This is a genomic window from Pseudomonas sp. 7P_10.2_Bac1, assembly GCF_025465935.1.
Lineage (GTDB): Bacteria > Pseudomonadota > Gammaproteobacteria > Pseudomonadales > Pseudomonadaceae > Aquipseudomonas.
In genome coordinates, this window is record NZ_JANLNV010000020.1 from 1 (window position 1) to 57,671 (window position 57,671).

The 57,671-nt window shown below is 56.5% G+C and carries 53 protein-coding genes (1 of these 53 running past the window's edge); 38 read left to right on the forward strand and 15 right to left on the reverse strand.

The window, feature by feature from the left end:
• Positions 1-103 precede the first annotated feature (103 nt).
• Complete coding sequence (gene apbC, locus NTD86_RS03980) at positions 104-1,198, reverse strand: iron-sulfur cluster carrier protein ApbC (RefSeq protein WP_262200866.1); 1,095 nt, start codon at positions 1,196-1,198, stop codon at positions 104-106.
• 182 nt (positions 1,199-1,380) lie between these two features.
• Here apbC and metG point away from each other — a divergent pair, with 182 nt between their 5' ends.
• The 4 genes from metG to NTD86_RS04000 all read left to right on the forward strand — a co-directional run bounded on the left by metG (position 1,381) and on the right by NTD86_RS04000 (position 5,604).
• Positions 1,381-3,432 carry a methionine--tRNA ligase gene (gene metG / locus NTD86_RS03985; RefSeq protein WP_262200867.1) on the forward strand — a complete coding sequence of 684 codons (2,052 nt, stop codon included), beginning with the start codon at positions 1,381-1,383 and terminating at the stop codon, positions 3,430-3,432.
• A 79-nt stretch (positions 3,433-3,511) separates the two neighbouring features.
• Positions 3,512-4,603: an electron transport complex subunit RsxB gene (gene rsxB / locus NTD86_RS03990; protein ID WP_262200962.1), complete on the forward strand. Its 1,092-nt coding sequence runs from the start codon at positions 3,512-3,514 to the stop codon at positions 4,601-4,603.
• Positions 4,604-4,667: 64 nt separating this feature from the next.
• Entirely contained in the window at positions 4,668-5,306 is a 639-nt protein-coding gene (gene nth, locus NTD86_RS03995) for an endonuclease III (RefSeq protein ID WP_262200868.1), read from the forward strand.
• A gap of 106 nt (positions 5,307-5,412) precedes the next feature.
• The gene (locus NTD86_RS04000; protein WP_262200869.1) at positions 5,413-5,604 is read left to right on the forward strand and encodes a PA3496 family putative envelope integrity protein; all 192 of its coding nucleotides are present in this window, start codon (positions 5,413-5,415) and stop codon (positions 5,602-5,604) included.
• Between the two features lie 88 nt (positions 5,605-5,692).
• Here NTD86_RS04000 and NTD86_RS04005 read toward each other — a convergent pair whose 3' ends face one another.
• Positions 5,693-6,319 carry a response regulator transcription factor gene (locus NTD86_RS04005; protein WP_262200870.1) on the reverse strand — a complete coding sequence of 209 codons (627 nt, stop codon included), beginning with the start codon at positions 6,317-6,319 and terminating at the stop codon, positions 5,693-5,695.
• Between the two features lie 1,147 nt (positions 6,320-7,466).
• On the opposite strand from NTD86_RS04005, the gene NTD86_RS04010 reads away from it, so the two are divergent.
• Entirely contained in the window at positions 7,467-8,237 is a 771-nt protein-coding gene (locus NTD86_RS04010; protein ID WP_262200871.1) for a hypothetical protein, read from the forward strand.
• An 81-nt stretch (positions 8,238-8,318) separates the two neighbouring features.
• Here NTD86_RS04010 and NTD86_RS04015 read toward each other — a convergent pair whose 3' ends face one another.
• Positions 8,319-9,536, reverse strand: a complete 1,218-nt coding sequence (locus tag NTD86_RS04015) for an argininosuccinate synthase (protein WP_262200872.1) — start codon at positions 9,534-9,536, stop codon at positions 8,319-8,321.
• A gap of 126 nt (positions 9,537-9,662) precedes the next feature.
• The gene (locus NTD86_RS04020) at positions 9,663-10,568 is read right to left on the reverse strand and encodes a flagellar protein MotY (protein WP_262200873.1); all 906 of its coding nucleotides are present in this window, start codon (positions 10,566-10,568) and stop codon (positions 9,663-9,665) included.
• A gap of 157 nt (positions 10,569-10,725) precedes the next feature.
• Between NTD86_RS04020 and pyrC the strand changes: the two genes are divergently transcribed.
• Positions 10,726-11,772 carry a dihydroorotase gene (gene pyrC / locus NTD86_RS04025; protein ID WP_262200874.1) on the forward strand — a complete coding sequence of 349 codons (1,047 nt, stop codon included), beginning with the start codon at positions 10,726-10,728 and terminating at the stop codon, positions 11,770-11,772.
• Complete coding sequence (rnt, locus tag NTD86_RS04030) at positions 11,769-12,443, forward strand: ribonuclease T (RefSeq protein ID WP_262200875.1); 675 nt, start codon at positions 11,769-11,771, stop codon at positions 12,441-12,443. Before pyrC ends, rnt begins: the two co-directional genes overlap by 4 nt.
• 75 nt (positions 12,444-12,518) lie before the next feature.
• On the opposite strand, the gene NTD86_RS04035 is transcribed toward rnt, so the two are convergent.
• Entirely contained in the window at positions 12,519-13,121 is a 603-nt protein-coding gene (locus NTD86_RS04035) for a peroxiredoxin (RefSeq protein WP_055101019.1), read from the reverse strand.
• Positions 13,122-13,400: 279 nt separating this feature from the next.
• Between NTD86_RS04035 and NTD86_RS04040 the strand changes: the two genes are divergently transcribed.
• Both NTD86_RS04040 and bfr read left to right on the forward strand, forming a co-directional pair.
• Complete coding sequence (locus tag NTD86_RS04040; RefSeq protein WP_262200963.1) at positions 13,401-13,619, forward strand: bacterioferritin-associated ferredoxin; 219 nt, start codon at positions 13,401-13,403, stop codon at positions 13,617-13,619.
• 199 nt (positions 13,620-13,818) lie between these two features.
• The gene (gene bfr, locus NTD86_RS04045) at positions 13,819-14,289 is read left to right on the forward strand and encodes a bacterioferritin (protein WP_048369419.1); all 471 of its coding nucleotides are present in this window, start codon (positions 13,819-13,821) and stop codon (positions 14,287-14,289) included.
• 95 nt (positions 14,290-14,384) lie between these two features.
• Here bfr and grxD read toward each other — a convergent pair whose 3' ends face one another.
• A complete protein-coding gene (gene grxD, locus NTD86_RS04050; protein WP_262200878.1) occupies positions 14,385-14,726 on the reverse strand; it encodes a Grx4 family monothiol glutaredoxin in 342 nt (113 codons plus the stop codon).
• A gap of 430 nt (positions 14,727-15,156) precedes the next feature.
• Between grxD and argF the strand changes: the two genes are divergently transcribed.
• Positions 15,157-16,077 (forward strand): ornithine carbamoyltransferase, encoded by a 921-nt coding sequence (gene argF, locus NTD86_RS04055; protein WP_262200879.1) that lies wholly within the window; start codon positions 15,157-15,159, stop codon positions 16,075-16,077.
• Positions 16,074-17,183: an ABC transporter ATP-binding protein gene (locus tag NTD86_RS04060; protein WP_262200880.1), complete on the forward strand. Its 1,110-nt coding sequence runs from the start codon at positions 16,074-16,076 to the stop codon at positions 17,181-17,183. The genes argF and NTD86_RS04060 overlap by 4 nt, the downstream gene beginning before the upstream one ends.
• Before the next feature lie 44 nt (positions 17,184-17,227).
• Here NTD86_RS04060 and ybaK read toward each other — a convergent pair whose 3' ends face one another.
• Positions 17,228-17,698: a Cys-tRNA(Pro) deacylase gene (gene ybaK, locus NTD86_RS04065; RefSeq protein ID WP_262200881.1), complete on the reverse strand. Its 471-nt coding sequence runs from the start codon at positions 17,696-17,698 to the stop codon at positions 17,228-17,230.
• A gap of 378 nt (positions 17,699-18,076) precedes the next feature.
• Between ybaK and NTD86_RS04070 the strand changes: the two genes are divergently transcribed.
• From NTD86_RS04070 to NTD86_RS04135, 14 genes are all read left to right on the forward strand, one after another.
• Complete coding sequence (locus NTD86_RS04070) at positions 18,077-18,928, forward strand: MIP/aquaporin family protein (protein ID WP_262200882.1); 852 nt, start codon at positions 18,077-18,079, stop codon at positions 18,926-18,928.
• An 88-nt stretch (positions 18,929-19,016) separates the two neighbouring features.
• Positions 19,017-20,522: a glycerol kinase GlpK gene (gene glpK, locus NTD86_RS04075; protein ID WP_262200883.1), complete on the forward strand. Its 1,506-nt coding sequence runs from the start codon at positions 19,017-19,019 to the stop codon at positions 20,520-20,522.
• A 149-nt stretch (positions 20,523-20,671) separates the two neighbouring features.
• Positions 20,672-21,427 (forward strand): DeoR family transcriptional regulator, encoded by a 756-nt coding sequence (locus NTD86_RS04080; RefSeq protein ID WP_262200884.1) that lies wholly within the window; start codon positions 20,672-20,674, stop codon positions 21,425-21,427.
• A 316-nt stretch (positions 21,428-21,743) separates the two neighbouring features.
• Positions 21,744-23,282 carry a glycerol-3-phosphate dehydrogenase gene (glpD, locus tag NTD86_RS04085; RefSeq protein ID WP_262200885.1) on the forward strand — a complete coding sequence of 513 codons (1,539 nt, stop codon included), beginning with the start codon at positions 21,744-21,746 and terminating at the stop codon, positions 23,280-23,282.
• A 351-nt stretch (positions 23,283-23,633) separates the two neighbouring features.
• A complete protein-coding gene (locus NTD86_RS04090; protein WP_262200886.1) occupies positions 23,634-24,554 on the forward strand; it encodes a glutamate/aspartate ABC transporter substrate-binding protein in 921 nt (306 codons plus the stop codon).
• A 199-nt stretch (positions 24,555-24,753) separates the two neighbouring features.
• Positions 24,754-25,500: an amino acid ABC transporter permease gene (locus tag NTD86_RS04095; protein WP_262200887.1), complete on the forward strand. Its 747-nt coding sequence runs from the start codon at positions 24,754-24,756 to the stop codon at positions 25,498-25,500.
• Positions 25,500-26,174 (forward strand): amino acid ABC transporter permease, encoded by a 675-nt coding sequence (locus NTD86_RS04100; RefSeq protein ID WP_262200889.1) that lies wholly within the window; start codon positions 25,500-25,502, stop codon positions 26,172-26,174. Before NTD86_RS04095 ends, NTD86_RS04100 begins: the two co-directional genes overlap by 1 nt.
• The gene (locus NTD86_RS04105) at positions 26,171-26,905 is read left to right on the forward strand and encodes an amino acid ABC transporter ATP-binding protein (RefSeq protein ID WP_055101030.1); all 735 of its coding nucleotides are present in this window, start codon (positions 26,171-26,173) and stop codon (positions 26,903-26,905) included. Before NTD86_RS04100 ends, NTD86_RS04105 begins: the two co-directional genes overlap by 4 nt.
• A gap of 137 nt (positions 26,906-27,042) precedes the next feature.
• Complete coding sequence (locus NTD86_RS04110; RefSeq protein WP_262200890.1) at positions 27,043-28,947, forward strand: ATP-binding protein; 1,905 nt, start codon at positions 27,043-27,045, stop codon at positions 28,945-28,947.
• Positions 28,944-30,269, forward strand: coding sequence for a sigma-54-dependent transcriptional regulator (locus tag NTD86_RS04115; protein ID WP_262200891.1), 1,326 nt, complete (start codon positions 28,944-28,946; stop codon positions 30,267-30,269). The genes NTD86_RS04110 and NTD86_RS04115 overlap by 4 nt, the downstream gene beginning before the upstream one ends.
• A complete protein-coding gene (locus NTD86_RS04120; protein ID WP_262200892.1) occupies positions 30,269-30,604 on the forward strand; it encodes a GlpM family protein in 336 nt (111 codons plus the stop codon). The genes NTD86_RS04115 and NTD86_RS04120 overlap by 1 nt, the downstream gene beginning before the upstream one ends.
• A 148-nt stretch (positions 30,605-30,752) precedes the next feature.
• On the forward strand, positions 30,753-31,673 hold the full coding sequence (locus NTD86_RS04125; RefSeq protein ID WP_262200893.1) for an arginase: 921 nt from the start codon (positions 30,753-30,755) through the stop codon (positions 31,671-31,673).
• Positions 31,670-32,044: an EamA family transporter gene (locus NTD86_RS04130; RefSeq protein ID WP_262200894.1), complete on the forward strand. Its 375-nt coding sequence runs from the start codon at positions 31,670-31,672 to the stop codon at positions 32,042-32,044. The genes NTD86_RS04125 and NTD86_RS04130 overlap by 4 nt, the downstream gene beginning before the upstream one ends.
• An 11-nt stretch (positions 32,045-32,055) precedes the next feature.
• Positions 32,056-32,475 (forward strand): EamA family transporter, encoded by a 420-nt coding sequence (locus tag NTD86_RS04135; RefSeq protein WP_262200895.1) that lies wholly within the window; start codon positions 32,056-32,058, stop codon positions 32,473-32,475.
• 113 nt (positions 32,476-32,588) lie between these two features.
• On the opposite strand, the gene NTD86_RS04140 is transcribed toward NTD86_RS04135, so the two are convergent.
• On the reverse strand, positions 32,589-33,347 hold the full coding sequence (locus NTD86_RS04140) for a MipA/OmpV family protein (protein ID WP_262200896.1): 759 nt from the start codon (positions 33,345-33,347) through the stop codon (positions 32,589-32,591).
• A gap of 226 nt (positions 33,348-33,573) precedes the next feature.
• On the opposite strand from NTD86_RS04140, the gene NTD86_RS04145 reads away from it, so the two are divergent.
• From NTD86_RS04145 to metR, 7 genes are all read left to right on the forward strand, one after another.
• Positions 33,574-34,269 (forward strand): MtnX-like HAD-IB family phosphatase, encoded by a 696-nt coding sequence (locus NTD86_RS04145; RefSeq protein ID WP_262200897.1) that lies wholly within the window; start codon positions 33,574-33,576, stop codon positions 34,267-34,269.
• Entirely contained in the window at positions 34,262-35,656 is a 1,395-nt protein-coding gene (locus tag NTD86_RS04150) for an aspartate aminotransferase family protein (protein ID WP_262200898.1), read from the forward strand. The genes NTD86_RS04145 and NTD86_RS04150 overlap by 8 nt, the downstream gene beginning before the upstream one ends.
• Complete coding sequence (locus NTD86_RS04155) at positions 35,653-36,519, forward strand: alpha/beta hydrolase (protein WP_262200899.1); 867 nt, start codon at positions 35,653-35,655, stop codon at positions 36,517-36,519. The genes NTD86_RS04150 and NTD86_RS04155 overlap by 4 nt, the downstream gene beginning before the upstream one ends.
• 15 nt (positions 36,520-36,534) lie before the next feature.
• Positions 36,535-37,659 carry a GNAT family N-acetyltransferase gene (locus NTD86_RS04160; protein WP_262200900.1) on the forward strand — a complete coding sequence of 375 codons (1,125 nt, stop codon included), beginning with the start codon at positions 36,535-36,537 and terminating at the stop codon, positions 37,657-37,659.
• Entirely contained in the window at positions 37,659-39,422 is a 1,764-nt protein-coding gene (locus tag NTD86_RS04165; protein ID WP_262200901.1) for a sensor histidine kinase, read from the forward strand. Before NTD86_RS04160 ends, NTD86_RS04165 begins: the two co-directional genes overlap by 1 nt.
• Positions 39,419-40,810, forward strand: coding sequence for a sigma-54-dependent transcriptional regulator (locus tag NTD86_RS04170; protein ID WP_262200902.1), 1,392 nt, complete (start codon positions 39,419-39,421; stop codon positions 40,808-40,810). The genes NTD86_RS04165 and NTD86_RS04170 overlap by 4 nt, the downstream gene beginning before the upstream one ends.
• 132 nt (positions 40,811-40,942) lie before the next feature.
• The gene (gene metR / locus NTD86_RS04175; RefSeq protein WP_262200903.1) at positions 40,943-41,860 is read left to right on the forward strand and encodes a transcriptional regulator MetR; all 918 of its coding nucleotides are present in this window, start codon (positions 40,943-40,945) and stop codon (positions 41,858-41,860) included.
• 98 nt (positions 41,861-41,958) lie between these two features.
• Here metR and NTD86_RS04180 read toward each other — a convergent pair whose 3' ends face one another.
• The 5 genes from NTD86_RS04180 to NTD86_RS04200 form a co-directional block, all read right to left on the reverse strand.
• On the reverse strand, positions 41,959-42,480 hold the full coding sequence (locus NTD86_RS04180) for a GNAT family N-acetyltransferase (protein ID WP_262200904.1): 522 nt from the start codon (positions 42,478-42,480) through the stop codon (positions 41,959-41,961).
• A 15-nt stretch (positions 42,481-42,495) separates the two neighbouring features.
• On the reverse strand, positions 42,496-43,134 hold the full coding sequence (locus NTD86_RS04185; RefSeq protein WP_262200905.1) for a LysE family translocator: 639 nt from the start codon (positions 43,132-43,134) through the stop codon (positions 42,496-42,498).
• A 22-nt stretch (positions 43,135-43,156) separates the two neighbouring features.
• The gene (locus tag NTD86_RS04190; protein ID WP_262200906.1) at positions 43,157-43,561 is read right to left on the reverse strand and encodes an NUDIX hydrolase; all 405 of its coding nucleotides are present in this window, start codon (positions 43,559-43,561) and stop codon (positions 43,157-43,159) included.
• A 125-nt stretch (positions 43,562-43,686) separates the two neighbouring features.
• The gene (locus tag NTD86_RS04195) at positions 43,687-43,956 is read right to left on the reverse strand and encodes a type B 50S ribosomal protein L31 (RefSeq protein ID WP_262200907.1); all 270 of its coding nucleotides are present in this window, start codon (positions 43,954-43,956) and stop codon (positions 43,687-43,689) included.
• Positions 43,957-44,057: 101 nt separating this feature from the next.
• Complete coding sequence (locus NTD86_RS04200; RefSeq protein ID WP_262200908.1) at positions 44,058-45,380, reverse strand: APC family permease; 1,323 nt, start codon at positions 45,378-45,380, stop codon at positions 44,058-44,060.
• Between the two features lie 2 nt (positions 45,381-45,382).
• Here NTD86_RS04200 and NTD86_RS04205 point away from each other — a divergent pair, with 2 nt between their 5' ends.
• Complete coding sequence (locus NTD86_RS04205) at positions 45,383-45,517, forward strand: hypothetical protein (RefSeq protein WP_262200909.1); 135 nt, start codon at positions 45,383-45,385, stop codon at positions 45,515-45,517.
• Between the two features lie 67 nt (positions 45,518-45,584).
• Here the strand turns inward: NTD86_RS04205 and NTD86_RS04210 are convergent, their stop codons facing one another.
• Positions 45,585-46,403, reverse strand: coding sequence for a carbon-nitrogen hydrolase family protein (locus NTD86_RS04210; protein ID WP_262200910.1), 819 nt, complete (start codon positions 46,401-46,403; stop codon positions 45,585-45,587).
• Between the two features lie 102 nt (positions 46,404-46,505).
• Between NTD86_RS04210 and NTD86_RS04215 the strand changes: the two genes are divergently transcribed.
• The 4 genes from NTD86_RS04215 (at position 46,506) to NTD86_RS04230 (ending at position 55,524) form a co-directional block, all read left to right on the forward strand.
• Positions 46,506-47,279 (forward strand): helix-turn-helix transcriptional regulator, encoded by a 774-nt coding sequence (locus NTD86_RS04215; protein ID WP_262200911.1) that lies wholly within the window; start codon positions 46,506-46,508, stop codon positions 47,277-47,279.
• A gap of 132 nt (positions 47,280-47,411) precedes the next feature.
• Entirely contained in the window at positions 47,412-49,031 is a 1,620-nt protein-coding gene (locus NTD86_RS04220) for an FMN-binding glutamate synthase family protein (RefSeq protein ID WP_262200912.1), read from the forward strand.
• 204 nt (positions 49,032-49,235) lie between these two features.
• Positions 49,236-54,272: a dermonecrotic toxin domain-containing protein gene (locus tag NTD86_RS04225; RefSeq protein WP_262200913.1), complete on the forward strand. Its 5,037-nt coding sequence runs from the start codon at positions 49,236-49,238 to the stop codon at positions 54,270-54,272.
• 142 nt (positions 54,273-54,414) lie between these two features.
• Entirely contained in the window at positions 54,415-55,524 is a 1,110-nt protein-coding gene (locus NTD86_RS04230) for an OpgC family protein (RefSeq protein WP_262200914.1), read from the forward strand.
• A gap of 88 nt (positions 55,525-55,612) precedes the next feature.
• Here NTD86_RS04230 and NTD86_RS04235 read toward each other — a convergent pair whose 3' ends face one another.
• Complete coding sequence (locus tag NTD86_RS04235) at positions 55,613-57,031, reverse strand: amino acid permease (RefSeq protein ID WP_262200915.1); 1,419 nt, start codon at positions 57,029-57,031, stop codon at positions 55,613-55,615.
• 414 nt (positions 57,032-57,445) lie between these two features.
• Here NTD86_RS04235 and NTD86_RS04240 point away from each other — a divergent pair, with 414 nt between their 5' ends.
• A protein-coding gene (locus NTD86_RS04240; RefSeq protein WP_262200916.1) for a PadR family transcriptional regulator crosses the window boundary here: on the forward strand, positions 57,446-57,671 show its 5' end (the start). It continues 350 nt past the right edge of the window; 226 of the gene's 576 nt are visible here — the first part of the coding sequence; the start codon lies at positions 57,446-57,448; the stop codon falls past the right edge of the window.

Below are 57,671 nucleotides of genomic sequence, written 5' to 3' on the forward strand. Positions count from 1 at the left end.
TTAGCACCCAAAAACCATGTGTTGGGCGGTGTGCTATTGTTTTTTTTTAAAAAAAAAAAAACCCCCCCCCCCCCCCCTCGCTCCTACCGTGGTTTTCGGTGTATCAGTCGTCGCTGGTGGTAATAGTCGGCATGGCTTGGGTAGCAGCTTCGCTCAGCACAATCCGCGCGCCAACGTGGCGAGCCAACTCTTGATACATCAAGGCAATCGGGCTGTCCGGATCTGCAATGGCCGATGGCTTACCGCTATCGGCCTGCTCGCGAATTTCCATCGACAGCGGCAAGGAGGCCAGGACTTCCACACCGTACTGAGTCGCCAGTTTCTCGCCACCGCCTTCGCCGAACAAATGCTCCGCATGCCCACAGTTGGAGCAAATGTGCACAGCCATGTTCTCTACAACGCCGAGCACCGGAATATTGACTTTGCGGAACATCTCGACGCCCTTGCGTGCGTCGAGCAAAGCCAAGTCCTGGGGCGTCGTCACAATCACCGAACCCGCTACCGGGACTTTCTGCGCCAGCGTCAACTGGATATCGCCCGTGCCAGGCGGCATGTCGATGACCAGATAATCCAAGTCATTCCAGGCCGTTTGTGTAACCAACTGCAATAGTGCGCCGGAAACCATCGGCCCACGCCAGACCATCGGTGTGTTGTCGTCAGTCAAAAAGGCCATCGACATGACTTCAACGCCATGCGCCTCAATCGGCACAAACCATTTCTGATCACGGATCTTCGGACGGGTACCTTCGGCAATACCGAACATCACGCCCTGGCTCGGACCATAAATGTCGGCATCCAGAATGCCCACTCGCGCACCCTCACGGGCCAGCGCCAACGCCAGGTTGGCCGCCGTCGTGGACTTACCGACACCGCCTTTGCCCGAGGCCACGGCGACAATGTTCTTTACGTTGGCCAGCCCAGGGATTTGCGCCTGGGCCTTGTGCGCGGCAATCACGCAATTGATCTCAACCTTGACCGAAGACACGCCATCCAGATGGCTGATGGCCATTTGCAGCATTTGCGCCCAGCCATTCTTGAACAGACCGGCGGCATACCCCAATTCGAGCTGAACACTGACATGCTCGCCCTGGACTTCAATGTGACGTACACACCCGGCGCTGACCGGATCCTGGTTCAAATATGGATCGGTGTATTGGCGAAGGACGGCCTCCACCGCTGCGCGATTGACTGCGCTCATGGGCAACTCCCGAAAAAGGCTGAGTGAAACAGGCCGCTATCGTACCTGTAATAAATCATCGGGCGCAGGCTTTTGAACCAATCAGCGCCACGAGAAACCATCAGATAGCCGCCCACGGGGTGAAATATATTGCCCGGCGCTTTATAGTGGCCGACCACCGTCTTATCAAGTAGCCGAGCCCCATGTCCGAGCCACGCAAGATCCTCGTCACCAGCGCCCTGCCCTATGCCAATGGTTCAATCCACCTTGGCCATATGCTTGAGTACATCCAGACCGATATGTGGGTGCGCTTCCAGAAGCAACGCGGCAACCAATGCACTTATGTCTGCGCAGACGACGCCCACGGCTCGGCCATCATGTTGCGTGCCGAAAAAGAAGGCATCACCCCTGAGCAACTGATTGCCAACGTGCAAGCTGAACACTGCGCCGATTTCTCCGACTTCCTGGTGGAGTTCGATAACTACCATTCGACCCACGCCGAAGAAAACCGTGAGCTGTCGAGTGCGATTTACATCAAGTTGCGCGAAGCCGGTCATATCGCCACGCGCTCGATCACCCAGTATTTCGACCCGGAAAAGAAGATGTTCCTGGCCGATCGCTTCATCAAGGGCACGTGCCCGAAATGCGGAACTGAAGATCAGTACGGCGACAACTGTGAGAAATGCGGCGCAACCTACGCCCCGACGGATTTGAAAAATCCGAAGTCGGCAATTTCCGGCGCCACGCCGGTTCTCAAGGATTCCCAGCACTTCTTCTTCAAGCTGCCCGACTTCGAAGCCATGCTCAAAAGCTGGACACGAAGCGGCTCGCTGCAAGATGCCGTCGCCAACAAGATTGCCGAATGGCTGGACTCCGGCCTGCAAGAGTGGGACATCTCCCGCGATGCGCCGTATTTCGGTTTCGAAATTCCGGGCGAGCCAGGCAAGTATTTCTATGTGTGGCTGGATGCACCGATCGGCTACATGGCCAGCTTCAAGAACCTCTGCGCACGCAACCCGGAACTGGACTTTGACGCGTACTGGAACAAAGACTCCAGCGCCGAGCTGTACCACTTCATCGGCAAGGACATCGTCAATTTCCACGCCTTGTTCTGGCCAGCCATGCTGGAAGGCGCCGGCTATCGCAAGCCGACCGCGATTAACGTTCACGGCTACCTGACCGTCAACGGCCAGAAAATGTCCAAGTCCCGTGGCACATTCATCAAGGCCCGCACCTACCTGGATCACCTGTCGCCAGAATACCTGCGCTATTACTACGCATCCAAACTGGGCCGTGGCGTCGACGATCTGGACCTGAACCTCGAAGATTTCGTGCAAAAGGTCAACTCCGACCTCGTTGGCAAAGTGGTCAACATCGCCAGCCGTTGCTCAGGCTTCATTCACAAGGGCAATGCCGGCGTGATGGTTGAAGGCAACGCGGCCCCTGAGTTGACCGAGGCCTTCCTTGCAGCGGCACCAAGCATTGCCGAAGCCTATGAAGCCCGAGACTTTGCGCGCGCCATGCGTGAAATCATGGCGCTGGCCGACCGTGCCAACGCCTGGATCGCGGAAAAAGCACCGTGGGCCATGGCCAAGCAGGAAGGCAAGCAAGATGAAGTGCAGGCGGTATGTGCCTTGGGCGTCAACCTGTTCCGCCAGTTGATCATCTTCCTCAAGCCGGTACTGCCGCAGCTCGCAGCTGATGCCGAGGCGTTCCTCAATGTCGCGCCTTTGACCTGGAACGATCACGCTACCTTGCTCGCCAACCATCAGCTGAATGCCTTCAAGCCACTGATGACGCGTATCGATCCGGCACACGTCGAGGCGATGGTCTCGGCCTCCAAGGAAGATCTGGCCGCCAGCCAGACCGATACCGGTGCAACAGCGCCCAAAGGTAACGGTGAATTGACCAAGGAACCCCTGGCAGCCGAAATCGAGTTCGACGCGTTCGCCGTCGTCGACCTACGCGTGGCCTTGATCCTCAAAGCCGAGGCCGTGGAAGGTGCCGACAAGCTACTGCGTCTGACCCTGGACATCGGTGACGAACAGCGCAATGTGTTCTCGGGCATCAAAAGCGCCTACCCGAACCCGGCCGAGTTGGAGGGTCGTCTGACCATGATGATTGCCAACCTCAAGCCACGCAAAATGCGTTTTGGGGTCTCCGAAGGCATGGTCATGGCGGCGGGCCCTGGCGGTGAAGAAATTTACCTGCTGAGCCCGGACAGCGGTGCCAAGCCGGGTCAACGCATCAAGTAACACGCCCTCCTCATCCGCCAGCGACCAGCACGTCGCTGGCGGATGTTCGTTGTAGCCTCCCTTCCTGCCTTGTCGGATAATCAGCGCCGTTCGTTTAACCGCCTCGCACTCACTACTCACTGCGCAGGATGACTGTCGCCCGGGTGCGGCCCGCTGTCGCTGGACTGATCACACCATGAGCCTGATTCAACGTATTGACGCCCTGTTGCCACAAACCCAATGCGGGAAATGCGGGCATCCTGGCTGCAAACCCTATGCACAAGGTATTAGCCAGGGCGAAGCCATCAATAAATGCCCGCCCGGCGGAACCGAAACAATCGCCGCATTGGCCAACCTGCTGAGCATTCCGGTACTGGCGCTGGACACCGAGCGTGGAGCAGCGCCGGCACAGGTAGCGTACATTCGCGAAGCCGAGTGCATCGGTTGCACCAAATGCATCCAGGCTTGCCCGGTGGATGCAATCCTGGGTGCCGCCAAGCTTATGCACACCGTAATAGTCGATGAGTGCACTGGCTGCGACCTATGCATCGCCCCTTGCCCGGTCGACTGCATAGAGATGCGGCCGTTGCCCGACAATGTGGTGCCCATTGTCAGCGGATTTGCGCAAACAGAAACACAGTTGGTTGAACGCCTAGACAAACGTAACCACGCTCGTAGCCGCTACGAACGCCGTAGCGCACGCCTGCAGCGCGATGAGCAACAACGCCAGGCAGAACGTCTGGCACGAGCTCACAACCTGCCTGCAACGCCAGTTCATGCTGCACGGCAAGAAGATTCACAGACCGACCCAGCCAAACTCAGCGATGTCGCGCTCAAAAAAGCCAAGGTCAACCTTGCAATGGCCCGCGCGCAGTTGCACAAATCGCTAAAAGCATTTGGCCATCCGCCGACAGCCCCACAGCAGGCTCAACTGGTTGTCCTGCAAACGCAATTCGAGGCGGCCGAACAGGCCTTGGCACGGCTCGAGACAGGCCCGGTGCTGCCAGTATCGGCCCCCGGCAGTAACAACACTGCTGAGCTCAAGCGCGCGAAAATCCAGTTGGCCATGCGCCGTGCAGAGCTGAAAAAAGCGCAGACGCAAGAACTCACCGGCGCTCAACTCACGCTTTTGAATGACGCAGTCGCACAGGCCGAACAAGCGCTCGATGCCTTGGCCCTCAGCAATAGCTGATAATTTACGTTGAGCCGCGCCCTCTTTTTCTTTTACGGATTGCTCTCAGGAAAAGTGTTTACCTATGAACGCCGCAAAGCGCCTTGAAATTTTTCGTCGTTTTCACGAAGACAATCCAGAGCCAAAAACTGAACTGGCCTACACATCACCATTTGAATTACTGATAGCTGTCATTTTGTCAGCGCAAGCCACCGACGTAAGCGTGAATAAAGCAATGGCCAAGCTGTTCCCGGTCGCCAATACCCCGCAAGCCATCTACGCTTTGGGGGTGGACGGGCTGTCGGAGTACATCAAGACCATTGGCCTGTACAACAGCAAGGCCAAGAATGTGATTGAGACCTGCCGGTTGCTCATCGAGCGGCATGCCAGTGAGGTGCCACAAACGCGGGAGGCACTTGAAGCGCTGCCCGGCGTCGGTCGTAAAACAGCAAACGTGGTACTCAACACCGCTTTCAGGCAGCTGGCCATGGCCGTAGACACCCATATCTTCAGGGTCAGCAACAGAACTGGAATTGCACCGGGGAAAAATGTTGTCGAGGTCGAGAAGCAGTTGATCAAATTCGTGCCTAAGCCCTACCTGCTCGATGCTCACCATTGGCTCATCCTGCACGGTCGCTATGTATGCCAGGCACGCAGACCACGCTGCGGGAGTTGCCGAATTGAAGACCTGTGCGATTACAAGGAAAAAACCTCCGACGATTGAGCAATAGAGGTTTTATTAGCGGATCGATTGAGAAAAACTTTTTTACCCGTCATGCGTTTATCGCTATAAGGGGCGCCATCGAATGTCTTAGCCTGGAGTGAACTGAATGAGCACTGGCAAAGAACAACTGGAAGATGATGTAGACGTGGATGTCGCGGCCGAGCAGGACAGCCCTGATATTACAGAGCCTCCTGTAGAAGTCGCTAAAACCAATTTGGCCAAAAGACGCACAATAGACGCCTTGCTGGCTGAAAAAAGACTCCTGAAAGACTTGGAAGATTATCCATACGACCTGTAGGTTTTAGCGCTTAACACCAAAAACCTCCTTGGCTGGAGGCTTTTGGTGTTAAGGGGTGCCTGGAGTAAACGCTCCTCACCCCTGCAACTCACACCAGCCCGTTGCGCTGTGCTAACTCTATGAGATCTACCAGTGAACGAGCATTGAGCTTGAGCAAAAGGCGGGTTTTGTAGGTACTGACGGTTTTATTGCTCAGGAACATGCCATCGGCTATTTCCTTGTTACTTTTACCTCGCGCCAACTGTTGCAACACCATCATTTCTCGCCCGGACAGGCGATTGACCATATCTGCCTCGCTGGTGTTGCCCAAGCTTGAGCGCACTGAGTGCAATGCCTGATTTGGGAAATAACTGTAGCCGGAAAGCACAGCCTTGATTGCACTCAGCAGCTCGGTCAGATCCTGTTGTTTACAGACATAGCCAGCTGCACCTGCCTGCATGCAGCGCATGGAAAAATGCCCAGGAGCCTGCGAAGTCAATACCAGCACTTTAATAGGAACCGCCGGTGTAGAAAGTCTCGCAATGACTTCAAGGCCATCAAGTTTTGGAATTCCAATATCCAGGATCACAATATCCGGCGCGTACTCACGTGCCAGTTGCAAAGCATCCACTCCATTATCCGTCTCTGCGATAACTTCGTAGCCATGTCGTTCCATGAGCATACGCACAGCAAGACGAATGACAGGATGATCATCCACGATCAGCACTTTATTCATGGGTAATTCCAATTTTTTCGCTGTTCGAATTTTTAGAGTCAGCACAATAGCCTAGTCACAACACCCTGGGCATAGTGCCCCCCCCCAAGCACCAACAACCAAAGACATTTCCTACGCACAATAAAGATTAGACCTACAAAAAAATCACTCACAAAGATCACTTCGTCACCCTTCGCCTCACTTCAGTCACGCTAGGTGTAAACGCATCGATAGACCTTTATATGAAAAATACAATTCCCATGATTATCGGCAATATCCTTATACGGGCGTTAGAAAATGCGCTGGCTTACCGCTTTAATTTCAAGCATTAGCCTGAATCAAGCTCTACCCTACATTTCATACAGTCCTTATTTCATTATTCAGATGGCTCAAGTCGTACCAAATTCGCATACAGTGAAAATGACTTGAGCAAAAATAAAAGCCAACAATAGATTGTAAACAGCCAACAGGCTCAGCATCACCCTTTACTTCGTGATGATATGGATGCGTCCTCCACTATTTAACCGTCCCCTGTGCAAAGTGCGTTTTGACCGCCTTCCTACAGCACACGCTCTACATCGTGGTTAGACAGCCAAAGCCTACTTATATAAAAAAACAGAACCTCTTAAATTACGCCCTCCTCTTTCAGAAAACTAGTCCAGCCAAAATCTACTCTTTTTTTAGAAAAAAATATTACCATTTTAAACTTAGAGAAGAAGACTACAAGGCATTCGGAAACTCCTGAAAATATGCCTTATATAGATAGCTCACCACCCTGCATTCCAGCACAAAACCTCAACCACTCATACACCTCAACTAAAATGTTACTTAATCACTCCAATGTGCACCCCACATAAAACCGGAAACTAGCCCCAGCCATCACCAGAGCAAAACCCATATTAATCCGGAGTTATCCTACAGAAAAATATTTAATTTTCAGCATTCAGATTCTTCAACAGGAATGGTGAATTCAAGGCACTTTTGGTTTGCGATTTCACCCGCACGATACTAAATTTAAGATAAACCGCTTTCACAGGGGTCTTCAAAGATTCACCGAACTCAAGCACGCCTTTATAGCAATGTATTAATCTGCAGCTCAAAGGTTGCATCCAACTCCCCCACTTACAGTTCTGTTGTCGTCAGCCAGAATCTGCACGCAGGCTACATCATGATAAAAAATAAAATCCGGGTGAATAACCCACTCACAGTAATTGCTATTTTTTCAATGCTAACCGAGGCTTCTGCTGCGGTTTCATTACCGTATATCGATAGAGAAAATCAAAAACTGTATGTCTGGTTTCTGATTGTCTTTCCCTCGATCTTAATCACGCTGTTCTTTCTCACCCTTAATTTCAATAACAAAAGCCTCTACAGCCCGGCGGATCACGCCAAGGAAAAACCTCGTGAAATTTCCCACGCTTCTTTGTCTGCGAGCGAACTTGCACACGCAAATCCGGCCACAGATCCCTACATACGCCCCCCTCAATCGGAGTCCTTACTCTCAAAATCAGGGATAAAATTTATTTCCTATAGTCCTAAAAACTTTATCTTTCTGCCCCAAGGGTATAAAGACTACGACTCATACGTAAAAAAGACTTTCCATAAAGGTAATGATTTAACACTGGAAGAACATCGACTGTCGCAGGACGATGAGGCCATGAGCAGTCTGTATTTGGTCGACTTCAGCCACCCCTGCTTGAAGCTGGGCCAGGACCACACCCTGAAAGATGTCTTGCAGACTTACTATGAAATGGCATTTCCCAAGAAAGACTGCCTTCATCAAAAAGATATCTTGCTCCTCCTGACACGCAGTCCACTGTCAGCCGACTGGAACGGCCGACAGCGCCTGGAACTTGACCCAGACATTGCTTCACACTTAGGTGATGCCACGGTTATTGCCTATAACACTAAAACTCGCCAGCTCAACACTCTGAGCTGACACCTACAGTTTCCCTTTCTTATTTGAGATGTTCGCGCAAAAAAAAACCCGGCCATTGGCCGGGTTTTTTACAGGGTGCAATCAGAACAGCTTGCGTCCCCGGTTAGCAGCAATACGCATACGCAGGGCGTTCAATTTGATGAAGCCAGCAGCGTCGGCCTGGTTGTAAGCGCCGCCATCCTCTTCGAAGGTTGCGATGTTGGCATCGAACAACGATTCGTCAGACTTACGGCCGGTAACAATCACATTGCCTTTGTACAGCTTCAGACGCACGACGCCGTTCACGTTAACCTGAGAAGCGTCGATCATTTGTTGCAACATCAAACGCTCAGGGCTCCACCAGTAGCCGGTGTAGATCAGGCTGGCATACTTGGGCATCAGCTCGTCTTTCAGGTGAGCGACTTCACGATCCAGAGTGATCGACTCAATGGCGCGGTGGGCACGCAGCATAATGGTGCCGCCCGGCGTTTCATAGCAACCGCGGGACTTCATGCCCACATAGCGGTTCTCTACGATGTCGAGACGACCAATACCATTTTCGCCACCGATGCGGTTGAGCGTTGCCAGTACGGTAGCCGGGGTCATTTCAACGCCGTCCAGTGCAACGATATCGCCGTTGCGATAGGTCAGTTCCAGATAGGTCGGCGTGTTAGGCGCGTCTTCTGGCGACTTGGTCCAACGCCACATGTCTTCTTCGTGCTCGGTCCACGTGTCTTCCAGTACACCGCCCTCGTAGGAGATGTGCAGCAAGTTGGCATCCATCGAGTACGGGGATTTTTTCTTACCGTGACGCTCGATCGGGATCGCGTGCTTTTCAGCGTAATCCATCAGCTTTTCACGCGAGAGCAAGTCCCACTCACGCCAAGGAGCGATCACTTTCACACCTGGCTTCAGTGCGTAAGCACCCAATTCGAAACGAACCTGGTCGTTACCCTTGCCGGTTGCGCCGTGAGAAATAGCATCGGCACCGGTTTCGTTGGCGATTTCGATCAGACGCTTGGCAATCAGCGGACGCGCAATGGAAGTACCCAGCAGGTACTCGCCTTCGTAAACGGTGTTGGCGCGGAACATTGGGAACACGAAATCGCGGACAAATTCTTCGCGCAGGTCGTCGATGTAGATTTCCTTGACGCCCATGGCTTGCGCCTTGGCACGTGCAGGCTCAACCTCTTCGCCCTGACCCAGGTCAGCGGTAAAGGTTACGACTTCACAGTTATAAGTATCCTGCAGCCACTTCAGGATCACCGAAGTGTCCAGGCCGCCCGAATAAGCCAGAACGACCTTGTTTACGTCCGCCATGCCATCACTCCACGGGTTGTTCGAAAAGCCGAGCAGTCTACCGCTCGCGGGCCTTAATTTACAGAGGGGCGACAGCTTAAGACGACAAAGCGACAGTAACTTTCAGCAATACGACGCCAAAAAAACTCAGGACAGTGTCGCTGGATGGGCTGTGCCTGCCGCGGGAGGTGGCTTTACAGGCTCAGGCATGCGTTCCAGACGCACGCTGACACGGCGATTCTTCGCCCGATTGGCCGCACTGGTATTGGGGGCCAACGGGTACTGCTCGCCATGAAAGCGCAGAGTGATCTGCGATTCTTGCAGCCCGTTTTCCTTGAAGTAGTCCATGACCGCCAATGCGCGACGGCGAGACAACTCACGATTGGTCAAACGATTGCCTGAATTATCCGAATACCCGTCCAGCATGACGTGGTTCACCGTTGGGTCTGCCTTCATGTATTCCAGCATGATGTTCAGATTGGCGCGCGCCTTGGCATCCAACTCGGTGCCGCCCCCCGCAAAGCTGATTTGGCTCTGGCGAACCTGATCGAAATTCTTGGCCAGCAGCTTGGTGGTGCAGGCTTCGTAATCACCATATGCCTGGCGAAACTTCACGGGAAGCAGCCGCACTTCCGATAGACCGCCCGTCGCCGAATAATGCCTGATCACCGGGCTGCGCCCTTCCAGCAGCCCTCGAAACAAACGCCCGGCCTGTGCCTGCGAACTGTTGAACAGGACATTGCCACGGCCGATACGTACGGTCCCCAGATCAATATCGCCACGCCCCGGCTGCCAAGGTGCCGCGGCGGCCAGCAAGGTGGCCGAGCCTTCGCCCAACACCGAGTTATAGGCATTGAGACGGAAAACCGCCTGCTCTCCGGCGCGGCGCACAAAGACTCCCGAGCCAAAATCAGTGATCGGCTGGATGAGGCGGCACTCGAACTGGTCGCCTTCAACCTTCCACTCCACATTCTCCAGACGGGTCTGGAAAGTCAGGGCCATGGCTGGAAAGCTGGCAAACAGGCTGAGAAGGATGAAATAACGCTGGCGCACAGGAGGCTCCGCAAATGTGGACTGCAAAAAACTCAGTGCACAGTTTTTACGACATACCTTTAATGTATCGGTTATCCCATCTAAAACTTGATAGCGAGTGCCTGAGAGAGTCTTTTCCGGTAGCATTCGCATCAGTTTGACCCGCCTGGAATCCCCAATGTCTGACCGCCTGACCCTGCTGCGTCCCGACGACTGGCACATTCATCTTCGCGATGGTGCTGTGTTGACTCACACTGTGGCGGATGTTGCGCGCACTTTTGGCCGCGCCATCATCATGCCCAACCTCGTACCTCCGGTGCGTAATGCAGCCGAAGCCGACGCCTATCGTCAGCGCATTCTGGCTGCTCGCCCGGCCGGCAGCCGTTTCGAGCCGCTGATGGTGCTTTACCTCACCGACCGAACTCAGCCAGAAGACATTCGTACAGCCAAGGCCAGCGGCTATGTGCATGCTGCCAAGCTGTACCCGGCTGGTGCAACGACCAACTCGGACTCCGGTGTAACCAGCATCGATGCCATCTTCCCGGTCCTGGAAACCATGGCCGAAGTCGGTATGCCCTTGTTGATACACGGCGAAGTCACGCGCGCCGATATCGATGTGTTTGATCGCGAGAAGGTCTTCATCGACGAGCATATGCGTCGTGTCGTGGAGCGTTTCCCGACCTTGAAAGTGGTGTTCGAGCACATCACCACGTCGCATGCAGTGGACTTCGTCAACGAAGCTGCGGCCAACGTCGGCGCGACCATCACCGCGCATCATCTGCTTTATAACCGCAACCACATGCTGGTTGGCGGTATTCGCCCGCACTTCTATTGCCTGCCGATTCTAAAGCGCAACACCCATCAGGAAGCCCTGCTGGATGCGGCCACCAGCGGCAGTCCGAAGTTCTTCCTGGGCACTGACTCGGCACCGCACGCGCAACATGCCAAAGAAGCGGCCTGTGGCTGTGCCGGTTGCTACACCGCCTATGCCGCCATTGAGCTGTACGCTGAGGCCTTTGAACAGCGCAATGCGCTAGACAAGCTTGAAGCGTTCGCCAGCTTGAACGGCCCGCGGTTCTACGGCCTGCCTCCCAGCACCGAGCACATCACCCTGGTTCGCCAAGAGTGGACTGCCCCCAGCAGCCTGCCTTTCGGCGAGTTGAACGTAATCCCGCTGCGCGCCGGTGAAAAACTGCGCTGGCGCCTGCAGGAGGAAGAAGTGTGAGCGAAGACCTTTTTGATGACGAACACGAGGGCGGGCATGGCGGCGGTTCTCGCCACCCAATGGCCGAGCGTTTTCGCGGCTATCTGCCAGTCGTTATCGACGTTGAAACAGGCGGTTTCAATAGTGCCACCGATGCGCTGCTGGAAATCGCAGCTGTCACCATCGGCATGGATGAAAAGGGCTTTGTGTTCCCTGAGCACACCTATTTCCACCGTGTAGAGCCCTTTGAAGGCGCCAATATCGAAGCTGCGGCACTGGAGTTCACCGGTATCAAGCTGGACCACCCGCTGCGTATGGCAGTCAGCGAAGAAACAGCGCTGACAGATATCTTCCGTGGCGTGCGCAAGGCCCTCAAGGCCAATGGGTGCAAACGCGCGATCCTGGTTGGCCACAACAGTAGCTTCGACCTCGGTTTCCTGAATGCCGCCGTGGCGCGCCTGGACATGAAGCGCAACCCGTTTCATCCATTCTCCAGCTTTGACACGGCAACACTGGCAGGCCTTGCGTACGGTCAGACCGTACTCGCCAAAGCCTGCCAGGCAGCTGACATCGACTTTGACGGACGTGAGGCCCACTCGGCACGTTACGACACCGAAAAGACCGCTGAGCTGTTCTGTGGCATCGTCAACAGTTGGAAGCAAATGGGCGGCTGGAAAGACTTCAACGACTGATCACGTCAGTCGGAGTAACCACCGCGCATAAAAAAACCGGACCCAGGGTCCGGTTTTTTTATGCCGCCAGAACGCTTACAGCTTGCCAGCATTCTCAGTCAGGTAAGCCGCAACGCCTTCAGTCGAAGCGGTCATGCCTTTGTCGCCTTTCTTCCAGTTGGCCGGGCACACTTCGCCGTGCTCTTCATGGAACTGCAGTGCATCAACCAGACGCAACAACTCGTCCATGTTGCGGCCCAGTGGCAGGTCGTTAACGATCTGGGAGCGAACAACGCCCTTGTCATCGATCAGGAATGCGCCACGCAGTGCAACGCCACCTTCAGTTTCAACGTCGTAGGCTTTGCAGATCGCGTGGTTGATGTCGGCAGCCATGGTGTATTTCACCTGGCCGATACCGCCATTGTTCACTGGGGTGTTACGCCATGCGTTGTGAGTGAAATGGGAGTCGATGGAGACTGCAACCACTTCAACGTTACGCGCCTGGAACTCAGGGATACGGTGATCCAGAGCGATCAGCTCCGATGGGCAAACGAAGGTGAAGTCCAGTGGGTAGAAGAACACCAGGCCGTATTTGCCTTTGATAGCGGTGGACAGCGTGAAGCTATCAACGATTTCGCCATTGCCGAGTACGGCTGCGACGGTGAAGTCAGGCGCTTGTTTGCCTACGAGTACGCTCATTGGATATCTCCTGGGTGCAACGTGAAAAACGGAATCCGACCCCGGCGTCATCGTGACGCAACAGGCGTGCGGCCAGACCTCCGCGTAAAAGACCGGCATCATACACCGCTCGTCGGAACCGTCCTTAACCCTTTTTTTACTCGCACTCGTTTCAGCCCTGGCACCGTTCGTCCGCGCAAGCTGAACAAACCCTAATCGCGCTCCAATCTACTTTGACAATCATTCTCGTTAACATTAAGATCCGTCTCATTGAATCCCAACCAGCGATGGTTCTTATTTATGTACGTTTGCGTTTGCACTGGCGTTACTGACGGAAAAATCCGCGATGCAATCTATGAAGGTTGCTGCAGCTACCGCGAAGTGCGCGAGGCGACCGGTGTCGCCAGCCAATGCGGCAAATGTGCATGCTTGGCCAAGCAGGTCGTTCGCGAAACCTTGTCCTCTCTTCAAGCCAGCCAGGCATCCTTGGGTTTTCCAGCAGATTTTTCAGCTGCGTAATTAACCAGTTTTTAAAGAACCGGACTTAACGTCCGGTTTTTTTATGCCAAAAATTCAAGTACTTAGGTCCAAAACGCGGAACACAAACATTCTTATTCCGATTAATTTTCATTTATTATTCAAACACTTAGGTTTGACAGTCGTTAATACGCAGATCAAACTCTGCCTTATATACAGTTAACTAAGGCAGGCCCTTGCGATGAAAGGCGATATTTCAGTCATCCAGCACCTCAACAAAATCCTCGGTAACGAGCTGGTTGCGATCAACCAATACTTCTTGCATGCACGCATGTATCAAGATTGGGGCCTGGAAAAGTTGGGGAAACACGAATACAACGAATCCATCGACGAGATGAAACACGCTGACAAGCTGATCAAGCGCATCCTGTTCCTGGAAGGCCTGCCGAACGTTCAAGACCTGGGCAAGCTGCATATCGGCGAGCACACCAAGGAAATGCTGGAGTGCGACCTGCGCATTGAGCGTACGGGCCACGCCGACCTTAAAGCGGCTATTGCGCACTGCGAAGTAGTGGGCGACTTTGGTAGCCGCGAACTTCTGGAAGATATTCTGGAGTCCGAAGAAGAACATATCGACTGGCTGGAAACTCAACTAGGCCTGATCGACAAGATCGGCATTGAGAATTACCTGCAATCGCAAATGGGTGAGTAACTAAGCCCAATAAAAAAGCCCCGCCCTGTTCAATCAGTGGCGGGGCTTTTTTATGCGCAGCTACTTGTTCATTCAAGTCGCTGCGGCGTCATTACTTAGGCTTCCGCCTTTTTTGCGGCAGCATTCGCAACAGCTTCTTTGATCAGCGCTTGCAGAGAACCGTCTGCAGACATCTCGACCATAATGTCGCTGCCACCAACCAGCTCACCCGCTACCCACAATTGCGGGAAGGTTGGCCAGTTCGCGTATTTTGGCAGGTTGGCACGAATTTCAGGGTTCTGCAGGATGTCCACGTAAGCGAACTTCTCACCACAGCCCATCACGGCCTGGGCCGCTTTAGCCGAAAAGCCGCACTGCGGGGCATTCGGAGCGCCTTTCATGTAAAGCAGAACGGTATTGTTGGCAATCTGTTCTTTGATCGTTTCGATGATATCCATGGAGCACCTCGGCTGAACTTTCCGACTCAGTTGTCGGCACGGTGGCGCATTGTAACGGAAAGCCGAGCATGACGCTCGGTCTCCCTGACAGACAATCGAGGCGCAATCCTCAAGGGAGCCAGCCGCAGGTGTACATCAAGATGGAGGGTTTCAACGACACAGAGAATTGCAAAACAACCTGAGGGCAGTGTACAACTGGGCAGCTGAGGTGAGGCCAATCACTGATAAGTGATTCCAGCCGCGTGCTCATGCAGCGCAAGACTCGCATAAACCTCAAAACATGACCCTAATTGGCAAGACGCGACATTTCCTTATAAGATCGCGCCTTCCCCTATTTCGTCGCCCCGTGCGGCTTTCGCCGCAGGTCTCGCCGTTTTTCCAAAAAACCCGGCTTTGAGTTCTGCGGTCGTTGCAAAGAAGGTAGTTAATGATGAGCGCAAGGCACTTTCTCTCCCTGATGGATTGCACGCCCGAAGAGCTGGTCAGCGTGATCCGTCGTGGTACCGAGCTAAAAGACCTGCGTGATCGCGGCGTTCTCTTCGAACCCCTGAAGAATCGCGTTTTGGGCATGATTTTCGAAAAGTCATCGACCCGCACCCGACTGTCATTTGAAGCCGGCATGATCCAACTTGGCGGCCAGGCCATTTTTCTGTCCCCTCGCGACACCCAACTGGGCCGCGGTGAGCCAATCGGCGACTGCGCGATCGTTATGTCGCGCATGCTCGATGCAGTCATGATCCGCACCTTTGGTCACAACACACTGACCGAGTTCGCAGCCAATTCGCGCGTCCCCGTGATCAACGGACTGTCAGATGATCTGCACCCGTGCCAGCTATTGGCTGACATGCAGACTTTCCTTGAGCACCGTGGCTCGATCAAGGGTAAAACCGTGGCCTGGATCGGCGACGGCAACAACATGTGCAACAGCTATATAGAAGCCGCCATTCAGTTTGATTTCCAATTGCGCGTTGCCTGCCCTGAAGGCTATGAACCGAATCCTGAGTTCGTGGCCTTGGCCGGTGATCGCGTGACCATCGTGCGTGACCCGCGTGAAGCCGTGATCGGTGCGCACTTGGTCAGCACGGACGTCTGGACCTCGATGGGTCAGGAAGAAGAAACCGCCAAACGTCTGGAACTGTTTGCCCCGTACCAGGTTGACCGCGCTCTGCTCGACCTCGCCGCAGAGGACGTCCTGTTCATGCATTGTCTGCCAGCCCACCGCGGCGAGGAAATCAGCCTCGACCTGCTGGATGACCCGCGCTCGGTTGCCTGGGATCAAGCTGAAAACCGCCTGCACGCGCAAAAAGCCTTGCTCGAGTTTCTGGTTAAACCGGCGTACCAACCGGCATGAGCCAGCCGCTATTGCTGAACCTGCGTGATCTGGCCTGCGGGTATCAAGGCCAGAGCGTGGTGCAACACCTCAACCTGCACCTTAATGCCGGCGATATCGGTTGCCTGCTCGGGTCCTCTGGTTGCGGCAAAACCACGACACTGCGCGCAATTGCCGGTTTTGAGCCCGTGCACCAGGGTGAAATCCAGCTGGCGGGGGAAGTCATCTCACGTGCCGGCTTTACCCTGGCCCCAGAGAAACGTCGCATCGGCATGGTGTTTCAGGACTACGCCCTGTTCCCACACCTGAGCGTGGCCGACAACATTGCGTTTGGTATTCGTAAACACCCGAACAAAGACCGTGTCATTGAAGAACTGCTGGAACTGGTCAATCTCAAAGACCTGGGCAAGCGCTTCCCTCACGAGCTTTCGGGTGGCCAGCAGCAACGTGTCGCACTTGCCCGGGCCTTGGCCCCAGAGCCCCAACTGCTCCTGCTGGATGAACCGTTCTCTAACCTGGACGGTGAGTTGCGCCGCAAACTGAGCCACGAGGTACGCGACATTCTCAAATCTCGTGGCACCAGCGCGATCCTGGTGACGCACGACCAGGAAGAAGCCTTTGCTGTGAGCGACCATGTAGGCGTCTTCAAAGAAGGTCGCCTAGAGCAGTGGGATACGCCCTACAACCTCTATCACGAACCATTGACGCCGTTTGTGGCGAGTTTTATTGGCCAGGGCTATTTCATTCGCGGGCAACTGCTTAGCCCAGAATCGGTACAAACCGAGTTGGGCGTGTTGCGCGGCAACCGCGCTTACAACTGGCCAACCGGCGGCGCCGTCGATGTGTTGCTGCGCCCCGATGACATTGTCTACGCCCCGGACAGCCCGTTGAAAGCCAGAATCATCGGCAAGACCTTTCTGGGCGCCTCGACCCTGTACCGCTTGCAGCTACCGACGGGCAGCCAGCTGGAGTCAATTTTCCCAAGCCATGTCGATCACGCACCTGGAACCGACGTCGGCATCCGAGTGGCGGCGGAGCACCTGGTGATGTTTCAAGGAAGCGGCAGCACAGCCGCACAGATTCCTCACGGGGAATCCGGTGTAAGGCGTTTCAGCAACGCTCATTGATATCGAATGGCATTGAGGAGCGAGCCTGGCTCGCTCCAGCAGCCTTAAACCCGACCTATCTCTGCAAACGTCGCCTGCGTATGCTCTGCCAGCACCGACGGCGCCAGTTCAACTTCCAACCCGCGTCGGCCGGCGCTGACATAGATCGTCTCGAACGCCTTGGCGCTCGCATCAATGAACGTTCGCAAGTGCTTCTTTTGCCCCAGCGGGCTGATCCCGCCCAATAGGTAGCCTGTCGCTCGCTGAGCCGCAGCAGGGTCAGCCATTTCGGCTTTTTTGACCCCGGCAGCGTGAGCCAACGCTTTTAAATCAAGACTTCCGACGACCGGTACAACGGCGACCAATAATTCACCTTTTTCACTGCTGGCCAACAACGTCTTGAACACTTGGGCCGGCTCGAGATTGAGCTTTTCCGCGGCTTCCAACCCATACGACGCGGCCTTAGGGTCATGTTCGTAGCTATGCACTCGGTGTTGGGCGCGAACTTTTTTCAGCAGATCCAATGCAGGCGTCATGACAGCCCCTGTTGTGTTTTGACTAAAGATTCAGATGCCGGATTTTAGGCTATTGGCCAATAAAAAACGCGCTAGATCGGGCATTCCGGCTGTCTTTGTAGCTGAATCGTTACAGTGATTCATACCAATTTGTATTTTTTCCTTACAGAAAACTAACACCAAAAACTCATATGAAAGTCAGAATGTGAATACTCGTTCACTTTCGACCTTTGACAGCAGTGTTTCTTGTCTATATTTTTTCGATTCTGAATATGTTGCCTTTACTCAGGTTCTATTACCGTCCTGTGAATACCCAAAAAAGACAGCATCGTTTTTTTGCACCGCAGCACAAACAGCACTGACTAACGACGTCAAAAAACAACAAAAATGAGGTTTCAAATGACGACTGCAACGCAGCACCCCAAGCTTTCAGGTCAGTGCCTTGCCGAGTTTCTCGGTACCGCACTGTTAATCTTTTTCGGTACCGGTTGCGTTGCGGCTCTCAAGGTCGCGGGTGCCAGCTTTGGCTTATGGGAAATCAGCATCATCTGGGGCATTGGCGTCAGCATGGCGATCTACCTGACGGCAGGCGTTTCCGGCGCGCACCTCAATCCAGCAGTCAGCATTGCGCTGTGCCTGTTCACCGACTTTGATAAACGCAAACTGCCGTTCTACATCCTGGCGCAAGTCGCCGGCGCCTTTTGCGCGGCGGCACTGGTTTATACGCTCTACAGCAATTTGTTCTTCGATTACGAACAAGCGCACCACATGGTTCGCGGCAGCCAGGAAAGCCTCGAGCTAGCCTCTGTGTTCTCGACGTATCCGCATCCGGCGCTGTCAACGTTGCAGGCCTTCTTGGTTGAAGTGGTGATCACGGCGATCCTCATGGGCGTGATCATGGCCCTCACTGATGACAAAAATGGCTTGCCGCGTGGCCCGCTGGCTCCTCTGCTGATTGGCCTGCTGATTGCTGTAATCGGCAGCTCGATGGGTCCGCTAACAGGGTTTGCAATGAACCCGGCACGAGATTTCGGTCCTAAACTGATGACATTCTTCGCCGGCTGGGGCGAAATTTCGTTCACCGGAGGCCGCGATATTCCTTACTTCCTGATTCCAATTTTTGCACCCATCGTGGGTGCATGCCTCGGCGCAGCCATTTACCGCGGGTTGATTGCCCGCCACTTGCCAGAGGTTGAGTCCGTGCCTGCGGACGCTCCAGTGGTCGCCGAGGTGAAAACCCAGGCTTCTTGATACCGACTTATGAAACGGGGCGCACGAGACGACTGCCCGTCACTGTCTCGCGCCCTGAAACCATTACTTCATTCTGCAAGGCAACCTCATGACCGACATTCAGAATAAGAACTACATCATTGCGCTGGACCAAGGCACCACCAGTTCGCGAGCGATCATTTTCGATCGTGACGCCAACGTGGTTTGCACGGCGCAACGCGAGTTTCAACAGCATTACCCGCAAGCCGGCTGGGTAGAGCATGACCCGATGGAAATCTTCGCCACCCAGAGCGCTGTCATGGTTGAAGCGCTGGCCCAGGCGGGCCTGCATCACGATCAGGTTGCTGCCATCGGCATTACCAACCAGCGTGAAACCACCGTCGTGTGGGACAAGGTCAGCGGTCGCCCGATCTATAACGCCATTGTCTGGCAGTGCCGACGCAGCACCGAAATCTGCGAACAGCTCAAGCGCGATGGCCACGAGCAGTACATCAGCGACACTACAGGCCTGGTGACCGACCCGTACTTCTCGGGGACCAAACTCAAGTGGATCCTCGACAACGTTGAAGGCAGCCGCGAGCGTGCGCGCAAGGGCGAGTTGCTGTTCGGCACCGTCGACAGCTGGCTGATCTGGAAATTTACCGGCGGCAAAACCCACGTTACCGACTACACCAACGCCTCACGCACCATGCTCTTCAACATCCATACCCTGGAGTGGGATGCCAAGATGCTTGACGTGCTGGATATCCCGCGCGAAATGCTGCCAGAGGTCAAGTCTTCTTCTGAAATCTATGGCCGCACCAAAAGCGGCATCGCCATTGGCGGTATTGCAGGCGACCAGCAAGCAGCGCTGTTTGGCCAGATGTGCGTAGAACCGGGGCAAGCCAAGAACACCTACGGCACCGGCTGCTTCCTGCTGATGAACACCGGCACCAACGCCGTCAAATCGACCCACGGCCTGCTGACGACCATCGCCTGCGGCCCACGCGGCGAAGTGGCCTACGCCCTGGAAGGTGCCGTCTTCAACGGCGGTTCGACTGTGCAATGGCTGCGCGATGAACTGAAAATCATCAATGACGCCCTCGACACCGAATATTTTGCCAGCAAGGTCAAAGACAGCAATGGCGTGTATCTGGTGCCTGCTTTCACCGGCCTGGGTGCTCCTTACTGGGACCCATATGCCCGTGGCGCACTGTTCGGTCTGACCCGTGGCGTACGCGTAGATCACATCATTCGTGCATCACTTGAGTCGATTGCCTACCAGACTCGTGACGTTCTGGACGCCATGCAGCAAGACTCGGGCGAACGTCTTAAAGCCTTGCGCGTTGACGGTGGCGCCGTGGCCAACAACTTCCTGATGCAATTTCAGGCCGACATTCTCGGGACCATGGTTGAACGCCCACAAATGCGTGAAACCACAGCGTTGGGCGCCGCCTACCTGGCAGGTCTGGCTTGCGGCTTTTGGGGCAGCCTGGATGAATTGCGCAGTAAAGCAGTGATCGAGCGCGAATTCGAACCTCAGCTCGATGAAGCCAGCAAAGAGAAACTCTATGCTGGCTGGAAGAAAGCAGTAGAGCGCACCCGCGACTGGGAACCTCACGAGGAAAGCAACTGAGTCTGCCTACCCATACAGCAGGCTAAACACCCAACGGGCGCCCTTCGCGCCCGTTGTCACATTGGTATTCATGGCACCTGCGTGTAGCAGGCTGGCCCCTTCCTGCGGCATCATGAGCGCATTTTGCTTCGCCGCCCAAAGGAAACTCCATGAATCTGCCTCCACGCCAGCAGCAGATCCTCGAACTCGTTCGCGAGCGCGGCTATGTCAGCATCGAGGAAATGGCTCAGTTATTCGTCGTTACACCTCAGACCATCCGCCGAGACATCAACCAATTGGCCGAGGCTGATTTGCTGCGTCGCTATCACGGCGGCGCGGCCTATGATTCCAGCGTTGAAAACACGGCCTACGCCATGCGCGCCGATCAAATGCGCGATGAGAAACGCCGGATCGGCGAAGCAATCGCCGCACAAATTCCTGACCACGCTTCGATATTCATTAATATCGGCACCACTACCGAGTCAATTGCTCGGGCGCTGCTCAACCACAACCACCTCAAGATCATCACTAACAACCTGCATGTCGCTTCAATCCTCAGCGCCAAAGACGACTTTGAAGTGCTGATCGCAGGCGGCAATGTACGTCGTGACGGCGGCATTGTCGGCCAGGCCAGTGTCGACTTCATCAATCAGTTCAAGTTCGATTTCGCACTGATCGGTATCAGTGGCATTGACTCGGATGGCAGCCTGCTGGATTTTGACTATCAAGAAGTCCGTGTTTCACAAGCCATCATCGCCAATGCCCGACAAGTGATTCTGGCAGCGGACTCCAGCAAATTCGGGCGCAATGCCATGGTCCGGCTGGGACCCATCACTTTGATTGACTGCCTGGTGACCGACCAGCACCCCGTGCCAGAACTGACGCAATTGCTGTCACAGAACAAGATCCGCCTCGAGGTGGTTTAAGCCCGCCCCGCTCCACGCTGTAAGAGCTGTAAGAGCTGTAAGAGCTGTAAGAGCTGTAAGAGCTGTAAGAGCTGTAAGAGCTGCCGCAGGCTGCGATCCTTTGATAGTGAGGTCAAACGATCGCAGCTTTAGCCCCTGAGCAACTCCTGCACGGTCTTTCGCACCGCTGAATGTTCGAAAATCTTCCTTTCAATACTATTCGATGAGTTTTTTCAATCGAAGGGCACTGGCTGCGCGCTAATTTATCCGCTACCATTTTCGCAAATGAACATTAATGTTCGAATTCAAATATGCGTAAATAACGCGAGGCCCCGACATGCCCTTGACTACCGTGCCAGCCACTCCTCTTGCCGAGGTCTACGACGTTGCCGTGATTGGTGGCGGAATCAATGGTGTCGGCATCGCGGCTGACGCTGCAGGTCGCGGGCTGTCTGTCTTCCTGTGCGAAAAAGACGACTTGGCCAGCCATACCTCCTCGGCCAGTAGCAAACTGATTCACGGTGGCCTGCGTTACCTTGAGCATTACGAGTTCCGTTTGGTACGCGAAGCGCTGGCTGAACGTGAAGTACTGCTGGCCAAAGCACCGCACATCGTAAAACCCATGCGCTTTGTACTGCCACATCGCCCGCACCTGCGCCCAGCCTGGATGATTCGTGCCGGTCTGTTTCTCTACGACAACCTGGGCAAACGCGAAAAGCTCGCCGGTTCTGTCAGCCTCAAGTTCGGCGCAGACAGCCCACTCAAGCCGGAAATCAGCAAAGGCTTTGAATATTCTGACTGCTGGGTGGATGACGCTCGTCTGGTCGTACTCAATGCCATGTCTGCGCGGGAAAACGGCGCTCACATTCACACCCAGACCCGCTGCGTCAGCGCACAGCGTAATAAAGGTCTGTGGGAATTGAATTTCGAACGTGCCGACGGCAGTCTTTTCTCGATTCGCGCCAGAGCCTTGGTCAACGCCGCCGGCCCTTGGGTAGCGAAGTTCATAAAAGACGACCTGAAACTGGATTCGCCTTACGGCATCCGCCTGATTCAAGGCAGCCATCTGATCGTGCCCAAGCTGTATGACGCGCCCAATGCGTTCATTCTGCAGAACGAAGACCAGCGAATCGTGTTCACCATTCCATATCTGGACCAGTTCACCATCATTGGCACCACAGACCGCGAGTACACGGGTGATCCGGCTCAGGTCAAGATCACTGAGCAAGAAACCGATTACCTGTTGAAGGTCGTTAACTCACACTTCAAGAAGCAACTGAGCCGCGACGATATTCTGCGCACCTACTCGGGCGTACGCCCACTGTGCAATGACGAGTCGGACAACCCGTCGGCGGTGACGCGTGATTACACCCTCGCCCTGTCAGGCGCTTCGGGCGAAGCGCCGCTGCTGTCCGTGTTCGGGGGCAAATTGACCACCTACCGCAAATTGGCCGAGTCAGCCATGGCGCAACTGACCCCCTACTTCACCCAGATCAAACCCAGCTGGACAGCCAAAGCGACCTTGCCGGGCGGCGAAGACATGACCACGCCCCAGGCCCTTGGCACTGCACTGATCAACAAACATAACTGGCTAGACGCGGCCATTGCCAAACGCTGGGCAATAACCTACGGCAGCCGCGCCTGGCAGATACTGGAAGGCGTACAAAGCTTGAGCGAGATGGGTGAGCACATCGGCAGCGGCCTCTATAGCCGTGAGGTGGATTACCTCTGCCGCCAGGAATGGGCACTGGATGCGCAAGATATTCTGTGGCGCCGGACCAAACTGGGCTTGTTCACCACCGCAGCCGAGCAAGAGCGCCTGGCGCAGTACATGGCCAGCCTGAACCTCAAGCCACGCAAGGTCGAGGCTGCCTGAACCGCAAAGCCCCCGCTTCAATAGGTACAGTGAACAGGCCAGCCTCGCGATATTCGACAGCCAGAAGATCGCGAGGCTGGCCTTACACTGCCGCCAACTTCATTCGGTTTTCCGAACGCTCATAGCCTCGCCATTCGGCTTTCCGGGCAAAGCTCTTTTTGCCACTCTCCCTTAAAATATAAATAATCTATATAAATCAGTAGGTTATCGTTTATTTCCAGCTCTGGCATGACTCATGCTCTACACTCAGAGCCGAATGCCAAAACATCGCTCAGGCGGTTTGGCTTTTCGAAGTACATAAAGGGCTCGTGAACGGGCTCAAATAAAAAAAACAATGTCGAGGAAAAATCGATGCGCATCGTTCCGCAACTTTTGGGCGCAGCCATTGCTGCTGCTCTGATTAGCACTCCAGTTTTTGCCGATGAACTGACCGGCACACTGAAGAAAATCAAAGACTCCGGCACCATCACCCTTGGGCATCGTGACTCCTCCATCCCGTTTTCTTACATTGCAGATGGCACCGGTAAACCGGTCGGCTACTCGCACGATGTGCAACTGGCAATCGTTGAGGGCCTGAAAAAGCAACTCGATCTGCCAGACCTCAAGGTCAAGTACAACCTGGTCACCTCCCAGACCCGTATCCCGCTGGTACAAAACGGCACCGTCGACGTTGAATGTGGTTCTACCACCAACAACGCCGAGCGCGCTCAGCAAGTCGATTTCTCGGTCGGCATTTTCGAAATCGGTACTCGTCTGCTGTCCAAAAAGGATTCGTCCTACAAGGATTTCGCTGACCTGAAAGGTAAAAACGTCGTGACCACCGCGGGCACCACGTCCGAGCGCATCCTCAAGGCCATGAACGCCGACAAGCAGATGGGCATGAACGTGATCTCGGCAAAAGACCACGGTGAAGCCTTCAACATGCTGGAGTCGGGCCGCGCAGTCGCATTCATGATGGACGACGCCCTGCTGGCTGGCGAAATGGCCAAAGCCAAGAAGCCGACTGACTGGGCCGTTACTGGCACACCACAGTCCTATGAAATCTATGGCTGCATGGTGCGCAAAGGCGATCCAGCCTTCAAAAAGGCAGTGGATGACGCCATCGTTGCCTACTACAAGTCCGGTGACGTTGAAAAATCCTACGCCAAGTGGTTCCAGTCGCCTATTCCACCGAAAGGCCTGAACCTCAACTTCCCGATGAGCAAAGAGCTCAAAGAGCTGATTGCCAATCCGAACGACAAGCCAGCGCCAGAAGAGAAACCGGCAGCCTGATCCTTGAATAACAAGGTGTGTGAGTGCGCATGGACGCACTCACACACCTTGTTCTCCTGCTGTACTGGCTATTTATGTATTAGTGAGCACTCGAACCGTTGGTTATCGAGCGGTTTGCGTGTGCCCGACAGCACTGTCGGTGTGAACGGATTCCCTAAGCAAGTGCTCGTCAATAGACCCATCTGAGGGGTGACCCTGAATGAATTACAACTGGGACTGGAGCGTCTTCTTCAAGTCCACCGGCGTAGGCCGCGAGACATATCTCGACTGGTTTATTACCGGACTGGGCTGGACCATCGCGATCGCTGTTGTCGCCTGGATCATCGCGTTGCTGCTTGGTTCGCTGCTGGGCGTGATGCGCACCTTGCCGAACCGCTTTATCGCGGGCATTGCCACGGTTTACGTGGAAATTTTCCGAAATGTGCCCCTGCTGGTACAGCTGTTCATGTGGTACTTCCTGGTCCCCGACCTGCTGCCGCAGAACCTGCAGGACTGGTATAAGCAAGATCTCAACCCAACGACTTCGGCTTACCTGAGCGTGGTGGTGTGCCTGGGCCTGTTTACCGCTGCACGGGTGTGCGAACAAGTGCGCACCGGTATCGAAGCGCTGCCACGCGGCCAGGAATCAGCGGCCCGTGCCATGGGTTTCAGCCTGTCGCAGATCTACTGGAACGTGCTGCTGCCCCAGGCTTATCGCATCATCATTCCGCCGCTCACCTCAGAATTCCTCAACGTGTTCAAGAACTCCTCCGTGGCGTCCCTGATCGGTCTGATGGAACTGTTGGCACAAACCAAACAGACGGCCGAGTTCTCTGCCAACCTGTTTGAAGCCTTTACCCTGGCCACGCTGATCTACTTCACGCTGAACATGAGCTTGATGCTGCTTATGCGCCTGATCGAGAAAAAAGTCGCCGTACCCGGCCTGATGTCTCTGGGGGGCAAATAATGGACTTCTTCGATTTCAGCGGGATTGTTCCTGCCCTGCCGGGCCTGTGGAACGGCATGATCATGACCTTGAAGCTGATGGCGCTCGGCGTCATCGGTGGCGTTGCACTCGGTACTGTTCTGGCGCTGATGCGCTTGTCATCCAGCAAATGGCTGGCCAACCTGGCCGGCGCCTACGTGAACTATTTCCGTTCGATTCCGTTGCTGCTGGTGATTACCTGGTTCTACCTGGCCGTGCCGTTCGTGCTGCGCTGGATCACCGGCAAAGACACGCCAATTGGTGCCTTCGAGTCGTGCATGGTGGCTTTCGTCATGTTCGAGGCCGCTTACTTTTGCGAGATCGTACGGGCTGGTGTGCAGTCGATTCCAAAAGGCCAGATGGGCGCTGCCAAAGCGTTGGGCATGAGCTATGGCCAGGCCATGCGCCTGATCATCCTGCCCCAGGCGTTTCGCAAGATGACTCCGTTGCTGTTGCAGCAAAGTATTATTTTGTTCCAGGACACCTCGCTGGTTTACACCGTGGGCCTGGTGGACTTCCTCAATGCTTCGCGCTCCAGTGGCGATATCATCGGCCGCTCCAATGAATTCCTGATTTTCGCCGGTCTGGTGTATTTCATCATCAGCTTTTCCGCCTCGCTGCTGGTCAAGCGTCTGCAAAAAAGGTTTGCCGTATGATCTCGATCAAGAACATCAACAAGTGGTACGGGGACTTCCAGGTACTGACCGATTGCAGTACCGAAGTCAAAAAAGGCGAAGTGGTTGTCGTCTGCGGCCCATCGGGCTCGGGCAAATCGACCTTGATCAAGTGCGTCAACGCCCTTGAGCCGTTCCAGAAAGGCGACATCGTGGTCGACGGCACATCGATTGCCGACCCGAAAACCAACCTGCCAAAACTACGCTCACGGGTTGGCATGGTGTTCCAGCATTTCGAACTGTTCCCGCACATGACCATCACCGAAAACCTGACCATTGCTCAGGTCAAGGTGCTGGGCCGCAGCAAGGAAGAAGCCACCAAAAAAGGCCTCGAACTGCTGGAGCGTGTTGGCTTGTCGGCCCACGCCCACAAGCATCCTGGCCAGTTGTCCGGTGGTCAGCAGCAGCGCGTAGCGATTGCCCGCGCTTTGGCCATGGACCCGATCGTGATGCTGTTCGACGAGCCGACCTCGGCACTTGACCCGGAAATGGTTAACGAAGTACTCGACGTGATGGTGCAACTGGCCCAGGAAGGCATGACCATGATGTGCGTCACCCACGAAATGGGTTTTGCACGCAAGGTGGCCAACCGGGTGATCTTTATGGACCAGGGCAAGATCGTCGAAGACTGTGAGAAAGAAGAGTTCTTCGGTGACGTAAGCGCCCGCTCCGAACGCGCCCAGCACTTCCTCGCCAAAATCCTGCAGCACTAAATAGCACCACGCCTCGCAGGAGCGAGCTTGTCTCGCGATCTTTTGATCTTCTAAAAGATCGTGAGACAAGCTCGCTCCTACAGGTGATATCCGTTAATCAGCTGCCATTGCGCAGTGGTTGACCCAAGGCATCTGTGATGAAATGCGACCCCAACCTTTATCGCGGTGCCCCGCCCTCACTTGCCGTGAAACCACGCCTGCTTCGTCATTTACTGTTGCCGCCGCTGATTATCCTGATGATGATCGGGCTGGGTTATGCGGGTTATCGCATCAGTGAACATTTCGGGGTCACTACCCTTAGCGAAAGTGGCGAACGCCAGCTTGAGTTGCACGCGCGCACGGTCGAAAGCGAACTCAGCAAGTACACCTACCTGCCCAGCCTGCTGGAGCTGGAGTCCAGTGTTTCAACCTTACTGGCGGACCCGACCGTGCAAAATCGGGTCGCCGTCAATCAATACCTCGAAGGCCTGAACCGCCGCAGTCGCAGCCGGGCTATTTACGTGCTCGACACCACCGGCCGGGTCGTCGCCACCAGCAACTGGCGGGATACCGACAGTTACCTGGGTGAGGACTTGTCTTTTCGCGCTTATTTCCAGGACGCCGTACGCGGCCAACCGGGGCGCTTCTATGGTATTGGCAGCACCACCGGCGAGCCGGGTTACTACCTGGCACACGGCCTGGAGGAGCAAGGCAAGATCATTGGCGTCGCGGTGATCAAGGTCCGTCTCGAAGCCCTTGAAGAACGCTGGCAGCGGGCGCGCCTCGAAGCCTATGTCAGTGACGAAAACGGCATCATCATTCTGTCCAGTGACCCGGCCCGACGGCTCAAATCGGTTCGTCCGCTGACCGCTGATATCAAGGAACAATTGGCGCGCAGCCTGCAGTATTACTGGTGGCCATTGATCGAACTGCAGCCGCTGGCGCGCGAGCGACTGGGTGAAGGTATCGAGAAAGTAACCTTTACGGCCAATAACGAGGTCGTCACCGACGACAAGGAAGTCAGTTATCTGGCCCAGACCCGCAGGCTCAACGACACACCATGGGACATCACCCTGCTCACCCCCTTGCAAGACTTGAGACGCGAAGCGGCCAATCAGGGGATGCTGGTGGCGGGAGCGTTTGCACTGCTGGCCTTTTTGCTGATTGCCTGGAACGAGCGGCGTAAAGTCATCGCCACGCGGCTGGCAGCCCGCGAAGCCTTGCAAGAGGCCAATAACCAGCTGGAACGCAAAATCACTGAACGCACGGCCCACTTGCGCGCCAGCAACGAACGCCTCAAAGGCCAGATTCGCGAGCGTCGCCAGGCAGAAGAAACCTTGCGCCGCGCCCAGGACGAACTGGTGCAAGCCGGAAAACTGGCGGCCATCGGGCAAATGTCTACGAGCATTGCCCACGAGTTGAACCAGCCGCTGGCAGCCCTGCGAACCCTGTCCGGCAACACGGTGCGCTTTCTGGAGCGTGGCGACCTGACTGTTGCGGCCAACAACCTGAGCACCATCAATAATCTGGTCGACCGCATGGGCCGCATCACCGCCAACCTGCGCTCATTTGCACGGCGCGGTGACGACCATGGCCAAGCCAATCTGAACAAAGCAATCGAGGCCGTGTTGCAACTGCTCGCCAGTCGTCTTGAAGACTCAGGCATTGTGCTGCACCAACACTGCAGCGATGCCGCCCTCAAGATCGATCAAACCCGGCTCGAGCAGATCCTCCTCAACTTGATCGGCAATGCGCTGGACGCCCTCCAGGACCAGCCAGATGCCCCGCAAGTGTGGCTTGAGGGCGAACACAGTGACGGTAAATACCGTTTGCGCGTGCGCGACAATGGCCCCGGTATTGATCCAGAAAACCGCAAGCATCTGTTTGAACCGTTTTTCACCACCAAACCCGGCGAGCAAGGCCTTGGCCTTGGTTTGACCCTGTCTGCCAGCCTCGCGGCGGCCGCAGGCGGCAACCTGGGCGTCGAGTTCCCGCAGCCTGGTGGTGTCGCCTTTGTCCTCCTTTTACCGCTGGTGCAACCTGCTAAGGCCGAGCCGATATGAACCACGAGCTGACCGTCCTGATTGTTGAAGACGACCCTCACGTACTCTTGGGCTGCCAACAGGCGCTCGCGCTAGAAGACATTCAGTGCGAAGGCGTGAGCAGTGCCGAGCAGGCCCTGGCGCGAGTCGGCGATAATTTCCCCGGCATCGTCATCAGTGATATCCGCCTGCCGGGCATGGATGGCCTGGAGTTGCTCAAGCGACTCAAAGCCCGCGATCGTAGCCTGCCGGTGGTCTTGATTACCGGTCATGGCGATATTTCCATTGCTGTCGGCGCGATGCGCGACGGTGCCTACGACTTTATGGAAAAGCCGTTCTCCCCGGAACGTCTGGTGGATGTGGCACGCCGAGCGCTGGAGCAACGCAGCCTGGCCCGCGAAGTGTGGTCATTGCGTCGTCAATTGGCCGAACGCGACTCGCTGGAAGGACGCATCATCGGCCGCTCGCCGGCCATGCAGCAATTACGCGAATTGATCGCCAACGTCGCCGATACATCGGCCAATGTGCTGATTGAAGGTGAAACCGGGACCGGCAAGGAGTTGGTCGCCCGTTGTCTGCACGACTTCAGCCGTCGCCAGCCCCAACAGTTTGTCGCCCTCAACTGCGGCGGATTGCCCGAAAACCTGTTTGAAAGCGAAATCTTCGGCCATGAAGCCAATGCCTTCACCGGTGCCGGAAAACGCAGGATCGGCAAGATTGAGCACGCCAACGGCGGCACGCTGTTTCTCGACGAAGTCGAAAGCATGCCGATCAACCTGCAAATCAAACTGCTACGGGTCTTACAGGAGCGCACCCTGGAACGCCTGGGCTCCAACCAGAGCATTGATGTCGACTGCCGGGTGATTGCCGCGACCAAATCCGACCTTGATCAGTTGGGCAAGTCGGGCCAATTTCGCAGCGACCTTTACTACCGCCTGAACGTGGTCACCCTCGAACTGCCGCCGCTGCGCGAGCGCCGCGAAGACATCCTGCAGTTGTTCGAATACTTCCTGCAGCAATCGTCCCTGCGGTTTGACCGCACCGCGCCTGAACTGGATAACCAGACCCTGTCCAGCCTCATGAGCCATGACTGGCCGGGGAACGTGCGAGAACTGCGCAACGTGGCCGAACGATTTGCGCTGGGCCTGCCGGCCTTTAAAAAGCCGGGGAGCAGCACGTCACAAGGGCTGGGTTTTTCCGAGGCTGTCGAAGCTTTCGAACGCACCCTGCTCACCGACGCTCTGCAACGCAGTGGCGGCAATCTGACCCAAGCCAGCCAGGAACTGGGCATGGCCAAGACCACATTATTCGACAAAGTTAAAAAATACGGGCTCGCGCACTGATGGATCTGGTTCTTAAAGCCGCTCTGGGGGCGGGTGTCGTCATCATCCTGGCGATCCTGGCAAAAACCAAAAACTACTACATCGCCGGTCTGGTCCCGCTGTTCCCGACCTTTGCCTTGATCGCTCACTACATTGTTGGCAAAGGCCGTTCAATAGACGACCTGAAGACCACCATCGTGTTCGGCATGTGGTCGATCATCCCGTATTTCGTCTACTTGGCTGCGCTGTATGTGCTGGTGGACAGGTTGCGCCTTGAAACCTCGCTGGCATTGGCGGCAGTGGCCTGGCTAATCGCCGCTACGGTGCTGGTGAGCGTTTGGGTCCGTCTGCACTGAGCCGCGGCTCTTGCGATCTTTAAAAGATAAAAAGATCGCGAGACAAGCTCGCGCCAACAGGCAAGACAAAGCAGGCACGACCCTTGCATTTCCTCTACAAAGCCCGCCCGGCCTGGTTCGGCGGCGATTGAACGGGGTAAATGACACATTGAACATTCTCGATCTCGACCATAGTCTGACCGCCCAGGCGCCGATTGCGCAGCGATTGGCCGATGGCCGCGCAACACGTCTCGATTTGCTCGAATTAGGCCCAAAATTGCGGCTCTGGTCGACCGAGCGCAATTACCAGCGCTTCGTCAAACAGCTGCAACAGCGTCCGAAAGCTCCCGCGAACAAGCCAGAAATATTCTTTATCGGTTCTGGCGACTACCACCACCTTACGCCGGCACTATTGACTGATCTGCGTGAGCCCGTGACGCTGATCCACTTCGACAACCACCCGGACTGGGTCCGCTTTGCCCCCCGCCGGCATTGCGGTTCGTGGGTCAATCGCGCGCTGAAACTGCCGAATATCAAACGCATCATCACCCTCGGCCCGTGCAGCGACGACCTGGAGAACCCTCAGTTCAAAGGCGGCAACCTGGGCGCCTTGCAACGCGGCGACTTGCAGCTCTTTCCTTGGCAACACGCCCCCACCAAAGTCTGGGGGCGGATCGGCGATGCCGCTGGTCACGAACAGCGTGAAAACCTTCTGCACTGGCGCAACCTGGCCGATCAGGACTGGCCAACCTTTATCGACCAACTGATCCAGGGGCTGCCAACTGAAGCGGTGTGGATCACCATCGACAAAGACGTGCTGGCCAGCGAAGACGCCGCCACTAACTGGGACCAGGGTGGCATGCGCCTGACCCACTTGTTGCACGCCATACGCGCCCTGGCGTCCAGCAAACGCGTATTGGGCATTGATGTGTGCGGCGAATTTGCCAAGGCTCCGCACACCAACGTGCTCAAACGCTGGGAGGCCAAATCAGATCAGCCGCCGCCGGAGCGCTGGAGCGACACCGACCTCTTGCGCAACTCAACCACTAACCAAGCGTTGATTTCGCTATTTGAGGAGTTGTACCCGTGACGCTGATTGTGATCTTGCTGGTGGCGTTTTCGATTGTGCTCGATGTAATTGGTCAACTGTGCTTCAAGGTGGGCCTTGACCGCTTGCCCGAACTGGAAGGCGGCTTCCGCCTGAGTGCGTTCTGGGGCCAAGTGTTTAACGCCCCTATGTTATGGGCCGGGGTCGGCGCTTATGTCATCGAATTTTTCGTCTGGCTCGAAGCCTTGTCACGCGCTCCGCTGAGCCTGTTGTTCCCGGCTGCGGCGCTGGCTTACTGCGGCGTGGTGTTCGCCGGCAAGGTATTTCTGGGCGAACACGTGAGCCGTCGCCGCTGGATGGGCACGCTGGTGATCACCTTGGGCGTGATGCTGGTCTGCATCGCCGGAACATAAGGAGACTGATGATGGAAAAGACTCAACCAATGAACACAACACCCAATGGCTGGTTGCATGGCCGAGTGGGTACGGTAGTGCTATGGGCGCTGCTGATCATTCTTGAAAGTGGCGGACAAATAGCCACCAAAGTCGGCGGCGACCAACTGGGCCAGATGGATTTCAACTTGCAATGGCTGCAAGCCGTGATGACCAACTCGGGTGTGTGGGTGGCGATTGCCTGTTACGTGGGCGCGTTTTTCGTATGGATGTTGATTCTGCGGCGCAGCAGTTTGTCGCTGGCCTTCCCGTTGAGTTCACTGGTGTTTGTAGGGGTGTTGCTGGGCTCGTGGCTGGGCCTGGGAGAACACATCAGCTTGCTGCACTGGGCGGGCGTCGCAGTGATTATCGTCGGAATTGCTCTGCTGGCCGACGGTGAGCCCGAACACTGACTCCTTCACCAGCGACTACAGGACTCCCGCCAAACCCGCGAGGCCACACCTGTAGTCGCTGACGAGATGAGGGCCGCAGGACCGCCGTCCAGGCCAGCCCTTACGGGGTGTGTTTAGAACTTGTAACTCACTGCCGTCTGCACGCTTCCCTGATTCACTTCGCCAACTTCTTTGACGATGCTGCTGTCCGCCGCCGAGCCAACCAGGCGTATCCAACTGGCACTGGCGACCAACGACCAGTTATGCGCCAGCGGGAATTCAAAGTTCTGGGTCAACGTGACGTTCTGGAAACCCCCGCTGGCGTTGTAGCGCGAAATCCCTGAGGCCTGAGCCTCGCTGGCGTTAACGCCAAAGAAGGTCGACATCTGCCGGCCATCGGCAAAGTGCGCGGACAATTGGCTGCTACCGATAATCCCGAACCCCAGCGGATACCCCAACTCACCGCCCACCTGCCCCAATACGCCGCCCTGCCCGCCTGCGGCACCCACCGCCTGGCCCACCTGAGCATATAAACGCCAGAAGTCGGCCGGGCTGTACTGCACAAAGCCGCCCAGTTGCGCCATGTCGGACACATACCGCAGACCGCGCAGCGAGCCATTGGCATTACGCCCTGGCAAATAGTTGATAAACGGGCCCGCGGTCCAGCCGTTGCTGTTGAGTGCGCTCCAGGTCAACCCGTCGTCAGTGTCCAGGCTGAAATCGCCCCAATCCACATCGAAATACGGCACTGGCACCGTCTGATAACGGCTGCCACTGGGGTCGTAAGGCTGATAACTCACCCCTGCGCCTACTTCTCCACTAGGGCCATCAGCCGCGTGCGCACCGGCGCTCAGCAGGGTGAGCAGCAAGAAAGCAGACAAAGGCGTTTTCATAACACGGGTTCCATAAAAGTTCATGCGCGCATAAATCGCTTTTTTGTCAGAGCGACGCAAGCACTGATGTTGTTTGTAGCGAGCTACAAAAATTGTAGCTCGCCTGCCCCCGTTCGCTCGAACTGGCCGCCAAGGCCCGCGCCCGCTGGGCTTTGGCAAGTTGGCACAGTCAATGCAATTACCTGTTCATGCGCAAACAGCGCCTCTCCTCAACAGGACAATGCAGATGATGCAATGGCATATCGTGTGTGATTTCGACGGGACCATTACCCGTACCGACGTCATCGACAACATTCTTCAACGCTTCGCTGACCCTAGCTGGGAGACGATCGAAGAACAATGGGTGCAAGGTGAAATCGGTTCGCGTGAATGCCTGAGCCGCCAGCTGTCGCTGGTCAAAGCCTCCCCAGCTGAATTGCTGGCCTATTTCGACACGGTGGAGATTGACCCGGACTTCCCGGATTTCGTCGATCACGTCATCGGCCTGGGCGCGACCATTGAAGTGGTCAGCGACGGCATCGAACAAGGCATCGCCCGCATCCTGGCGCGTAACTACGTGAGCCTGTTGCCGATCCTCGCCAACCGCCTGCGCCAGGTTGACCAGAACAGCTGGCGCATCGACTTCCCCTACGCCAGCGACGCCTGCCGCGCGGCCTCGGGCAACTGCAAATGCAAGTCCACCCCCAGCGGCAAACGCGTGCTGGTGATTGGCGATGGCCGCTCCGACATGTGCGTGGCCTCCAGCGCCGACTTCGTGTTTGCCAAGGACAGCCTGGCTGACCACTGCGAACGTAACGGCATCCCGTACGCGCGCTTCGATTCTTTCGCTGAACTCCCGGCCTTGCTCGCCAAATTGCCAAGCAACGCCGCCAACGCCCCTCATTATTCTCGTGACCAGCAGGAACTCTTCAATCATGTCTGATATTCGAATCGCTACCGCTGAAGACCAGATTCTTCTGGAAAAAGAAGCCAAATACTGCTCGTACGGCGATACCGTTCACTACATCGAACCACCGCGTATTTTCAGCCGCTGCGAAGGCTCCTACGTGTGGGACACCGAAGACCAGGCCTACCTTGACCTGCAAATGTGGTACTCGGCCGTTAACTTCGGTTACGCCAACCCGCGTCTGAACAACGCCCTCAAACAACAGATCGACACCCTGCCGCAGATCGCCAGCCAATACCTGCACAAAGGCAAGATCGAGCTGTCGGAGCGCATTGCGGTCGACGCCAAGAACAAGTTCGGCCTGGACGGTCGCGTCCACTTCAACGTCGGCGGCTCACAGTCCATCGAAGACTCCCTGAAGGTGGTGCGTAACGCCAGCAACGGCAAGAGCCTGATGTTCGCCTTCGAAGGCGGCTACCACGGCCGTACCCTGGGTGCGTCCTCGATCACGTCGAGCTACCGCTATCGTCGTCGCTACGGTCACTTTGGTGAGCGTGCGCAGTTCATCCCATTCCCGTACCACTTCCGCGGCCCTAAAGGCATGACCAAGGAAGAGTACGGCAGCTACTGCGTGAAGCAGTTCGCCCGTCTGTTTGAAACCGAATACAACGGTGTGTGGGACCCGAAAGTTGGCTCCAGCGAATACGCAGCGTTCTACGTCGAGCCGATCCAGGGCACCGGCGGCTACGTGATTCCACCGATGAACTTCTACCGCGAACTCAAAGAAGTGCTGGACCAGCACGGCATCTTGTTGGTGGTCGACGAAATCCAGATGGGTTTCTGGCGGACTGGCAAGCTGTGGTCGATCGAACACTTCGACGTCAAACCGGACGTGATCGTCTTCGGTAAGGCGCTGACCAACGGCCTCAACCCGCTGGGCGGCATCTGGGCTCGCGAAGAGCTGATCAACCCGAAGGTATTCCCGCCAGGTTCGACTCACTCCACCTTCGCCTCCAACCCGCTGGGCACCGCAGTCGGTCTGGAAATGTTCAAGATGACCAGCGAAGTCGACTACGGCGCGATGGTCATGGCCAAGGGCAAGTACTTCCTGGAAGGCCTGCAAGAGCTGCAAAAACGCTACCCGATCATCGGCGACGTCGACGGTCTGGGCCTGGCCCTGCGCTGCGAAATCTGCGCGCCGGACGGCTTCACACCAGACAAGGCAACCCTGGACTACATGGTTGAAGAAGGCATGAAGGGCGACATCGAAATCGACGGTAAGCGCTTGGGTCTGATTCTGGACGTGGGCGGCTACTACAAGAACGTCATCACCCTGGCTCCGTCGCTGGAAATCAGCTACGAAGAAATCGACCTGGGCCTGGCCCTGCTCGACCGCCTGCTGCACCGGGCGATGAAACGGTGAACGCGTCAGAGATCGATCTGGGCGAAGGCGACGCCGGTTTCGTTCTCGGCACGGGTGAGATCGGGATCCTGTTGATCCACGGTCTCACCGGCACCCCGACGGAACTCCGTCGGGTGGCCCAGGGCCTGGCCAAGGACGGTACGTGCACCGTGTACGTACCCACCCTGGCCGGGCACTGCGGTGACAATAGCGACCTGCAAGCCACTGGCTGGCAAGACTGGTACGAAGGCGTACGCAAAACCTTCGTCGGCGTTCGCCAACGTCATCAACAGGTATTTGTAGGCGGCTTGTCGATGGGCGCCGTGATGTCCATGTACGTGGCCTCCGAGCACCCAGGCCAGGTGGCCGGTTTGCTGATGTATTCCACCACGTTGCGTTACGACGGCTGGAGCATCAACAAACTGGCGTTCCTGACACCGCTGCTGATGAAGATTCCGTTTGGCGTGCACCTGTGCAGCTTTGAAGAAAAGCCGCCTTACGGCATCAAGAACGAACGTCTGCGGGCGATTGTCGAACGGCAGATGAAGGCCGGCGAAAGCAGCAATGCCGGGTTGTTGACGATGGAAGGCGTGACCGTGCGCGAACTGCACCGGATGAACGCGGTGGTGAGAAAACGCATGCCGTCGATCACCACGCCAGCGCTGGTCCTGCACTCCATTGAAGACGACATCACCAGCCGCTGGAACGCCGATTTCGTTGAACGTCATCTGGGGGGGCCGGTGACCAAAGTGCTGCTCGACAATTGCTACCACATGATCACCGTCGACCTGCAATATCGCCGCGTGATCGAGTTGAGTGCGGCCTTCGTGAAAAAGAACAGCACCGCCCCACAGCAACCCATTGAGTACTTGCAACAAGCCTGACCCCAAGGACGCCGCATGATTACTGCCCAAGCCTTTTCATCCATTCAGGCCATTGAGCGCGAAGCCTGGAATGATTGCTTCCCGGGTGCTCTGGAGGATTGGGACTACATCACGGCGGTTGAAAAAGCCGGCATCGAAGGCTTCGAATGGCGTTACCTGACGCTGTTCGAAGGCTCCACCCTGATTGCTGCGGCCACCGCATTCACGACCAGCTATCGGCTCGACACCACGGTTCAGGGCATCGGTAAACGCTTTACCGAGCAACTCAACCGCCTCATGCCCGGGCTGATGCAATTACACCTTTACGCCATCGGTTCGCCGGTGACGGAACAATGCAGCGCGGGTACGGCCAGCCATATCGCCGCCTCGGAACGCCCCGCCCTGCTCGCAAGACTCCTTCAACTGGCCCACAGCGACGCCGCCCAATTGGGCATCGGCCTGCTCGCCGTCAAGGACGTGCCCAGCAGCGATGATGACTGGGCACACAGTTGCAAGGCAGCGGGTTTTCAATCCATGCCCAGCCTGCCCAGCGCTATGCTCCCGGTGCCCTTCGGCTCGGTCGACAGCTACCTCGGTTCACTGGGTAAATCCACGCGCAAAGACATGCGACGCAAGCTGCGCGCCCCAGGCCCGCGGGTCGAATGGCGCAACAATATTGACGATGTGCTGCCCGAGATCATGCGCCTCTACGAAGCCACGCTCGCGCGCAGTGATTTGCAATTTGAACGCTTACCGCCCGCCTATTTCACCGGTATTCTCCAGCAACTGGGTGACCGGGCATTGTGCTCGCTGTATTGGGTGGACGAGCAACTGGTTGCCTTTAACCTGGTACTGATCGACGAACATCGGCTGGTCGACAAATTCTTCGGCCATGACCTTGAACTCAGTCGCGAATACAACTTGTACTTCAGGAGCTGGCTGGTGAATGTCGACTACTGTATTCAAAACAAGATTGCGCTTTATGAGTGTGGTCAGGCAGGGTATGCCAGCAAGATTCGCCTGGGTTGCATCTTTCATAACAACACGCTGTTCTTCCGCCATCGCAATCGGCTGATCAACAGTGTGCTCAAACTGGTCAAACTGTTCATCCGTCCTGACCGCCACGACCCCGCTCTGGCTGCTGCGATAAGCGAGTCATAATGCCCATCACGCCTGGTTCATCGCGCAAGCCCCACCCCTTTAAAGTGTCGCGCTGGACGGTTCAGCGCAAACTGGTACTGGCTTTTTGGCTGGTCAGCGTCGTACCGACGATGATCGCTGCCGAACTGGCCGCCACCACCCTGTCGCAAATTTTCGACAGCAACGTGCGCGTGTGGCTGCAGGAATCCACCAAGATCGTCAAAGACGAGATCAGCGAGATCCTCCAGGACAACGCCCGCGTGGCCAAGTTGTTCCTGCAATACACTCACCCGCCGTCGAACAACAAAGCCATTCGCCATGACAAGCTCACTGCCGACATTGCCGATGCGATGGGCATTGACGTGGTGGCGTTGATTCGCGACAGCGACCATAAAGTGGTGTTCAGCACCGCCAGCGACAATATCGTCGACCAGATCAGCCTGGCGCCCAATGCCGTGTTGCAAACCATCAACGTGGGCGGCATTCCCACAGGCACTGTGGTGTCGACCTTCACCACGTCCCAGGACGGCGAGGACTACCAACTGCTGGTCGCGACGTACATGGACAGCAGCTTCCTGACCAGCGTCGCCGATGTGCACTCCCTCGATCTGCGCCTATACCTGTCCAACGCCAACGGCTTTGCCGAGATTTTCTCCAGCCAGCATTTCGATGATCACAAGCCCATGCTCTCCCACAGCATCGAAAAGACCCTGCGCGAGACCAAGCTGCCCAGCGAGCAGTTCACCAGTCGCTACAGCGGTCTGTACTGGCCGATCCTGAATGACAACGGCGAGCTGCAAGGCGTGATCTACAGCGGCCTGCTGCGCCATTCCAGCCTCGTGGGGCTGGTCAACCAGACCAATCTTTTTGCACTGATCTTCCTGCTCGGTTCATTGTTGTCGCTGACGGTCGGCTGGCTGGTTTCCGAGCGATTGACGCGGCCACTGCGCGCCTTGTCCGAGGGTGTACGCGCAGTGACGGCGGGAGACTACAACCAGCGCGTCGCCGTATCGGGGCACGATGAACTGGCCGAATTGAGCAGCACGTTCAACCACATGACCGCACGACTGGGTGAGTTGCAACACCTCGAAGGCCAACTGCGTCGGCGTGACCGTTTGCATGCCCTCGGCGAAGTGGCCATGGGCCTGGCACACGAGATCCGCAACCCGCTGGGCATCATCAAAACCGCCACCCAGTTACTGCACCGGCGCGCCGACCTTGGCGAAACCGACAAGCGCCATCTGGAATACGTGGTCAGCGAAGTGACGCGCATCAACGAACTGATCACCGAATTCCTCGATTTCGCCAAACCCAGCGCCCCGGTGCGCTCACAACAGCCTGCTCGGCCGCTGGTAGAAGACATTCTGGGCTTTTGCGAGCCCGAGCTCAAAAGCCACAATATCGAAGCGCAAATCGACGATCAGGCGCCGGGGGCGACGCTCTATGCCGATGCCCGCCAGCTCAAACAGGCGTGCCTGAACCTGATCCTCAACGCAATCGATGCCATGCCCGACGGTGGGTACCTGACATTGCGCATTGCGCAGGATGACATCGGCGATACAGTATTGAGCGTTATCGATACTGGCCAAGGTATTGAACCCGACATGATCGAACGAATTTTTACCCCGTTTGTGACCACCAAAGCCTCGGGCACGGGTTTGGGCTTGCCCAAAGTCTTCTCGATCCTGGAAAACCATGACGGCCGTGTTGAATGCCTCAGCGAGAAAGACGCGGGCACCACGTTCAACTTGTACATTCCGGCCCACGGAGGGGATGAGTCATGAGCCATAACGTACTGGTAGTCGACGATGAGCCAAAGCTGTGTGACCTGCTCAGCTCAGCGCTGACCCAGAACGATGTTCACGTTTTCACCGCAGGCAACGGCCTGCAGGCCCTGGCTATTCTGGAACAGGAAAACATTGACCTGGTGATCAGCGACTGGCGCATGCCCGGCATGGACGGTCCGCAGTTGCTGGCCGAGGTCAAGCAGCGCTACCCGCAGTTGCCGGTGATCGTCATGACCGCCTACAGCACGGTTAAAAACGCCGTGCAGTCCATGCGCAACGGCGCCTACGACTACATTGCCAAGCCTTTCGACATCGACGAACTCGACATCACCGTCAGCAAGGCCCTGCAATTTCGCGACATCGTGCGTGACAACGCGCGCATGCGCGCCGAGCTCGATGAGCATCAGCACATCGACAGCCTGGTCGGCGAAAGCCCGAGCTTTCGGCGTGTTTTGCATGCCATCGACTCCGTGCGCGACAGCAATGCCACCATCCTGCTGACCGGCGAAAGCGGGACCGGCAAAGAAATGGTCGCCCGCGCCATCCACCGACACGGCAGCCGTGCAGACAAACCTTTTGTGGCCGTCAACTGTGCAGCCATTCCTGAAGGGCTGCTGGAAAGCGAGATGTTTGGCCATCGCAAAGGCGCATTCACCGGCGCGGTGGCGGATCGTGTCGGGCGCTTTATGCAGGCAGATAAAGGCACGCTGTTTCTCGACGAAGTGGGCGACATGCCGTTGGCCTTGCAGGCCAAGATTCTGCGGGCGCTGCAAGAGCGGGTGATTGAGCCGGTGGGCGATCCGCGTGAGCGCAAGGTCGACGTGCGGGTGATTGCCGCGACCAACAAGAACCTGCTGGAAGCCGTGGCCAACAAAGAGTTTCGCGAAGACTTGTACTACCGCCTGAACGTCTTCCCGATCCCGCTACCCGCCTTGCGTGATCGCGTGGAAGACATCGGCCCGCTGGCGCGGCATTTTGCCCACAACTTGGGGGCGACCGCAGGCAAACGGATTACCGGCTTTAGCCCAAGCGCCCTACAGGCCATGACGCAATACAACTGGCCGGGCAACATTCGCGAACTGCAAAACTGCGTAGAGCGCGCCACCATCGTGGCCAAGACCAGCACGATTGAGGACAGCGACTTGCCGCCTTACCTGTTCACGGCCCAACCAATGCACAGCAGCGCTCTAGCCACACCTGAAGTCCGGGTACCGCCGGACCTGGAGGCCGCGCTGGCGGAAGTTGAAAAGGCCTACATCCTGGCAGCCTTGCAACAGGCCCAAGGCGTACAGGCTGCTGCGGCTCAGTTAATTGGTATTTCTGAGCGCAGCTTTTGGTATCGCCTGAAAAAACTCGATATCCATGTGGACAAGATAGTCAGGTGAAAACACGGGGAGCGGCAAGCGGCAAGTAAAAGCATGTCGCTTGCCTCTTACCGCTCCCCCTCGACACCCAGCACAACATGAGACAGACTCAACACTTTCGTGCTGATCATCAATTTCACTCATGGAGCCATCGTGCTGGAAATTCGTCACCTCAAAACCCTGCACGCTTTGCGCGAGTCCGACAGCCTGGTCGAAGCGGCCGAGCGTTTGCATCTGACTCAATCTGCGTTGTCGCACCAGTTCAAAGAGTTGGAAGAGCGCATGGGCATGCCGCTCTTTGTCCGTAAGACCAAGCCGGTACGTTTCACCAGTGGCGGCCTGCGCCTGCTGCAACTGGCTGACGCCATGCTGCCGTTACTGCGGGCAGCCGAACGCGATATTACGCGGCTGATTGGCGGCACGGCCGGGCGCTTGCACATGGCGATTGAATGCCACAGTTGCTTCCAGTGGCTGATGCCAACCATCGACCAGTTCCGTGATGCCTGGCCCGAAGTGGAACTCGATCTCGCATCGGGCTTTGCTTTCGCACCCTTACCCGCGCTGGCGCGGGGTGACCTGGACCTGGTAGTGACGTCTGACCCGCAGGAAATTGCCGGTCTGACTTACGTACCGCTGTTTACCTACGAAGCCATGCTGGCCGTGGCCAACCAGCATCCTTTAGCCGCCAAACCTTTCATCGTGCCCGAAGACCTGACCACGGAAGTGTTGATTACGTATCCGGTTGAACGTGACCGCCTGGACATCTTCACCCGTTTTCTGGAGCCCGCCGACGTCGAGCCAGCGCAAGTGCGCACCTCCGAGCTGACGGTGATGATGATGCAACTGGTCGCCAGTGGCCGCGGCGTGTGCGGTATGCCGCATTGGGCGCTGCATGAATACAGCTCGCGCGGCTATGTGCAGGCCAAGCGGCTGGGCGAAAAAGGCTTGTTTGCCACACTGTATGCCGCCGTGCGCTCCGACATGCTGGATGCACCTTACATGCGCGACTTCTTGCTGACGGCTAAAGACACGTCATTTTCGACGCTGGATGGCGTGAGCGCGGTTCGATAAGCGCTCATCATCGACACAAGCTTTAAGCGATCTGCAGTCGCTGACGCGTTCCGAAGGCTGCGATACGGGCCTCAGGAGTGCCGTCCGAGGTCGCAGCCTCATTCGTCGGCAGCAACTGCAGCATCGACCCGGCGCCGCATATGCACCCGGTCGAAATAGTCTTCCCCGACCCGAATCGCACTGTCTTCCAGCGCCGACTGCTCAAACCCGCAACGCCGATACAACGCCAGCGCGGCCGTGCTGTTGGCACTCACGGTCAGTTCAACCACTTTGATGTCTGGCTCTTGCTCGGCCAATGACAGCACCGCCTGCACCAGTTGCTCACCCACTCCCTGCCCACGCAACGCCTGGGGTACGTAAAGGCCAAACAGGGTCGCCTTGTGCTGAGCGTCTTCCCAGGGCTCAAACGCCAGGCCGACAATCCCCGCCAGTTGCCCATCTACAAAAGCCCCGAACACGGCGCTTAACTCATCGTCCAACTGCCCTTCCCACCAGCTCAACGGCAATTTCTCACGATTGCCAATGCTGGACACAAAGGCCTCCGGGTGCAGCGAATACGCCTCCAGCATGAGTTGGCGATAAGCCTTGGCGCGGGAGGGATCAAGCAGTTCTATAGCCATGACAACGGGTCCACATCACACAGTTTTACGGGGTTCGAGTAGCAGCCTGATCGCCAGCCCGGCCAGCACAAAGCCCATCACATAACGTTGTGCTATCAGCCAGGTGGGGTTGCGCATGAACCACACGGCGATACCGGAAGCGAACAAGGCAATCAGCAGGTTGACGCTGAAGCTGACACTGATTTGAGTCAGGCCCAGGAGGACGCTCTGTGTAAACACCGAGCCATGCTCAGGGCTGATGAATTGCGGGAAGATCGAGAGGTAAAAGACAGCCACTTTTGGGTTCAGCACGCTGGTCAAAAACCCCATCAACATCAGCTTTGGCGTCGAGTCCGGCGCCAGGTCACGCGCTTCAAACGGTGAACGCGCGCCGGGCTTCAGAGCTTGCCAGGCCATCCATAACAGGTAGAGCGCGCCAGCCCACTTCAACGCTTCATACGCCATCGGGACGGCCAGGAAAACCGCTGTCAGCCCCGCAGCTGCAGTGAGCATGTGCACAAAAAAACCGGCCACAACCCCCACCAGCGACGTGACTCCGGCCTTGCGACCCTGACAGATTGAACGCGATATCAGGTAAATCATGTTCGGCCCCGGCGTCAGCACCATAAGCAGGCACGCCGCGGCGAAGATCAGCAGGTCATGAGCAGGGATCATCAACGGTCCTTGAAGCTTGCTGTCAGGTCAGCGACTGACGATAAAACGGCAGGATCAGGTCACGTGTCAAGGGCGCCAACTGCAGGTCGCCATCACCGGCAGGATCAATCCAGCGTACTTCTTCAATCTCGGCTGCCGGGTTCACCGGCTCGTCGATAGTGAGCTGAAACAACTCGGCCTCCACGATAAACCCCGGCTCATTGACGGCGGGCGCCGAGAAGTGACCAAGGTACACGGCATCCGTGGGTTCAATGTGCAGGCCGAGTTCTTCGTGCAGCTCACGGGCCAGTGCCTCGACAGGCCGTTCACCGGCATCAATCTTGCCGCCGGGCTGCATGAACGCCTGGGTGCCGCGCTTGCGCACGAGCAGGGTCTGGCCTGTAGGCCCGATCAACAATGCAGCCGCGATACGGATGGTTTTTGACATGGAAAAGGACGCCTTGAACAAAAAGGCGGCAAGGATCACACGACTCTCGCCGCATCTCAAATAACCGATAAAAAAAGGGCCACTTCATCAACTGAAGCAGCCCTGAGGTAAAACGGTTGGCCTGATCAGCCTTCAGCTTTTTTGCCCGAGCCAAACGTCGCGAAACGCTTGTTGAACCCGGCAATCCGGCCTTCGGTCTGGGTCTTGCGCTGCTGGCCGGTGTACACCGGGTGGGAAGCGCTGGACACGTCTAGTGCGACGTAAGGGTAGGTGTTGCCATCGCTGTGTTTGTGAGTACGGTCGGTGTCGACAGTGGAGCCGATCAGGAAGAAAACGTCGGCGGCGGTGTCGTGAAACAGGACGGTGCGATAGTCAGGATGAATACCAGTTCTCATAGTGCCTCCGGGGCGTCTGGGTGATGTCAATGCGTTATACAGTAACACAATGAGCACACCCAAACGAGAACCGATTGCAATAAGGATAAACCCAAGGCTTATCAGGATTCCTGGAAGTCCATCTCAGGTGGCTGTTTGGAGAAGCCACGAGTCAGGAAACCCAGGTAGATAAAGCCAATCACCAGCCAGCTCAGGCCCAGGTAGATCGCCAGATGGTCGAGGCTGATCATCAACCACAGGTCCGCCAGCAGACCGATGGTCGGGAAGACCAGGAACAACACGATTTCACGCAGGCCACGCTCTTTACCGCCGATCCAGTAGTGGAAGATCACCGAAAGGTTGACCAGGGTGAACGCCAGGAAAGCACCGAAGTTGATGAACGAGGTCGAGGTCGTCACGTCCAGTTTGAGTGCCAGCAAGGCGACAACGGCGCACAGCAGAATGCTGTTGACCGGCGTGCCGAACTTGGCGTGCAGGGTGCCGAAAAACGACTTGGGCAGCACACCGTCACGGCCCATCGCATAGAGCAGGCGCGAACCACTGGCCTGGGCCGACAGGCCCGACGCAAATTGACCGACGATCAAACCAATCAGGAAGATCGACACAAACAGGTCGCCACCAATGTTGCGGGCGATCTCGTACGCGGCAGAATCGACGTCTGCGAACTGGAACGACGGGTGGGCGATTTGCACGAAGTACGACACGCCCACAAAGATCAGCCCGCCGATCAAGGTGATCAGCATGATTGCGCGCGGGATTGTCCGACGTGCATCGCGGGTTTCTTCAGTGAGGGTACTGACCGCGTCAAAGCCCAGGAACGAGTAGCAAGCGATGGCCGCACCGCTCATGATCAACGGCATTTGCATCTGGCCATTGAAGAACGGTTCGATGGTCCACAGCGGCTTGCTCGCGTCACCGCCGATGTAATGCACACACAGCGCCACAAAGGCGATCAGCACCAACGCTTGCACCAGCATCAGCAAGCTGTTGATACCGTTGGCCAGTTTCAGGCCGACGATATTGATCAGGCTGGTGATGCCGATAAAGGCCAGGACCCAGATCCATTGCGGTACGGCTGGAAACGCCGAATGCAGGTACGCCGCGCCGATCAGCCAGATAGCCATGGGCAGGAACAGGTAGTCGAGCAGCACCGCCCACCCGGCAATGAAGCCGAGCTTGGGGCTGATAGCCTTGCGCACATAGGTGTAAGCGGAACCCGCCACCGGGAAGGCCGAAGCCATGCGCCCGTAACTCATGGCGGTAAAGAACATCGCCACCAGAGCGGCCAGGTAAGCTGCCGGCACCATGCCAGCAGTGGATTGCGCCAGGATACCGAACGTGCCGAGCACGATGATCGGTGTCATGTAGGCGATGCCAAACAGCACCACCGACCCTAGCGACAAGGTGCGTTGCAAACGAGCCATGGATGAATCTCCGCGCGATTATTGGTTTTATGGCAGAACTGGAAGTCGGTGAAGCACATCTATTTTTTATGGTCGATCACGCCCACGCTCTGCGCAGGCATGTCGCCTCGGACGCTCCGCGTCCGTTTATGTCGTAACGCCAACTGTCATCGGCGTGATTCCCAGGCACTGCCTGAGAATGCAGCCTAGACGCTGGGCGCCCGTTTACGCAGGGATCAACAACTCCCGGATCCCGTCAGCGCGCTCGATTACCTCTCCCGGCAATTTCAAGCGCTGGTCGTCCAGATAGCGGTAGTCCTTGCGAGCCGCCTTCAGTTGCGCCAGATCCAGCTCTACGCGGAACTGACCTTCTTCACGCCCTGCTTCAAACAGCAGCGTGCCGAATGGGTCCACCAACGCACTGCCGCCGGCGAACATCAGGCCGCCGTCGCCCTCTTCCACACGGTTGACCATCAACGCGAATGCCTGGTTTTCCTGGGCACGGGCCATGATCGAGGTGCGGTGAGTTGGACCGTAAGGGTCCATGTTGCCGTTGGTGACAATGAGCAATTCGGTACCCAGTTGCGCCAAGGCACGCGCGCTTTCCGGGAACTCGATGTCGTAGCAGATCAGCAGACCGACGCGTACGCCGTTCCACACACAGGTGGTGTAGCGATCGCCAGCATTGAAAACGCCACGGTCAGAAGCCCACAAGTGGGTCTTGCGATAACGCAAGGCCACACCTTCAGGGGTGATCATGAGCGTGGTGTTGTAGAATTTGCCGTCGTCGTTTTCGGCCATGCCGATCACCACGGCAATATTGCGTGCTTGAGCGGCCTTGATAATGGCCTGCACGGTTGGCCCGTCGATAGACTCGGCAACCGCTGCTACTGTTTGCGCAGAGGGGAAACCCATCAGGTGCGTTTCCGGGAACACGATCAACTGTGTGTCGGCCGCGCACGCTGCAATGGACGCAAGGGCCCGTTCGAGGTTGTAGGCAGTGCCGTTGTCACGGCCTGCCAATTGAGCAAATTCGACCTTCATGGGTATTCCCGTTCTTTTATAAGTGTTCTCGTTGCCGCAGTATGCTTAGCCACAACCTGCCAGGGAATCACGCGGCGGGGGTAACCCGATAGGGGTAGATTGATGACCATGTCGCTGCAAGACATCGCCTGGCACCGTTCAGTTGGGCAAATGATAGACGCTTTGGACCAGACCAACTTCTGGACTCAACTCGTTCGTCTGCTGGACCAATATGTGTCGTTTGACAGTTGGGTCGTGCTGCTGTTCAGCAGCGAGCACAAACCACTGGTGTTCGCCGAGTGCCCGGGGCAGGACGGCAGCCCCGACCAGTTGTTTCAGGACTACCTCAACGGCCTGTACCTGCTTGATCCGTTCTACATCGCCAGCCGTGAACAGGCGCGTACCGGCCTGCTGCGACTGGCCGAAGTGGCGCCGGAACATTTCGAACTCACCGAGTACTATCAGCGCTACTTCCGCCTCAACGTGGTGGCCGATGAGATCCAGTTCAACAGCCACCAGCCGGACGGGCGTACCTTGTGCCTGTCACTGGGATCGCGCCAGCGCTTTGATCGCGAGCAAATCGCCCTGCTGTCGCTGATCCAGCCCTGGGTGTTGAGCCTGCTACGCCAGCGGCTGCCTTATGAACTCAAGCAGGTCAGTGCCCCCGAGCCGCCAGAGTTGAACGACGAATGGGGCACACACCTGACCGCTCGCGAACTGGATGTTGGCCGCCTGATGCTCAGCGGCTGCTCCAGCAAGGAAATCGCCCGCAAGCTGGATATCTCGGTCGAAACCGTGAAAGTCCACAAGAAGCACATCTACCGCAAGCTCGGGATTAAATCCCAGTCCGAGCTATTCTCGATCTTTCTCCAGGCGCAAAAAGACCAGGCAACCTGAGTCAATGAGCCTTGTTCTTTAGTCCAATCAGGGTGCTTCATCGCCGTCGCAGAGCCCTTAGTCCTTGTCCGGGCTTTGCGCGCAGGCGCAGAATGACCTATCGACCCTAGCGTCAAACCCAAGGAAAACCGTATGAGCCTGTCGTTACTAAGCCGTTACGCCTTCTTTGCCCTCTGTGTCATTTTCACCCTCGCCAGCCTCCCCTTCATGCACCACGAGTGGTTGTGGCCCTTCACCGCAGTGACGTTGGCCCTGAGCCTGCTGGGCATATTCGACTTGCTCCAGGGCCCGCACGCAGTGCGGCGCAACTACCCGATCCTGGGCAATATTCGCTATCTGGTTGAAGCCATTCGCCCGGAAATCCGCCAATACCTGTTGGAGTCCGACAGCGACGCGCTGCCCTTCTCGCGCGCGCAACGCTCATTGGTGTACTCGCGGGCCAAGAATGAAACCGCCGACAAGCCGTTCGGCACATTGATTGATGTGTACCAGCCGGGCTTTGAATTTATCGGTCACTCCATGCGCCCCGCGCCATTGACCGATCCCAGCAGCTTTCGCATCACCATCGGCGGCCCGCAGTGCACCCAGCCGTACTCAGCCTCGATTTTCAATATCTCGGCCATGAGCTTTGGCTCGTTGAGTGCCAACGCGATTCGCGCCCTCAATCAGGGCGCCAAGCTCGGTAACTTTGCCCACGACACGGGTGAAGGCAGCATCAGTTCATATCACCGTGAAAACGGGGGCGACCTGACCTGGGAACTGGGCAGCGGTTACTTCGGTTGCCGCACTTCCGATGGCCGTTTCGACCCGGAGCGCTTCGCCGCCCAAGCCCGCACGCCGCAAGTGCGAATGATCGAAATCAAAATGAGCCAGGGCGCCAAGCCGGGCCACGGCGGCATTTTGCCCAAGCACAAGGTCACCCCGGAAATTGCTGAAACCCGTGGCGTCCCCCTGGGCGAAGACTGCATCTCGCCGTCGCGCCACAGCGCATTTTCAACGCCGATCGAAATGATGCACTTCATCGCGCAACTACGTGAATTGTCGGGTGGCAAACCCGTCGGCTTCAAGTTCTGTCTGGGTCACCCATGGGAATTCATGGGGATCTGCAAGGCCATGCTGGAAACCGGCATCCTGCCGGACTTTATCGTGATTGACGGTAAGGAAGGCGGAACCGGCGCGGCCCCGGTGGAGTTCACCGACCATATCGGTGCCCCCATGCGCGAAGGCTTGCTGTTTGTGCACAACACCCTGGTGGGCCTCAACTTGCGTGACAAGATCAAGCTCGGCGCCAGCGGCAAGATCGTCAGCGCCTTTGATATTGCCAGCGTGCTGGCCATCGGCGCGGACTGGGCCAACTCGGCACGCGGCTTCATGTTCGCCATTGGCTGCATCCAGTCGCAGAGCTGCCACACCAACAAATGCCCGACCGGCGTGGCCACCCAGGACCCGCTACGCCAGCGTGCCCTGGTAGTGCCCGATAAAGCGCAACGGGTCTTTCAGTTCCACACCAACACCCTCAAGGCGCTGGCCGAAATGCTCGCCGCTGCCGGCCTGGAGCACCCGGCACAACTGACCGCCAAGCATTTGGTGCGACGTATCTCGCGCACTGAAATCAAACTGTTTTCGCAGTTGCACGTGTTCCTCAAACCCGGCGAACTGCTGACCGGCGAAGCCAATGGCGAATTCTATTCGCGCATGTGGCAAATGGCCCGGGCCGACAGTTTTGAACCCAACGAGATCGCCGCAGCGTGATTTGAACCCAGGCCCCGAACATCACGCAAACGGATGTTCGGGAACCTATTACGCATAAGTACCATTCAATAAGGCATTACATAGTTACTATTCATACTTTAATACTTGCTCAACTACCTGCCCGCACTATCAATTATTTAACCTATTAATAATCGCGACATTGTTTCTAGACTGGCATGACTTTCTCCACTACGGACATGACTCATGCCGACTGTTGCGTTAACCCATACGCCCTCAACACAGCCTGATTTAAAAGACTTGGGCATTCATCACGACCTGATTAAAGCCAAGGCACAAACAGCCATTAACACCTTTCACTCTTCATTAATTCCAGCCCTGCGCAATCAAGTCTATCCGCCGATGTCCGGCTATAACTCTTTGGGCGCGGAACAGCAACAAGGCCTTCGCGAACATCAGGCACTCTCGCGTACCCACCTGATCCAACTTCGCCAGTACCTGGACGCCATCAGCAGTGTAGAGGCCTTTGCCGAACCCTTGTTGCAGGCCGCTTTGTTGAAGGCGTTCGGGATCGCCTGCGATGTCAGAAAAAATGTCATCACCGTGACCACGCTCAACGCCTTCACAGGGGAGATCGCAAGCCAGGCCACGCAGACGCTGTTGCAAGCCGCCCTGCACAACTTTTTGCCGGAACACGCTGAAGCAGGTGGCCTACCGAGGGGTTCACATATTTGGGACTACAAGTCCACTCGCTTCAGCGACCCGGCGCCCAAGCTGCTCGACATAGACCCCGTTGCCTTTGCCCGTTTATGTCGAGAATTGAATATCGGAAAACGCTACCAGGACCATCTGGCGGCCATTCTCAGCCCGCCGCACGCGCTGGACAAACTCGCTATCGCTTCTTTCTTCAGAGCCCATGAACGCAGTACGCTGTTGTTACAGGCCGATGTAGCCTTGATGAATAAACATATCAAGCCCGAGACCTATACCACTTTAATGCGCTTGGGAGCCGGAGACGAACAGCCCTTGTTTGGTAGCCTGCCCATTACATGCAACTACATGAAACTGGATGAAGTTCAACTCTCATCCATGGTTCTTTTTCATGGCAATCCGCTTGAACAAGAACAGCGCTGTATTATTTATATACCCGGCGACCCGATCAGTTGCCTGAAAGAGTACGACAACTTAAGAGCCGCCCACGCCGACCTGATGATCAAACTGCAGGACGCAGCCTACCGTGAGTTCTTTATTCACCTGGCCCCGCAATCACAAAAACTGGCATTGACCAAACGCTTTAACAATCGTTTTGCAAAAGGCGCCAGAGACCCGCTGGGGATGGTCCAGCAGCCTATCTCCGGCAATCTGTTCCAGCATTTATATAGCCGCAAGGTCCAGCAATTAATGGCGGACGCGCGATTCCTGGCCGTACCGACCGATGACATCAATCGCACCGCATTAGTGAATCGGCTGGAACACTACCTGGACGTCAGCCTGAATGTGCTGAACGTCGCCGCATTCTTTGTGCCTGGGCTGGGTGAAGTCATGGCCGTGGTGTTTGCGGCGCAGATCATGAACGACGTTTACCACGGCATTGAGGCCTGGGAGCAAGATGACAAGGACCTCGCCTGGGACTACACCAAAGGCGTGCTGGTCAATCTGGCCACTGCGGCGGCCATCGGTAAATTCGCTTCGGAACTCGCCCGCCCCTTACCGGTAAAACCGGTGCCGGTGGTCGAAGAACTGGAGGTCTTTACCCAAGGGCCAGGGCAAATCAAGCTCTGGAAGCCCGATATCACCCCCTTCGAACATGACATCAGCCTGCCCCAGGCGCTCAAACCCGATGCCAAGGGCCTGTATTACCACATGAGCCGGTATTACCTGAAGCTGGAAGACAAACACTACAGCGTCGAAAAAACCGGTGAGCACACGTATCGATTACGCCACCCCACGGCGCCAACAACCTACGGGCCCGAACTGTCGCATAACAACCATGGCGCCTGGAAACACGGCGCAGAAGAACAAGCCGACTGGGATGCAAACACCTTGTTCAGGCGCCTGCACCCCACGCTGGGTACTGCCGACAGTGAAACAGTTGAACAGATGCTGCACGCCTGTGACGTCGACGAAGCCGAACTGCGCCAAGTGCACGTCGACCTGAGCCCGCCGCCGGCACTACTCAATGACAGCATCACACGCTTGGCCATCGACCGTGACTTGCAACGTTTTATCCAGCGGATGCAGGCGGGAGATCGCACGGCGGACCCACAAATTCAGCTCCAACTGCTGGTTGAAGAGGATATGTGGCCTGCCACTAAAGCCCTGCGCTTTATTGATATCCAAGGCCAAACCATCAGCGAGTACGGCAATAACCTGACGAAAAAGCTGCCCATCATCCAAGTCCTCGACAGCCAGTTACGCCGTGGTGAGATGCTCAAGGTCGTGCTCGAATCCCTGGCTCCCGAAGAAGTGACCTGGCTGGTGGGGCTCAGTACGGAGCAGGGTGAAATTGGTAGCAGCCTGACGGAGAAGGCCGACGCCTTGCACAAACGCCTGACCCTGCGCGCCAGACAGCGTGCAGACAAACTCTTTGCGTCGCGCTACATGTCACCGCCCAAGCCCGACTCCCTTGCAGCGCGGCAATTGCTCAAGCGATTCCCCACACTCCCCGGCCCAGTGATCGACGAGTTGCTGGCCTCGGCCACTCAGGCCGAGTTTGAAGTACTGGACAAGCAAATACGGGTGCCCGTGCGCATTGCGCAGGAGGCTACTCTTTACACCCAGGAACTGCGCCTGACCCGAGCCTTTGAAGGCCTTTACCTTGAATATTTGAACAATGCAGACACGCAGAAGCTGATTTTGCACAGCCTTGCGAACATGCCCGGCTGGTCGAAAGAGGTGCGCATCGAAGTGCGCGACGGGGCGTTTTCAGGACCGTTGCTTGACCATGTAGGCGCAGCCAATGCACCGATCCGTAAAGTGCTGGTCAAGGAGGGCACGCGGTATCAAACCTACGACGCCAATCACCTTAACTTGCATGGCCTGGATGACCTCTATGCCAGCGTGCTGCATGCCCTGCCCGATGCCCAACGCCAAGCGCTGGGGTTTGCGCATCCGGCTCAGGGCCCAGCCCTCAAGGCAGCGCTTGCGCAACGCGCGCCCATGAGTCGCAAGGCACTGCGCGAAGCGCTGCAAATGCCGCGCGCCCAAGGCCCTTCGCCGATGCAGCTGGCAAAAGGACGCCCTGTCGACTCATTCCCCCTGCCCGCGGCCGCGCGTTGTGCACGGTCACCCTTCGCGTGCTTCAGATCAACCCCCAGGCGTGTCAGAAGCCTGATAGCTGAGTTGTACCCAACCCATACGCCCGAGTCCGTCGAGGAGTTTCTGGGGCTGGAAGACCTGTACAGCCGCGAAGGCTTGCAGCGCCTCGAAGGCTTGAGGGTGGAGTTTCGAACACTGGTCAAAGCGTTAGAAGACTGGAAAGCCAAGCCACCGGAACTGGCTCAGGTCAGCCCTCACCATGTGCGTCTGGTTCACCCCATGGATAAACAGCGAGTCATCAACAAGCTGATCAAATGCTGGCAACGCAGAATGACTCGACCCCGGGGCGGTAGCGAGGTGCCGTCAGACGTCACGCTGGGCATTGACGGTATCCATTTCGGTAGATTCCCCGAGCTGAGTGCAGATTTCAGCCACGTCAAACAACTGCAGTTCAGCAACTTTTACCTGCAATCCAATATCAACGAATTTCTGGGGCATTTTCCGGGCCTGACGTCACTCACTTTCAATACGACGCACCTGTATGCACTGCCTACAAGCATTTTTGATTTGACCTCACTGACCCATCTGCATCTGGGCGGCAACAGCATTACCCTGTCTGCCGAAGAGGCTCTCAAGCTTGGAGCAATGACCCAGCTAAACACACTGAATTTAAGCGGCAACCCATTGGAGACCGTTCCCGACTTCAGCCAACTGAATCAATTGCAGCAACTGAACCTCAGAAATACTCAGCTCAATACCTGGCCAGCTGGGGTCGATACTCTGCAAGACCTGACTCACCTTGACCTACGCGAGAACAACTTAACGGCTTTGCCCGAAAGCTTTTTCCAACTGCCTGCGCACCGCCTGCGACGCACCTATGTACACGGCAACCCATTGTCCGCCACCACCTTTGACGCAGTGATCGCCTACCGGCAACAACTGGGTCTACGCTTCGAAGCGCGGGTACACGCACGCGGCACGGCCCCCCACCCCGCCGAGATTTGGCTGGATGATACGCTCGCTTCCAATCTACGCATTAACCGGCTTGAACTCTGGGCAGCCCTGCAAGCCGAGCCAGGGAATCAGGATTTTTTCAGGGTGATTCATGACCTGTCGGACTCACCCGACTTTCAGTTTGCTCGTGAACAATTGACGCAACGGGTATGGCGTGTGGTGGCAGCGGCCGCCGAAGACACCTCTTTGAGGGATTTATTATTTGGTGCCGCCATTGAACATGAATCCTGCATTGATCGCGCCTCGACGGTGTTCAGTCGATTTGGCTACAAGGTGTTGCTACATGAAATAAGCCTGCTGAGCGGCCCCCTCAAAGAGACCACGCTGGTGAAGTTGATCAAAGGTCGGGCGCGGCTGCTGCAACTGGATGACATCGCCCAAACCCAAATCGACCTTCAGATGAGCGCCTACAACACCGCCCGCGAGGAAGGACTTCTTACACCGTTACAAGTTTCTGAACTCAAACCTGATCCGCTCGAAGTGCAATTGATCTATCAGGTTGACCTCGCCGATCGCCTGGAGCTGCCTTGGCAGCCAGCGCATATGAAGTTCAGGACCCTGGCGAAAATCACCCCGGAGCAAATAGAAGAAGCTTTCAGGCTGATCATCAACCAGGAAAAAGTCCCCGGTTACTTGCCGAAAAAAATGCTCGAGGAACAACCTTGGCAGGATTATCTGACCGAGCACTACGGCACCCGGATTGAAGTTGAGCGTGAGCCGCACCTACAGCGCATCAAGGACATTGATCGGCTGCAAGACCTGCAGGAACAGTGGGCCGAACAGCAGGCCGGAGGCGACAACGAAGCGTTTAAAACGTTGACCGCCGACGTGAAAGCCCTGGCACAAGAACTGGGTGTGGATGAGCAAAAGGTGTTTACCAAAGCGCCGATGCTCGATGAGGACTACTACGCCCTGCAACTCAAGGCCCGTGCAGACCGCGACGAGGTGTTGATCAAACTCACGCAAGCCATTCTGGATAAAAAACCTGTGTCGAACATCCTCGACCAATAAATCTATCGGCGATTACATAAAGTCCTACACGCACTTTGCATTTATCACTCAATAGCCTCACCCTGCGCGCCGCCGATGTGCGGCGCGCACTTTCTGCTGAGCGCGTCAGTCTTTATTAACTTCTGCTTGAGAATTTGCCGTGATGATTAACGGACGCGACCACCGCATCGACTTTTTTCGCGGGCTGGCGCTGATATTTATTTTTTGGGACCACATCCCGCACAACCCATTGGCGCAATTGACCGTGCGCAATTTCGGTTTCAGTGATGCCGCGGAGATTTTTGTATTTCTGGCCGGTTATGCCGCCGTACTGGCCTACGGCAAGATTGCCCGGCGTGATGGCTTGTTGATCGCCAGCGTGAAGATCTGGCGCCGCGCCTGGGTGTTGTATGTCGTGCATATCTTCTTGCTTGCCGTGCTGATGGGCATCGTATTTTTTGCCAACAGCCACGTTGAAACCCGTGACCTGGTACAGGAAATGGGCTTGCAGTACTTCTTGAGCAACCCGCAACAGGCGCTCACAGATGAATTGCTGCTGCGCTTCAAACCCAACTTGATGGACCCACTGCCGTTGTACATCGTGCTGCTGATCGGCTTGCCGCTGGTCCTGCCCATGCTGCTGCGCAAGGCGCCCTACGTGGTGGGGGTTTCACTGTTGCTGTATTTGATAGCGCCTTACTGGAACCTGGCGTCACAAGAAGGCGGTGTGTGGTTTTTCAACCCGATAGCCTGGCAGTTTCTGTTTATTCTCGGAGGCGCACTGGCGTTGCACAGCCAAGCCCATCCGGCGATTGACCAGCGTCCTTTGCAGCGGCAACCGTTGTTCGTGGGCGCACTGATTTATCTGCTGGTGACCGGGCTCGTTGCCGTGTCGTGGCGATGGCCAGAACTGCACGACGCGATCATGCCCGTGGCAGTAGGTAAACAGGTGTACCCGATCAGCAAGACCAACTTGTCGCCTCTGCGCTTACTGCACTTTCTGGCGTTGGTCTACGTGGTCGCCAAACTGGTCCCGCACAGTGACTGGCTTGACCGGTGGCTCCCTCGACAAGTCTGCCGCATGGGCCGTTATTCGCTGGAGGTGTTCTGCCTGGGCGTGATCCTGGCCCCGCTGGCAGACATGTTCAATGCATTGGGCGGCGATACCTGGCCGGTCAAAATATTCAGCGCCGTATTGGGCGTAGGACTTATGGCCGTGCTGGCCTTGTGGCTGGACTGGAACAAGCGGCTGGGGCTGGCGCCCAAAGCATGACGTGAGTAGGAGCGAGATTGCCTCGCGATCTTTTGATCTTCTAAAAGATCGCGAGACGAGCTCCTACTGTCAGCGTTTCAACCTGACGTTAATGAGCAGCAGAAGCCACCGCGTTCTGCTCTTTAGGCGACAGTTTGAACACGTAGAACAATACCGTCAGCAGAATCAGAAACGCCGGGCCGACGAACAACGCCACACGGGTTTCTTCGAAGTAGGCCATCAGCCCGACCACCATCAACAAGAAGCCCAGTGCCGCAAACGAGCTGTACGGGTACAGCCACATGCGGTATTTGAGGCTGGCGGCTTCTTCTGGGCTGAGATTTTTGCGGAAACGCAGTTGCGCCAGCAAGATCATCAACCAGGTCCAGATCGCGCCGAAGGTTGCAATCGCCGTGACCCACACAAACACTTTTTCCGGTGCCAGGTAGTTGAGCACCACGCCCAGCAACAACATGACAATCGACAGCAGCAACGCATTGCGCGGCACGCCGTTTTTGGAGGTAGTTGCGAAGTTGGCCGGTGCCTGACCATTTTGCGCCAGGCTGTAGAGCATGCGCCCGGTGCTGAAAATGCCGCCGTTGCAGGACGACAGGGCCGCCGTGATCACCACGAAGTTGATGATGCCGGCCGCCGTCTTGATCCCCAGACGCTCAAAGGTCATCACGAACGGGCTGCCTTGGGTGCCGATTTCGTTCCACGGGTAGATCGACAGGATGACGAACAGTGCGCCCACGTAGAACAGCAGAATGCGCCAGAACACCGAGCCAATCGCGCTGGGGATGGTCTTTTGCGGGTTGCGCGCTTCACCGGCGGTCAGGCCGATCATTTCCACGCCAAGATACGCAAACATCACCATTTGCAACGACATCAGCACGCCTTGAATCCCGTTCGGCATAAAGCCGCCCTGGGTCCATAGGTTGGAGATGCCCAGCGCCACACCGTCATTGCCAAAACCGAAGGCAATAATGCCGATGCCGCCAAGCACCATCGCAATGATGGTGACGATCTTGATCAGGGCAAACCAGAACTCGAACTCACCGAATGCCTTAACGGCGATCAGGTTGATCGATCCCATGCTTAGCAGTGCCGCCAGAGCCCAGATCCAGCGCGGGACATCGGGGAACCAGATGCCCATGTACACCGCCACGGCGGTGATTTCGGCCACGCACGTCACCAGCCACAGGAACCAGTAGTTCCAGCCGGTCAAAAAGCCCGCCAGGGGGCCGAGATAATCTTGGGCGTAGCGGCTGAAAGAACCGGCTACGGGGTTGTGCACGGCCATTTCGCCCAGCGCACGCATGATCACCAGAATGGCCAGGCCACCCAGAATGTAAGACAGCATGATGGCCGGACCGGCCATTTCGATAGCTTTGGCCGAGCCTAGAAACAGGCCGACGCCGATACAGGCGCCCAGCGCCATCAAGCGGATGTGGCGTTCGCCCAGCTCGCGCTTGAGCGGGCCGCCCTGCGCGGTTTCACCGTGGGACTGGTGGTTGCCGACTGGCATAAAAGTACAACCTCATATTGTTATTGGATGTGCATCACTAGAGCGTTCCAAGAGCCTGGCTGGTGGCCAGACTCCCCGAGAGACTGCCTCAGACCTTGTGGGTCGGACGTTCAAAAGGGAAATGCCCTACTGAGATCGGCGGCGAGTATTGCACAGGGTTGGTGCACAGTCATTCCCCTACCTAGGGCGTATTTACCCTGAGCAAGGGCTCTAGACCGTCACTTTCCACGCCTGCAGAACCTGTCGTCGCTGCCGCAAGGTGCGATGAGCTGCGCAGCGGCCCGTTTTTTTTACCGCCAACACCCACCTCATCCGCTCAATCAAAGATGAGAATAATTACCGTTCGTCAAATTCAATTGCGCTTTCTTAAGATATATCTTAAGTTACTTCGCACAAACGAAGAGGACGAAGACTATGAGAGAGCATCATCATCCCCACCGCGCCCACAGCATCGATCAAGACGGTTTTGAGAAACGTGCCGGTCAACGCAGCGCAAAAGGTCCGCGGGTATTTGCCCCCGGCGATCTGAAATTACTGCTGCTGGCTCTGGTGGCCGAGCAGCCTTGCCATGGCTATGACTTGATCCGCCAGATCGAAGGCATGTTCGATGGCGCCTACAGCCCGAGCCCGGGCGTGATCT

Bases quoted from the DNA above. Each gene is read 5' to 3' on its own strand.
- NTD86_RS04190 (WP_262200906.1), bottom strand. From the start codon at position 43,561: ATGTCAAAAACCATCCGTATCGCGGCTGCATTGTTGATCGGGCCTACA.
- NTD86_RS04195 (WP_262200907.1), bottom strand. From the start codon at position 43,956: ATGAGAACTGGTATTCATCCTGACTATCGCACCGTCCTGTTTCACGAC.
- NTD86_RS04080 (WP_262200884.1), top strand. From the start codon at position 20,672: ATGAATCTGCCTCCACGCCAGCAGCAGATCCTCGAACTCGTTCGCGAG.
- NTD86_RS04035 (WP_055101019.1), bottom strand. From the start codon at position 13,121: ATGAGCGTACTCGTAGGCAAACAAGCGCCTGACTTCACCGTCGCAGCC.
- NTD86_RS04145 (WP_262200897.1), top strand. From the start codon at position 33,574: ATGATGCAATGGCATATCGTGTGTGATTTCGACGGGACCATTACCCGT.
- NTD86_RS04000 (WP_262200869.1), top strand. From the start codon at position 5,413: ATGAGCACTGGCAAAGAACAACTGGAAGATGATGTAGACGTGGATGTC.
- NTD86_RS04135 (WP_262200895.1), top strand. From the start codon at position 32,056: ATGGAAAAGACTCAACCAATGAACACAACACCCAATGGCTGGTTGCAT.
- bfr (WP_048369419.1), top strand. From the start codon at position 13,819: ATGAAAGGCGATATTTCAGTCATCCAGCACCTCAACAAAATCCTCGGT.
- metG (WP_262200867.1), top strand. From the start codon at position 1,381: ATGTCCGAGCCACGCAAGATCCTCGTCACCAGCGCCCTGCCCTATGCC.
- NTD86_RS04220 (WP_262200912.1), top strand. From the start codon at position 47,412: ATGAGCCTGTCGTTACTAAGCCGTTACGCCTTCTTTGCCCTCTGTGTC.
- NTD86_RS04215 (WP_262200911.1), top strand. From the start codon at position 46,506: ATGACCATGTCGCTGCAAGACATCGCCTGGCACCGTTCAGTTGGGCAA.
- NTD86_RS04100 (WP_262200889.1), top strand. From the start codon at position 25,500: ATGGACTTCTTCGATTTCAGCGGGATTGTTCCTGCCCTGCCGGGCCTG.
- NTD86_RS04230 (WP_262200914.1), top strand. From the start codon at position 54,415: ATGATTAACGGACGCGACCACCGCATCGACTTTTTTCGCGGGCTGGCG.
- NTD86_RS04200 (WP_262200908.1), bottom strand. From the start codon at position 45,380: ATGGCTCGTTTGCAACGCACCTTGTCGCTAGGGTCGGTGGTGCTGTTT.
- NTD86_RS04210 (WP_262200910.1), bottom strand. From the start codon at position 46,403: ATGAAGGTCGAATTTGCTCAATTGGCAGGCCGTGACAACGGCACTGCC.
- NTD86_RS04160 (WP_262200900.1), top strand. From the start codon at position 36,535: ATGATTACTGCCCAAGCCTTTTCATCCATTCAGGCCATTGAGCGCGAA.
- NTD86_RS04165 (WP_262200901.1), top strand. From the start codon at position 37,659: ATGCCCATCACGCCTGGTTCATCGCGCAAGCCCCACCCCTTTAAAGTG.
- NTD86_RS04180 (WP_262200904.1), bottom strand. From the start codon at position 42,480: ATGGCTATAGAACTGCTTGATCCCTCCCGCGCCAAGGCTTATCGCCAA.
- NTD86_RS04150 (WP_262200898.1), top strand. From the start codon at position 34,262: ATGTCTGATATTCGAATCGCTACCGCTGAAGACCAGATTCTTCTGGAA.
- NTD86_RS04060 (WP_262200880.1), top strand. From the start codon at position 16,074: ATGAGCCAGCCGCTATTGCTGAACCTGCGTGATCTGGCCTGCGGGTAT.
- NTD86_RS04095 (WP_262200887.1), top strand. From the start codon at position 24,754: ATGAATTACAACTGGGACTGGAGCGTCTTCTTCAAGTCCACCGGCGTA.
- NTD86_RS04070 (WP_262200882.1), top strand. From the start codon at position 18,077: ATGACGACTGCAACGCAGCACCCCAAGCTTTCAGGTCAGTGCCTTGCC.
- NTD86_RS04040 (WP_262200963.1), top strand. From the start codon at position 13,401: ATGTACGTTTGCGTTTGCACTGGCGTTACTGACGGAAAAATCCGCGAT.
- NTD86_RS04140 (WP_262200896.1), bottom strand. From the start codon at position 33,347: ATGAAAACGCCTTTGTCTGCTTTCTTGCTGCTCACCCTGCTGAGCGCC.
- glpD (WP_262200885.1), top strand. From the start codon at position 21,744: ATGCCCTTGACTACCGTGCCAGCCACTCCTCTTGCCGAGGTCTACGAC.
- nth (WP_262200868.1), top strand. From the start codon at position 4,668: ATGAACGCCGCAAAGCGCCTTGAAATTTTTCGTCGTTTTCACGAAGAC.
- glpK (WP_262200883.1), top strand. From the start codon at position 19,017: ATGACCGACATTCAGAATAAGAACTACATCATTGCGCTGGACCAAGGC.
- NTD86_RS04010 (WP_262200871.1), top strand. From the start codon at position 7,467: ATGATAAAAAATAAAATCCGGGTGAATAACCCACTCACAGTAATTGCT.
- NTD86_RS04005 (WP_262200870.1), bottom strand. From the start codon at position 6,319: ATGAATAAAGTGCTGATCGTGGATGATCATCCTGTCATTCGTCTTGCT.
- NTD86_RS04110 (WP_262200890.1), top strand. From the start codon at position 27,043: ATGAAATGCGACCCCAACCTTTATCGCGGTGCCCCGCCCTCACTTGCC.
- NTD86_RS04115 (WP_262200891.1), top strand. From the start codon at position 28,944: ATGAACCACGAGCTGACCGTCCTGATTGTTGAAGACGACCCTCACGTA.
- NTD86_RS04170 (WP_262200902.1), top strand. From the start codon at position 39,419: ATGAGCCATAACGTACTGGTAGTCGACGATGAGCCAAAGCTGTGTGAC.
- argF (WP_262200879.1), top strand. From the start codon at position 15,157: ATGAGCGCAAGGCACTTTCTCTCCCTGATGGATTGCACGCCCGAAGAG.
- apbC (WP_262200866.1), bottom strand. From the start codon at position 1,198: ATGAGCGCAGTCAATCGCGCAGCGGTGGAGGCCGTCCTTCGCCAATAC.
- NTD86_RS04185 (WP_262200905.1), bottom strand. From the start codon at position 43,134: ATGATCCCTGCTCATGACCTGCTGATCTTCGCCGCGGCGTGCCTGCTT.
- pyrC (WP_262200874.1), top strand. From the start codon at position 10,726: ATGTCTGACCGCCTGACCCTGCTGCGTCCCGACGACTGGCACATTCAT.
- NTD86_RS04225 (WP_262200913.1), top strand. From the start codon at position 49,236: ATGCCGACTGTTGCGTTAACCCATACGCCCTCAACACAGCCTGATTTA.
- NTD86_RS04090 (WP_262200886.1), top strand. From the start codon at position 23,634: ATGCGCATCGTTCCGCAACTTTTGGGCGCAGCCATTGCTGCTGCTCTG.
- NTD86_RS04205 (WP_262200909.1), top strand. From the start codon at position 45,383: ATGAATCTCCGCGCGATTATTGGTTTTATGGCAGAACTGGAAGTCGGT.
- NTD86_RS04120 (WP_262200892.1), top strand. From the start codon at position 30,269: ATGGATCTGGTTCTTAAAGCCGCTCTGGGGGCGGGTGTCGTCATCATC.
- NTD86_RS04235 (WP_262200915.1), bottom strand. From the start codon at position 57,031: ATGCCAGTCGGCAACCACCAGTCCCACGGTGAAACCGCGCAGGGCGGC.
- grxD (WP_262200878.1), bottom strand. From the start codon at position 14,726: ATGGATATCATCGAAACGATCAAAGAACAGATTGCCAACAATACCGTT.
- NTD86_RS04015 (WP_262200872.1), bottom strand. From the start codon at position 9,536: ATGGCGGACGTAAACAAGGTCGTTCTGGCTTATTCGGGCGGCCTGGAC.
- ybaK (WP_262200881.1), bottom strand. From the start codon at position 17,698: ATGACGCCTGCATTGGATCTGCTGAAAAAAGTTCGCGCCCAACACCGA.
- NTD86_RS04105 (WP_055101030.1), top strand. From the start codon at position 26,171: ATGATCTCGATCAAGAACATCAACAAGTGGTACGGGGACTTCCAGGTA.